Raw genomic sequence first — 44,616 nt, 5'->3', positions numbered from 1 at the left:
ATCGGGCATTCTTATGGGTGTTCATCCGGGCTCCGGCTTTGGTTAGACAGGGGGTTTGGCGATTCCCAGTCTCTCAAAACCACTCCGGGTGAACACCCGCAACAACCTATTGAAGCTTCACACCTAGGGCAGCAAGCCGCGCCGCTGCAGGAAGTCCAGCGTCACGAGTGCTGCGTCGGTCGTGAATTCAGGGCCGCGCAGCAGCTCCACCACGTCCTCGATCGGCAGCAGCCGGTGCTCCATCACCTCGCCATCCATGGCCCGCGGCTCGAAATCACGCGGCAACTCGAGATCGTAGACGTAGATCACTTCCTGCTGCACGCCCTCGGGGATGTCGCAGTGCAGCCGCACCTGGCTCATGGGGTGTGCCTGCCGGGCCAGTGCTTCCGGAATGCCGGACTCCTCCCAGCATTCGCGCACCAGCGTCGTGAACGGCGACTGCCCATGCGGCACGCCGCCGCCGACCAGGTTGTCGAGCCGGCCCGGGTCGGTGGCCTTGCTCAGCGCGCGGCGTGCGATCCACAGGTGGGACGGGCGACCGAGCGTGTCGCACACATAGCCGTTCAGGTGCGCACCGAAGGTCAGCGTGCCCCAGAAGCGCGACGCCGCGCGCTCGATCAGCGCCAGCGGCACGGCACCGGGCTCCGCGAGCACCGGGTAGATCTCGTCGCGCCAGCCGCGCACCAGCCCCAGCGCGCGTAGCACCGAGTTGGTGGCAGCCAGCGCCGCGCTGCGCTGCGGCTCGGTGCGCAGCCGCTCGAGCATGCGCACGCCGCGCGGACCGATCTGCAGCCACGTCGCGTGCTCGGCCAGCAGGCCGAGGTGGTCGCGCGCGACCGAGCCGACGTGTGCACCGGCGATGAGGAACGGCAGCCGCTTGCCGCTGTGCAGGTCGCGTGCAGCGCGCAGGGCAGGGCAGTCGAACTCGATCGGTGGCATGGGCTGCAGTGTAGGCAGCCGCGCGCCCGCCCGCTGACCCCGGCCGGACGAGCGGAATGCTGGCTGTGCCGGGCGGCCGGCGTGTCATGCAACCGTCATGCAAGGTTCACCGGTCGGTCATGGGTCGTCTAGATGATTCGCCCCAACGACCTGGGGAGACCGACTGTGTCCATGCCTGTGATCGACGTGCGCGACCTGCGCAAGACCTTCGGCACCTGCCTGGCGCTCAAGGGCGTGAACCTCACCGTGCACGACGGCGAGATGGTGGCGCTGCTGGGGGCCTCCGGCTCGGGCAAGTCGACCCTGCTGCGCCACTTGAGCGGGCTGCACCGTGCCGATGCCGGCCCTGGCTCGCGTGTGCAGGTGATGGGCCGCACGGTGCAGGAAGCGGGCCGCTGCGGCGGCGCGGTGCGGGACATCCGTGCCAGCGTCGCGATGATCTTTCAGCAGTTCAATCTGGTCGACCGCCTGCCGGTGATGCACAACGTGCTGGCCGGGGCCTTCCATCGGCTGCCGCTGTGGCGCACGCTGCTGAAGCGCTTTCCGCCACAGGAGTGCGAGGCGGCGCTCGATGCGCTGGAGCGCGTGGGCATTGCCGAACGCGCCTGGCAGCGCGCGTCGACGTTGTCGGGCGGGCAGCAGCAGCGCGCGGCGATCTCGCGCGCCATCGTGCAGCGTGCCCGGCTCATCCTGGCCGACGAACCGATCGCCTCGCTGGACCCGGAATCGAGCCGCAAGGTGATGGAGCTGCTGGCCGAGCTGAACCGCGAGCGCGGTGTCACCGTCGTCGTGTCCCTGCACCAGGTGGACCACGCCTTCGCGTACTGCCCGCGCACCGTGGCGCTGCGGCATGGCGAGGTGGTCTACGACGGCCCGACCGCTTCGCTGACGCGCGAACGCCTGAAGCACCTGTACGGCACGCAGAGCGACGAGCTGTTCGAGCGTGCCGTCGCGACGCCTGCCGCGGTAACGCCGGTCGTGTTGCCGCGGCCCGCGCTGCAGGCGGCATGACGCCCGCGCTGCGGCCTGTCTCTACCGTCCGTCTCGTCCAAGGAGTTCCCATGAACCGTCGCCTGTTCGCTCATCTCGCCGTCGCCGCCGGCCTGGCCTTCGCCACGGCCGTGCACGCCCAGTCGAAGGAAGTCACCTTCGGCATCATTTCCACCGAGTCGTCTGCGAACCTGAAGACGGCCTGGCAGCCGCTGCTGGAGGACATGCGGCGCGCCACCGGGCTGGAGATCACCGCCTTCTTCGCGCCCGACTATGCCGGCGTCATCGAGGGCATGCGCTTCAACAAGGTCGACGTCGCGTGGATGGGCAACAAGTCCGGCATGGAAGCCGTCGACCGCGCCGGCGGCGAAGTGTTCGCCAAGGTCACGCAGGCCGACGGCGCTGCCGGCTACTGGAGCGTGATGGTGGTGCGCAAGGACAGCCCGCACAAGACACTCGACGACGTGCTAGCGCACCGCGCCGAGCTGACGCTGGGCTTCGGCGACCCCAACTCCACCTCGGGCTCGCTGGTGCCGGGCTACTACGCTTTCGCCGAGAACAAGGTCGACCCGGTGAAGGACTTCAAGCGCACCGTGCGCGCCAATCACGAGACCAATATGCTGGCGGTCGCCAACGGGCAGGTCGACGTGGCGACGGTCTCCAGCGACGGCCTCGACCGCATGCAGATGAAGCAGCCCCACAAGCGTGCCGAGTTGCGTGAAGTGTGGCGCTCGCCGCTGATCCCGAGCGACCCGATGCTGTGGCGCAAGAGCCTCGATGCCGAGGCGAAGCAGAAGATCCGCGCGTTCCTGCTGGGCTACGGCAAGGATGCGCGCGAGCAGGGCATCCTCAAGACACTCACCTTCGCCGGTTTCGTCGCCTCGGACGACACGCAACTGGTGCCGATCCGCCAGCTGGAGCTGGTGCGCCAGCGTGCCAAGGTCGAGAGCGACACCACGCTGTCGGCGGACGAGCGCCAGAAGAAGCTGCGCGAGATCGACCAGCAGCTGGCGCAACTGCAGAAGCTCGTCGCGAGCGCAAAGTAAGCCTTGCACCGCCTGCTGTTGCCGAAGTCGATGATGAACGCACGCACGCTCGAGTCGGCCGGTGCGGCCGTCCCCGGCCGCCGCGACACGGCCCCGGTGCTGCCCGCAGCTGCCCCGAAGACGTCGTTGGGAACGCTGCTGCTGTGGGCGCTGCTGCTGGCGGTGCTGGCCGGCTCATGGAAGGGGGCGGACCTGCGCCCGCTCGACCTGTGGCGCGACGCCGGCAACATGGCGGAGTACCTGAAAGGCTTCTTCCCGCCCAGCTTTCGCGACTGGCAGCACTACGCAGCCGAGCTGCTGGTGACCTTGCAGATCGCCCTCTGGGGCACGGCGCTGGCGATTCTCTGCGCGGTGCCGCTGGGGCTGCTGGCGTCGAGCAACATCACGCCGTGGTGGGTCTACCAGCCGGTGCGGCGCCTGCTGGACGGTTGCCGTGCGATCAACGAGATGGTGTTTGCGCTGCTGTTCGTCGTCGCGGTCGGGCTGGGGCCCTTCGCCGGCGTGCTGGCGCTGTGGGTGCACACCACCGGCACGCTCGCCAAGCTGTTCTCGGAGGCGGTCGAAGCGATCGACCCGCAGCCGGTCGAGGGCATCCGCGCCACCGGCGCACGGCCGATCGAGGAGATCGTCTACGGCGTGGTCCCGCAGGTGATGCCGCTGTGGATCTCGTACTCGCTGTACCGCTTCGAGGCCAATGTGCGCTCGGCCTCGGTCGTCGGCATGGTCGGCGCCGGCGGCATCGGCATGGTGTTGTGGGATGTCATCCGCGGCTTCCAGTACGCCGAGACGGCAGCGGTGCTGCTGATGCTGGTCATCACCGTGACGGTGATCGACGTGGCTTCATCGGCACTGCGCAAGCGCTTGATCTGAAGGGCATCCGATGGACTGCTTTTTCGACGAAGACGATCGCCTGCTGCAAAGCATCGAGGCGCTCTACACCGCCCGCGGGCAGCGCCTGTACAGCGGCCGCCACGCCGAGCGCGTGACCGCGCTCGAGCATGCGCTGCAGTGCGCGCAGCTGGCCGAATGGGCCGACGCGGACGAGCCACTGGTGGCGGCGGCCTTCCTGCACGACCTGGGCCATCTGCTGATCGACGAGCCGGTGCCCGGCGACCAGGACGACCGTCATGAAGAGTGTGCGCTCGACCTGTTGTGCGCCGACTTCGGCGCGGCGGTGACCGGGCCGATCCGGCTGCACGTGGCGGCCAAGCGCTACCTGTGCGCGCGCGAGCCGGGCTACCAGAGCGGACTGTCGGCGGCGTCGGCGCACACGCTGTCGTTGCAGGGCGGCCCGATGACGCCCGTCGAGGCTGCTGCATTCGAGGCGCTGCCGCACGCGATGGAAGCGGTGCAGCTGCGCCGCTGGGACGACCTCGCGAAGGTGCCGGGCAAGCCGACACCGCCGCTGGCCTACTACCTTGGCGTGCTGCAGGGCGTGATGCAGGCGAGCCGCCGGCCGGCGGCTCGCGTGGGGGGCAAACCGATCAGCGCCGTGTGAGCGCGGGGTTCCCTGGGCCGGCCGTCAGAGCTGGTCGGTCAGCAGGTTGCCGTTGCGACGCTCGGGCAGCGCGACGATGGCGAGATCGCCGTCGTTCGGGATGACCACCAGCGCCACCACCGAGCGGCTCGGGAACGTCACGTTGGCCGACCGGTACAGCGGCGTCTTGCTGTCGGTTGCGGTGAGGTGAACGCGGTAGGTGCCCGAATCGAGCGTCACCGGGGCGTTCATCGACGCATTGCTGTCGTAGGCCAGGCCCTCCACGTTGGGCGTCAGCGCCGTCAGGTCAGTGACGTTGGTGGCGGTCACGTAGACGTCCAGCGCGCCGGCCGTCGAGGCGGCCTGGAACACCCTCAGCCGCGTACGGCCCGACGCCGGCTCGGCGCTGTTCTCGTCGATGAACAGCAGCTTGGCGGTGGTCGGCCCGTACACCAAAGCGGTGGTGTAGGTTTCGAGCTCGAAATCCTTGGTGCCGGAGACCTCGCCGACGGGGCTGGTGCTGGCCATGCGCACCGTGTGCACGCCCTCATCGACAGTGCGGATCGCGCTGATCTCGCCGCCGTTGTTCAGGCCGGTCAGCACTGCCTGCGAGCCGCCGTCCAGGTAGACGCTCATCGAGGTGTATTCGAGCGTGCCGTTGACGAAGCGCAGGTTGGGCAGATCTTCGTCGCCCTCAGAGCCGCCGCCGCAGCCGGTGAGCGCTGCGCCAGCCAGGCCCAGCGCCGAGAGCGTCATGGCGCGCCGGAGGATGTCGGGGCGGTCGGTGGAACGTTTCTTGTCGGACATGTGCGGTTTCCTCGCCGAAGTGAGACCGTGTCCCGCGCTGAGGCGTGACCCGGCGGTTGGATGTTGGATCGAACGCGGATTGTTGCCGAGTCGGGCCGCTTGTGGTGCACCGTCCCCGCAACAAGGGACGCCGGCCGTACCCGGCGCGCCACACACGGGAACCCGGAAAAACATAGCCACCCATGCAAGTGGTGTGCGGGAATAAAACCCTTTCAGCAGACCCGCTGCCCGCCCCGCCACACGCAGCACACCACCGGGCGAGCGTTCACCTCGCGCACGCGGATCACGTCGCCCAGCCGCCCGGGGGCGATCTCGCCGCGGTCGTGCAGCCCGGTCGCCTGCGCCGGGTTGCGGCTGACGACGTTGACGGCTTCGCTGAGCGTGAAACCGCCTTGCTGGTGCAGGCACCATGCCGCGTGGATCAGGCTGGCCGGCACGTAGTCGGACGACAGCACGTCCAGCACGCCGGCTCGAGCCAGGTCGAGCGCCGCGACGTTGCCTGAGTGCGAGCCGCCGCGCACGACGTTGGGCGCCCCGGCGATGGTCGCCAGGCCGACGGCCTTGGCGTGCTGCGCGGCCGCCATCGTGGTCGGGAACTCGCTCATCGCGGCGCCCAGCGCCACCGCCTCGTCGACGTGCGCCAGCGTGGTGTCGTCGTGCGTCGCGAGCGCCACGCCTTGCTCGTGCGCGAACTCGACGAACCAGCGCCGGTTCGGTTCGGCGTGGTCGGCCTGCCGGCGCGGTGCGAGACGCAGTTCTTCCTCGAACTTCTGCAGGCTCCAGCCCTTCTTGCCGGTGTAGTAGATGCGGGCATGCTCGATGTCGTTCCACTGCCGCTGGCCCGGCGTGTGGTCCATCAGCGACAGCAGCTTCAGCCGCGGGTGGCGGGCAAACGGCTCGAACAGCTCGCGCGCGTTGGGCGCCGGCAGCTCGCAGCGGATGTGCACGTAGTGGCGCGTGCGCAGCACGCCGGCGTCCTCGAGCAGGTCGATCACCTGCAGGATGCTGCTCTGGTCCTTCGCGCGAAAGCCGTCGTCGTACGGGTCGCCTACGCCGATCGCGTCGAACACGGTGGTGATGCCCGCCGCGGCGATCTCGGCGTCGTGCGACTGCACGGCCGACTGCGCCGGGAAGAACACGCGCGGGCGGGGCATCACGTGGCGTTCCAGGTTGTCGGTGTGCACCTCGACCAACCCGGGCAGCAGGTGGTCGCCTTCGAGGTCGATGGCACCGGGCACGGCCGTGGCGCCGGCGTCGATGCCGGCGATGCGCCCGTCGCGCAGCTGCACGCTGCCGTGCACCACTTCGTGCGCGAGCACGATGCGGGCGTTGCTGAGGACCAGCTCGTTGTGGTTCATGGTGATTCCGTTCATGCGAAGCCGACCTGCCGCGTCGCGACAGTGTCGCGCACCTCCTCGTCATGGAAGATGCCGACCACCGCGGCCCCGCGCGCCTTGGCTTCGGCGATCAATTGCACCACGATGCGCCGGTTCGCGGCATCCAGCGAAGCGGTGGGTTCGTCCAGCAGCAGCACCGGCGTCGGCTTGACGAAGCCGCGTGCGATGTTGACGCGCTGCTGCTCGCCCCCCGAGAACGTGGCCGGCGGCAGTTCCCACAGCGCCGACGGCAGGTTCAGCCGCGCCAACAGCGTGCATGCCTGCTCGCGGGCCGCTGCGGCCTGTTGCGCGTAGCGCGCATCGTCGAGGGCGTCCGTGCCGTCCGGCGGCAGGTCTTCCAGCAGCCGTTCGGCCACCACGTCGAGCGCGCCCACGCGCGGCACTGCGCGCAGGAACTGGCTGACATAGCTGATGCCCCGGCGTCGCCAGTGCAGCACCTGGCGCGGCGAGGCCGACGCCAGGTCGACGCTGTCATGGCCGGCCCGCAGCACCACGCGGCCCTGCTCGCAACCGTAGCTGCCGTACAGGCATTTCATCAACGTCGACTTGCCCTGTCCGGAGGCGCCCACCAGCGCGACGCACTCGCCGGGGTACACCTCCATCTCGAAGCCCTGCAGCACCGGCAGCCGCTGCGAGCCGCGCAGGTGCAGCGTGAAGGTCTTGCTCAAGGCCCGCACTTCGATGGCGGGCAGGATGTTGCGATCGTGCTTCATGCGGCTTTTCAAGGTGAGACGACCGAGGAGACGAGCAGCTGGGTGTATTCGTGCTGCGGGTCGTCCAGCACCCGGTCGGTCAGCCCCTGCTCGACGATGCGGCCGTGGCGCATCACCATCGTGCGGTGCGCCAGCAGCCGCGCGACGCCCAGGTCGTGCGTGACGATGATCGCGGCCAGGTGCATGCGAGCGACCAGCAGCCGGATCAGATCGAGCAGGCGCGCCTGCACCGAGACGTCCAGCCCGGACGTCGGTTCGTCCATCAGCACCAGGCGCGGCCGCGTAACGAGGTTGCGCGCGATCTGCAGACGCTGGCGCATGCCGCCCGAGAATTCGCGCGGCAGGTCGTCGACGCGGGTCGCGTCGAGTTCGACACGCTCCATCCAGTGGGTGGCCTGGGCACGCAAGTGGCCGAAATGCCGCGAACCCAGCCCCATCAACCGCTCGCCGATGTTGGCACCGGCACTGACGTTCATGCGCAGCCCATCGGCGGCATGCTGTTCGACGTAACCCCATTCGGTGCGCGCCAGCAGGCGGCGCTCGGCCTCGGCGATGCGGTGCACATCGACCCATACGCCGTCGGCACGGCGGTATTCCACCGTGCCGTGCGCAGGCTGCAAGCGGCCGGCGAGGCCGCCGAGCAGTGTCGACTTGCCGGAGCCGGACTCGCCGACGACGGCGAGCACTTCGCCGGGGTGCAGCTGGAAGCTCGCATCGCGCACGGCCCATGCCGCGCCGAAACGGTGGCTCACGCCGGCAACGCGCAGCAGAGGCTGGCTGGTGGGGTCATTGCTCATCGAGGTTCACCCGGAAGCTGATGCCGTGCGGCTGGAAGCCGAGGCGTTCGTAAAAGGCATGGGCGCTCTGGCGCCGGGCGTTGGACGACAGCGCGAGCTTGTAGCAGCCTTTGGCGCGTGCCTGCTCGATGGCATGGCCGATCAGGCGGCGGCCGACACCCCGGCCCTGGCACCTCGGGTGCACCGCCACGTCCTCGACCAGGGCCGACGGCGCGCAGCGGTGCGCCAGGTTGTCCATCACGGCCAGCGCCAGCGTGCCGACGGGCTCGCCGTCGAGTTCGGCGAGCCAGACGCGGTAGTCGGGGTGGCTCTGCATGCGCTCGAAGGTCGCGCGCGCCAGTCGGAGGTCGGCGCTGCCGGGCGGGTCGATGGCAGCGGCTTCGTACAGCGCCAGCACGGCCGGCACGTCGTCGAGCGTGGCGGTGCGGAAACTGAGCTTCATCCCCGCTGCTCCCGGCACCAGTCCGTGTCCGAGCAGGTCCACAGGGTCCTGGCGCCCTCCGTCACCACCTCGTCCAGATAGCTCGTCGTGCAGCCGCACAGCGCGCAGGCGTGGCCGGGGTGCTCGACTGCGAACGGGTGGTCCTCGAAGTCCAGGCTCTGCACCTCGGTGTACGGCGGCACTGCATAGAGGCGTTTCTCGCGGCCGGCGCCGAACAGTTGCAGCGCGGGCATGCGGTCCATCTTCGGGTTGTCGAACTTCGGGATCGGCGATGGCGCCATCACGTAGCGGCGGTTGACCAGCACCGGGTAGTCGTACGTGGTCTCGATGCGGCCCCAGTGCGCGATGTCCTCGTACAGCTTGACGTTCATCAGCCCGTACTCGCGGTGCGCGTGCAGCTTCAGCGTCTCGCCGCGGCGCGGCTCCAGCTTGTACAGCGGCTCGGGCTGCGGCACCTGGTAGACCAGTGTCTGTGCTTCGGTGAGCGGCGCCTCGGGGATGCGGTGGCGGGTCTGGATCAGCGTCGCCTCGCGCGTGCGCCAGGTGGTCGCGACGCCGGTGGTGCGCGCAAAAAAGCGGCGGATGTTGACCGCGTTGGTGGTGTCGTCCGAGCCCTGGTCGATGACCTTCAGCACATCGGTGCGGCCGATGATCGCCGCCGTCACCTGGATGCCGCCGGTGCCCCAGCCGTAGGCCAGCGGCATCTCGCGCGAGCCGAACGGCACCTGATGGCCGGGAATGGCGACGGCCTTCAGGATCGCGCGACGGATCATCCGCTTGGTGCGCTCGTCGAGGTAAGCGAAGTTGTAGCCGATCAGCGGCGTCGCGGCGTCGGGCAGGTCATGGAGGTTCATTTGGCGCAGACTTCCTTGGTCGAGGGTTCGACGGAACGGGGCGGCACCGTGGTGCGTGCGTCCCATGCCTCGCGCAGCGCGCGGATCAGCTGCAGCTCGCTCTCGAAGGTGACGTAGTGCGGCAGCTTCAGGTGCTGCACGAAACCCGAGGCCTCGACGTTGTCCGAGTGCGGCAGCACGAACTCCTGGTCCTGCGAGGGGCTGGTGCGGTCCTCGCCGAACTCGTCGGCGCGCATCACGCGATCGACCAGCGACACCGCCATCGTCTTGCGTTCGCTGCGGCCGAACGCGAGGCCGTAGCCGCGCGTGAACTGCGGCGCCACGTCCGCGCTGCCGGTGAACTGGTTGATCATCTGGCACTCGGTCAGCTCGACCTCGCCGATCTCGATCGGAAAACCCAGTTCGTCGGGAACGATTTCCACCGGCACGTGGCCGACACGGACCTCGCCGGCGAAGGGGTGGGTGTTCGCATAACCGCGCTGCGTCGAGTAGGCCATGCCCAGCACCCAACCCTCGTCGCCACGGGCCAGCATCTGCAGGCGAGCCGTGCGCGGCAACGGGTAGCTCGGCGGCACGCGTGTGATGTCCGGCGGTTCGGGGTCGCCGGCGCTCGGCCGCTGTGGCTCGATCAGGCCTTCGGCCGCCAGCGCGGCGAGCGCGCTCGGCATGGCGTCCGGCACCGGCGCGCCGGACGCCGCCTGGATGACGGCGTGGCCGGCGTCGGGGCACAGCAACCCGAAGTCCAGCAGCCGCTGCGTGTAGTCGTGCGTGGCGCCGAGCACCTGCCCGCCGGGCACGTCCTTGAACACCGCGCAGATGCGGCGGCTCGCGCGCATGCGGGCAGTGTCGAGCGGCTCGCCGTAGCCGAAGCGCGGCAGCGTGCTGCGGTAGGCTCGCAGCAGGAACACCGCTTCGATCGCATCGCCTTGGGCCTGTTTCAGGGCCAGCGCTGCCAGCTCCGGGTCGTGCAGCGAGGCCTCGGCCATCACGCGGTCCACCAGCAGGCGCATCTGCTGCTGCAGCTGCCCGACCTGCAGCTCGGGCACCGCCGGGTCGCCCCGGCGTGCCGCGTCGAGCAGCCGGTACGAGGCTTCGATCGCGCGTTCCCCCCCCTTCACGGCAACGTACATCGTCAGTTCCCTTCCATGGCGAGCAGCGGCTCGACCTGTGTCGAGCGCGGCACGGCGGCGACGCGTTCGCCGCAGGTGAAGACCACATCGACCCCCCGCGGAAACCGCGTCTGCAAGGCCTGGCGCGCACGCCAGAACGCGAGGCCGAGGCCGCCCACCGCGAGGCGGTGCGCGTGCTGCACGCCGGGGCCGGTCAGCCGCACCCACGGCGTCGCGTCCGCGGCCTCGCGGTCGAGCGGGCCGGTGGTGCGGCCGTCCGCGTCTTCTTCCTGCGCGGCGAGCAGCGGCGTGTCGATGACCAGCGTGGCACCGTCCTGCGGCACCTCGTCGCTGCCGTGGGGCAGCTCGCGCAGTGCCCGCTCAGGAGCGTCGCTGGCGGGCAGGAAGGCGAATTGCGCCCGGCGCAGGTCGTCGACCGAGACGAGCCCCGTGTGGAAGCGGCCGAACGCATGGATGTGTGCGGCTCCGGCGCCGAAGGCCGGGCTGATCCACACGCGTGTGTCGGCATCGCACAACGTCAGCAGCAGGGCCGCCATCGCGGGACTGATGGCAGGCGGGAACTGCAGCTGATGCGCAGTCGCGGATTCGAGGCGGTGCACGCGACCCGGCCGCGCCATGGCGTCGAGCAGGCCACGGAAGCTGGTCTGCGTGCCGTGCACCGCGTCGGCGAAACCGAGCGGCAGGTTGGCCAGCGCCGGGGCGGCAGTGTTCATGGATTCAGCTCCGCTTGCAGGGTATAGAACTGGACGCGGCTGGACGCCGCGGCGGCCTGCTCCGTACGGTGGCGCTGGCGGGCCAGCGCGGCCAGAGGCTCGACGACGCGGTGCATCACGTCGGCGTGCGAGGCGCCGGCTTGCAGCAAGGCATCGAGGCAGGCCACCCAGCGCGCCCGCTCGGCATCGCGGCCGAGCACGTAGCCGACGCCGGCCGTGCTGCCGCCTTCGGGATGGGCGACGCGCACCACGCACCGCGTGACCGTCGCCTCACCCAGGTTGAAGCGGTCGCCGGTGTTGCCGATGCGGCCGCGCAGCATCACCAGGCCGGTTTCGGGCGGGCGCAGCCAGTCGAAGCGCTGCGCTTCGGCAATCGGCGCGGCGAGCCGCCGCAGCTCGTCGGTCGTCGCGTGCGCCAGCACGGCGAGCCAGGCGCGCCGGGGTGTCGTGTCGTCGATCGGTGCAGTGCTTGACATGAGCTTGTCATCTAGACGTCTCTAAGATGTTGCCCAGTGTCCGGGGGGTTGATGACAGTTTGTTGAAGCACTCCGACATGTCCCAACCAGGAAAGCCGTCATGTTCAACGATCCGTCGCCGCCCGATGCCGCCGTCACCGATGTGCCGGCGCGCCGGTGGGAAACCATTGCGCGCGCGCTGCGCGAGGACATCGCCGCGGGCCGCATCCTGCCCGGCGAGCGCCTGCCCAACGAGACGGCGCTCGCCGAGCGCTTTGCCGTTCATCGTCACACGCTGCGACAGGCGGTGCGCTCGCTCGCCGAGAGTGGGTACGTGCGTGTCGTGCACGGCCGCGGCACTTTCGTGCGCGAGCTGGTGCTCGACTACGCGCTGCAGCGCCGCACGCGGCTGACGCAGAACCTCGCCGACGGCGGCGAGCAAGCCCGGCGCGAACTGCGTGGCGCCGAGGTGCAGGAAGCGGGTACATGGGCGCAGCCGCTGCGCATCGCGGCGAAAGACCGTGTCGAGGTGCTGCGCACCCGTGCCGTCGTGCGAGGACGCCCGATCGGCGTCAGCACCAGCGTGTTCCCGGCGGTGCGCTTTGCGGGCATTGCGCAGGCTTTCGGCCGCACGCGTTCGATCACCGCGTCGTTGCGCGAATTCGGCGTGGACGACTACACGCGCCAGCGCAGCGTGGTCTCGTGTCGCATGCCGACGCACGAGGAAGCCGACGCACTGGCGCGGCCGGTGAATGCGCCGGTGCTGCTGGTCGATTACGTCAACGTCGACGGCCATGGCGTGCCGGTCGAGGCTGGTACCACGCTGTTCGCGGCCGACGCGGTGCAGTTGAGCGTGTCTCCCGAGGACTTTCAACCCGAATGACAGGCGGATCGACGCGGATGATGGGTACGACGACCACCGTGCACCGCTATGCGGTCTACTTCGCTCCTGCGGCCAATCACCCGTTGTGGGAGACCGGTTGCCGGTGGCTGCAGCGCGACCCGTTGTCGCCTGACACCGGCTGGCCCGAGCCGGCACGACCTCACATCAGCGAGCCGCGCCGCTACGGCTTCCACGCGACACTGAAGCCGCCGTTCCGGCTGCGCGAGCCTTGGTCGGAGACGGCCCTGCTGGGGGCGGTGGCCCGGCTTGCCAGCCGAACCCCGGCGTTCGACATGCCGGTGCTCGACGTGGCATGGCTCGGGCGCTTTCTCGCCTTGCGGCCGGCGCAGGCGCTCGGGGCCGACCACCCGCTGCAGCGCCTGGCCGACGCGTGCGTGATCGATCTCGATACCTTTCGGGCACCGCCGACCGATGAAGAGCGTGCGAGGCGCCATTCATTGACGCTGACGCCGCAGCAGCAGGCGCTGCTCGAGGCTCACGGCTACCCCTACGTGTTGAGCGAGTGGCGCTTTCACATGACGCTGACCGACCCGCTCGACGCGTTGCCGGGCGAGCCGCGTGACGCCCTCTTGGAGCGGGCACGCGAGCATTTCGGCGAGGCCCTCGGCGTGCCTATGCGTTGCGATGCACTGTGCCTGTTCGTCGAGCCCGCACCCGGCAGGCCGTTCCGTTTGGCGACGAGGTTCGAACTTGCACGCTGACGCATCGCTGCCCGATGGCGGCGGCCGCCTCCTGTACGTGGTCGGTCCCTCGGGCGCGGGCAAGGATACGGTGCTGCGAGCCTGGCGAGACGGGTTGCCACCGCATGCCCCGGTGGCGTTTGCGCAGCGCATCATCACACGCCGGTCCTCCCGGCACCCGCACGCCGAACAGCACGAGGCCGTGGACGAGGTGCAGATGGAGCGGCTGCTCGTCCAGGGGCTGCTGGCGTTGCACTGGCGTGCCAACGGCTTGCACTACGGCGTTCGGCGCACCTTGCTGGCGCCTATGGAGCGCGGGCAGTGGCTGGTGCTCAACGGATCTCGCGGGCAGCTGCAGGCGCTGCGGCGTCTGGCGCCACGGGCGAGGGTGGTGCTGGTGACAGCGTCTTCCCCGACGCTTGCTGCCCGACTGGCCTTGCGAGGCCGCGAGTCCGCGTCCGAGATCGAGCGACGCTTGCTGCGCGCGGCCGCGCTCGGCGAATCTGTCGCAGCGGACTGCGTGATCCGCAACGAAGGCCGTGTCGAGGAGGCCGCCGAGCGATTGCACGCATGGTGGCAATCGCTGGCGTCTCCTGCCCTCACCGCCGGCATCGAACGCTGTTGAAGGTCAGTCGCCCGGCCTTGCAGCGCCGGGTCGACGGCGGCGACCCACGTACCCCAGCAGACCGAGACCGATGGCCATCAGCAGGTAGGTTTCAGGCTCCGGCACGGCCGCCACGTTGAGTTCGACATAGGTCGCGCCATACACCGCCGAAAGCACATAACGCGACGGATCGAGGTTGCTGGCGATGGAGGCGAAACGGCCGCTGACGCCCCCGTCCGCGGTGAGGAAGCGGAAGCTGCCGAGCGGCGCCGCGCCGGGCCCGAACTCCGCCCACAACTGCCCGCCGAGCATCGCAGCGTCGGCCAGGCTCAGCGTGTCGAAGTGCTCGGAGCCCAGCAGGTCCAGGTGCAGCATCCCCGTGCCGCCGAGCGCCAGTGCGCCGCCGCTCAGTACGCCGTCACCGACCTCGCCTTCGAGGCCCGCGCCGAGCGTGCCGCTGAAGAAGCTGAAGCTTTCCGCGTCGAGCCGCCCGCCGATCCAGGCCGCTCCGCCGTCATTCGTGTAGCGGTCGGCGACATCCAGCAGGCTGCCGGCGCCGACGCTGAGCGCGCCGGCGTTGTAGAACGGCATGCCGGTCCCGAGCTGCGCGCCGTTGAGCAGGACCAGCGAACCCTTGTTCCAGATGAGTTCGTCCAACGCCTCGTAGTCGCTGCCCAGGTGCGCGACCCGCAGGCCGGCTCCGGGCCCATCGAGCACGATATGGCCGCCGTTGGTACGGATCTTCGCGTCGGCCAGGCGCGGTGCGTCGGCGGCCCGGGGCGTCAGCACGATGACGCCGTTGCGCATGACGTAGCGGCCGCCGGTCAGCATGTGGCTCCTCGGATAAGTGGCCTGGTCGAGCTGCAACTGTTGCAGCGCCCCGTGCACCACCAACCTGGCACCGTCGGCTTCCAGCGTGCCGCGGTTGTCGACGGCTCCGGCCAGCGTCAACGTGCCGGCCCCACGGTTTGTCACCAGCCCGGTGTTGACGAAAGGAGCCAGCACCGTGGTGTCGCCGGCCCCCGTCTTGAGGTAGGTGCCGTGGTTGTCGAAGCGCGCGATGTCGATGTATTGCGGCATGCGCACGCCGGTCCACGGGTCGCGGTGGTCGTGGTTGTCCAGGAAACGACCGGCGGTGTCGACGGTGATGCGGCCGCCGCCGACGAGGGCATAGTCCCCGGCCCAGTCGACGTCGCCCTGGAAGACGAAGGGGTTCTCGACACGCTTCTCGCGCACGAAGCTCGAGCTTTGCCCGTCCTGGTATTCGTGGTAGGTGTAGCCGTACAGGCGCGTCGCGCCGTGCACCGTGACCGACGAGACCTCCAGCTTCCCCGAGCCCCACTCGAGCGCGTCCAGCGTGACGTGGCGGGCACGCAGCAGGCTGAAGGTGGGCAGGACATCGGAGGGGACGGGCTGGTCGACGAGCAGGCTGCCGATGCGCAGATCGTCGAGGAGGTCGAGGACGGCGCCGTCGACCAGCTCGACCCGGCCCGAGCCGGACAAGGTGGCGCCGCCACTGAAGCGGGCGTAGTTGCCGGAGAAACTCACCACGCCCTCGTTGCGGATGCCGACGCCGGTGAAGCTGTCGCCGGGCGAAGACCCGCCCCACGGATCAGGGCCGGAAGCCCCGGAGAACGCCAAGTGCCCGCCTCGGTCGACCGTCCAGGCGCCGGAACTCTCCAGCACGGAGCTGAGAGCCATGCCCAGCCCGAACACCGCATTCCGCTCGACGTGTACGTGGCCCGAGTGGACCGATGTCGCGTTGAAGCGGGGCATGAAGACTTCCATTTGCGCGCCTTCGCGCACGTACAGCTGGCCGGAGTTCCTCCAGCCGTTGCTGGCGGCGCCGAGGCCGAAGCTGACGGCACCGGCCGTCACGTCATATTCGCCGCGATTGTCGAAACCCCAGGCCCAGGTATAGCCCCGCCCACCATCGCCCGTCTTGACGTAGCGGCCTTCATTGACGAAGTCGATGTACTCGTCGCTGTAGGACCATCCGACCGGAACGTCGTCGACCCAGGTTTCGCCGGGCGCGATGTAGGCGGGGGGCGGGTCGGCGGTGGCGACCGGCGGCATGCACGCGAAAGCAGCGGCTGCCAGGAGATGAAGCTGAGGGGGCCTGAAGGAACTGGGGCGCATGTGTGTCTCCCTGCTCGCTCCCGGAGTGCCAGGACGCGAGCGGGGAGCGAATACGCAGGCGGCCTGCAAGGCTCGTCGCGGACGGTTTCGTCGGGCCGTTCACGCGCCTTGCCTTCGCGAGCCTGATCCGGTTTTGCTCGATCGGGTGCTCCGGAATGCAAGCAATCGTTAAGTGCCGGAGGGCAACGCCAGCCTCGATCGCCGTGGTGTCGCGCTGCGCGATTTCCCTGCCGCACGGCCCCGTTGTTGCGTCCTGATACCTGCCGTCGTGGGCCGCTTGCGCGTCTTCCTCAGGTCGCGCGTCTGCGACGACCGACGGCCCCGACCACGACGAGCCCGAGCGCCATCAGCGCATAGGTTTCCGGCTCCGGCACCGCGGCGATCTGGAGCTCCACGTGGTCGTCGCCATAGAGCGCGATCAGGCGATAGCGGGAGGCATCCAGGTTGCTCGTGATGCTGTCGAAGCTGCCCTGGATGCCGGACGCCGTGAGGATGCGGTAGGTCTGCGACAGATCGCCAAACGGCAGCTCCTGGCCGAAATCGATATCGAGATGGCCGTCCAGGCGGGCCAGGCCGTCGATGGCGATCCGGTCCATCCAGTCGATGTTCATGATGTCGAGATACAGTGCCGCGCCGCCAAAACTGATCGTACCGGCCACCAACTCGGCCAAGCCGACGCTCCCGCGCAAGCCCACGCCGAAGCTGCCGGCCTCGAAGCGCAGGTTGTCGGCCTGCAGAAGGCCGTCGATCCAGCTTGCGGCGCCGATATCGTCCTGCACGTAGTCGCCGTCCACCGTGAGCCGAGCCAGGGCCGGCTCGCCGAAGTCAGACTGCAAGCCGAGCACCACCTGTCCGGCGTTGACGAAACCGCCGCCGACCTGAGCCTGCGCGTTGAGCAGTTCGAGGCGACCCTCGTTGCGCCACGGCGCGTTCGGTGACTCGATCTCGATGCGTCCCCATTGCGCCGACAACGTGCCCCGGTTGACCAGCGGGCCGCGAAACGTCAACGTGCCCCCGTCGGTGTTCACCGTGCCGGTGTTGTCGAACGGGGCGTGGACCACCAGGTCGCCGTTGGCATTGAAGCGGCCGGCGTTGCGCACGCGCGCGAGCTCGATCGCGCGACCGCTCCGTGCGGGCTGGACGTCGAACGTCGCGCCGGCCGCGATCCGCAGGGCGCCGGCACCGTACAGGTCTCGTCCGTCCTCCCACAGACCGGCGCCGAGCAGCACCAGCTCGGTGTCGAGGCGTTTGCCCTGGCGCCCGGCGGCGTCGATGGCATCTCCGCTCAGTTGCGCATACCGGCTCACCGTGATCGGGCCACCGGCCGACAAGCTGCCGTGGCCCCACACCAGGTCCTGAACGTCGAGGCTGCCGGCGATCTTCACGTGCCCCGCCGAGTCGGCGCCCGCACCGATGCGCAGGGAGCCCAGCGCGAGCGGCTGGGCGTACTCGAACACGCCCTGCCCGGTGACGGCCAGATGCCCCGGGCCATCCAGCGCCGCGTCCGGTCCGACGCGCATGCGCACGCCGTGGATGGTCAGCTGTCCCTGATTGGTGATGCGGCCGCTGGTGACGTCGACGGTGGACATCGCCGTCTGTGCGGGGCTGCCCTGGAAGGTGAGCGACGCATTGCTGTCGATGCGCCAATCGCCGCTGCTGTTCAGCGCGGCATCCTCCAGCTCGAAGCTCATCGATCCGGCGTGCACCAGCGCCTGCCCGCGGTGGGCAGCGGTCGCACCCAGCAACTGCACCTGCAGCGAGCCTCCGGATGTCTGCAACGTGCCCTCGTTGGTCCACAAGCTCGGCTCGACGCCGCTGTCGTAGTCGCCTTCCACGAACAGGCCGATGCGCATCTTCAATGCGCCCTCTTGTACGTCCACCGTGCCGGTGTTGCGGAAGTCGGTGCTGCGCATGGTCTGCAGTGTCGAATCGCCCACGCCGGTCTTGGTGTAGCGGCCTTCCACCAGGTATTCCCCATCCAATCCCAGCGACCAGGCGTGGCCGGTTGGGCCGGCGTGGTCGTCGAAGTGCGCGTTGGCGCCGACCTGCAGCAGGCCGCGGGAGTCGATGATGCCTGTGCCGTCCCACCGGGTATTGCCGAGGAAGGTGAACGAGGCGCCGGAGCGGCTCGACACGCCGGTGATATGGGCGTCGCCCTCGACGATCACGTAGCCGTTGCCGCTGGACGGCGAATAGCCGCCGAAGCCCCCGCCGCTCCAGTGGAAGCTGCCGACGGTGAGCCAGGGCAGCACGAACCCACCCGCCTCCATCCGCAGGCTGCCCAGGCGCGAGTCGAGGTCCATCTCCATGCCGATGCCGCCGCCGGCCAGCGTCAACGTGCCCGTACCGGTCAAGCGGCCGATGCCATGGTTGCCGTAGCGCAGGACGGTGTCGTGGCTGCCGAGGTCGACCCATTTTTCGCCGCCCGGGTAGAAGTAAGGCGACGGCGGGAAGTCCGCATCCCAGTTCTGCGCCAGGTCCCAGAACGCCTGGTCGGGGCCCGCGCCGCCGGTCCACGAGACGTCGGGGCCGGCGCTGCTGGCGGGCAGCGGCGCACAGGCGAGCCAGGCGGCGGTTGCCAAGGTGGACGCAGCCACGGACGGTGTGCAGCGGACGGGTCGTGAACAAAAATGGGGCATGACAACTTCCTCCTGAGGGGTTGTAGGTGATCGATCAGGTGGCCCGGGTTCGTGCCAGACGGCGCACGGGCAGCGAATGTGCGGGCAACCTGCAGTGCGCAGGTCGGCGCCAGCGTGACCGTGTTCCAGCGCCTCAGGAGCGAGGGAGTGCAAGCATTCGTTAAGCGTCTGGAACGGCCGTGGGGCGCATCTGCCGTGGCGTCGCGCCATAGGCCTTCTTCATCAGGCGGCGTAGTGCGGTCGCATCCTGATACCCCACGCGATGCGCGACTTCCTCGACGGACAGCCCACCGCTTTCGAGCAGTGCCCGCGCGCTGGCCAGCCGCACCGACTGGACCAGCTCCAGCGGCGAGCGGCCGCTGGCGGTGCGCACCCGCCGCGTCAACGTGCGCGGCGACATCGCCAACGTCGCAGCCAAGGCCTCGACGGAAGGCGGGTGCGGCAGCGCCGCGCGGACTTGCGCCTCGATGCGCATCAGCAGCTCGTGCCCGGCGTTGACCACCGACGGGTCGATGTAGGGGCCCTGCAATTGGCGCCCATCGATCAGCAGCGCGCGTGCGACCGCTTCGCTCAAGGCCTGGCCGAAACGCCGGCGCAGCAACCACAGCATCAGGTCGATCTGCGCGAAGGCGGCGCCCGCGGTGACGATCGGGCCGTCCTCGATCACCATGCGCATTTCGTCGACTTGGCACGCCGGCACCATGCGACGCAACAGCGGCGCCAGCCACCACGAGATCGTGACGCGACGGCCGTCGAGCAGCCCCGCCCCGCCCAGCAGCAGCACCGCGGAGCACGATGCCGCGATGGAACCACCGCGCGCCGCGGCTCGCCGCAGCACGCGCAGCACGGCCTGCGTGCCGGCATCTGACAGCAGCGCCTCGGCGCGCCGCGCGCTGGTGGCGCCGAGCCCGGGCACGATCCAGGTCGGCCGCCCGGAGGGCAGTCGCGCGGGCAGCACCTGGGAGGTCACCGACACGCCGTTGCCGAGCGCAACATCGCCGCCGCTGGCGGAAACGACGGTCCAGCGCGGCACCGGGCAGCCCACGCGGCGCGCCAGCAGTGCCGCCGCCGACAGCATGTCCAGCGTCGCCGCCACGCTGGTCGCATGCGCCCCGGGGATCAACAGCACGATGAAATCATGCATGGCTGAATAAGCCTGAAAAATGTCGATCCGGACACTGTAGCCGCACGGACTTACCGGCTCAAATGGTGCACCGCACCATCCATTGCTGCTCAATCAAGGAGAACGCCGTCATGTCCGATTCCGTCGTCATCGTCTCGGCCGCGCGCACGCCCATCGGCGGGTTGCTCGGCGATCTGGCCGGCCTGCAGGCCTGGGAACTCGGCGCCGTCGCGATACGCGCCGCCATCGAACGCGCCGGCGTGCCCGGCGACGCGGTCGATGAAGTGCTGATGGGCAACGTGCTGATGGCCGGGCAGGGCCAGGCACCGGCGCGGCAGGCGTTGCGGCGCGCGGGGCTGCCCGATGCGGTCGGTGCCGTCACCTTGAACAAGGTGTGCGGCTCCGGCATGCGTGCCGCCATGTTCGCGCACGACATGCTGATGAGCGGCAGTGCCGACCTCCTGGTCGCCGGCGGCATGGAGAGCATGAGCAACGCGCCGCACCTGGCCTTCGTTCGCAAGGGCATCAAGGCCGGCAGCGCCGCGCTGTACGACCACATGACGCTCGACGGGCTGGAAGACGCCTACGAGCCCGGCAAGCCGATGGGGCTGTTCGGCGAGGAATGCGCGGCGAAGTACGGTTTCGGCCGCGAAGCGATGGACGCGTTTGCAATGGCCTCGGTCGAGCGCTCGCGGCGCGCGAACGAGGACGGCAGCTTCGACTGGGAGATCGCGCCGGTGGCGGTGGGCGGCAAAGGCGGCCCGGCGGTGATCGCACGCGACGAGCGGCCGTTCAAGCTGAAGGCCGAGAAGATCCCGACGCTTGCCCCCGCGTTCAAGGCAGACGGCACCCTCACCGCTGCCAGTTCGTCGAGCAACTGCGACGGTGCGGCCGCGATGGTGCTGATGCGCGAGTCCACCGCGATGCAACGGGGACTGAAGCCGCTGGCGCGCCTACGCGCCCAGGCGGTCCATGCGCAGGAGCCGCGCTGGTTCACGACGGCGCCGGTGGGCGCCATCGCGAAACTGTTGAAGAAGGCCGGCTGGAGCGTCGCCGACGTCGACCTGTGGGAAGTGAACGAGGCATTTGCCGCGGTGGCGATGGCGGTGATGCACGAACACCGGGTGAACCACGAAGCGCTCAACGTACATGGCGGCGCCTGTGCGCTGGGCCACCCGATCGGCGCATCGGGGGCCCGCATCCTCGTCACGCTGCTGGGCGCGCTGCGTCGGCGCGGGCTGAAGCGCGGCATCGCCACGCTGTGCATCGGCGGCGGCGAAGCCACCGCCGTTGCGGTCGAGATGCTGTGAACAGCGGCGGGCGCGGCGAGCGCCCGCCGGCCCTCAGGCGGCCTCGGGCAGGCTGCCGCGCTGGCGCCAGTCGGCCATCAGCCGGTCCCACTTGGTGCGCGCCGCCTTCAAGTGCCGCTCCTTCACGTGGCCGTAGCCGCGGATCTCCTCCGGGATGCGAGCGATCTCGACCGCCAGCGCCAGCCGCTCGGCGTTCAGCGAGGCCAGCACCTCCTCGATGCTGTCCTTGTACTGGCAAATCAGGGCCCGCTCGGTCTTGCGCTCCTCGGTGTGGCCGAACACGTCGAATGCCGTGCCGCGCAGACCCTTCAGCTTCGCGAGCACGCCAAAGGCCTTCAGCATCCACGGGCCGAACGGGCGCTTGACCAGTTCGCCACGGTCGTTGCGCTTCGCGGTCAGCGGCGGGGCGAGGTGATAGACCAGCTTGTAGTCGCCTTCGAACTGCTGCTCGATCCTGGACAGGAAGCTCCGGTCGGTGTGCAGTCGCGCCACCTCGTACTCGTCCTTGTAGGCCATCAGCTTGAACAGGTAGCGCGCGACCGCCTCGGTGAGCCGGGTCGATGCGAGCGGCGCTTCGGCGGCGCGCACCCGGTCGACGAAGCTGCGGTACTGCTGCGCATACGCCGCGTTCTGGTAGCCGGTCAGGAACTCCTCGCGTTTCGCGACGATGTCGTCCAGCGATTGCGCGGTCTTCTTGACGAACTGCACCACCTGGGTCTGCGGCTGCGCAAGCGCCTCGACGGCCGCGAGGTCGTGGGCAATGCGGCGACCCCACTCGAAGGCGGCCTTGTTGTTGTCGACCTGCACGCCGTTCAGTTCGATCGCGCGCATCAGCGAGGCGCGCGTCAGCGGCACCCAACCCTTCTGCCATGCGTAGCCCAGCATCATCGGGTTCGCATAGATCGAGTCGCCGAGCAGGCGTACCGACAACTGCTCTGCATCGAAGCGGCCCAGGTTGGCTGCGCCCACCGTTTTCGCCAGCAGCGTCTCGCAGCTGCCGCCGGGGAACTGCCAGTCGGGGTTGGTCACGAAGGCAGCGGTCGGCGCGCCGTGCGAGTTGAGCGCAATGCGGGTGCGGCCCTCGACCATCGTGCCGAGGGTGGTCTTGTTGGCGGCGACGATCGGATCGCAGCCGATCACCAGGTCGGCTTCGGCGGTGCCGACGCGGGTGGTGTGGATCGCCTCGGCGCGGTTCGCGATCTGGATGTGACTCCAGGTGCTGCCGCCCTTTTGCGCCAGGCCCGCCGCGTCCTGCGTGACGATGCCCTTGCCTTCCAGGTGGGCAGCCATGCCCAGCAACTGGCCGATGGTGATCACGCCGGTGCCGCCGACACCGGCGACCACGATGCCGTAGGCCTGTTCGGCCAGCGGCAGCGCCGGCTCGGGCAGTTCGGGCAAAGTGAACGGGTCGGGCCGCCCGGCCTTGGACTTCTTCGCCGACTTCAGCTCGCCGCCTTCGACGGTGACGAAGCTCGGGCAGAAACCCTTCACGCAGGAATAGTCCTTGTTGCAGGTGCTCTGGTTGATGCGGCGCTTGCGGCCGAACTCGGTCTCGACCGGCTCGACGCTGAGGCAGTTGCTCTGCACCGAGCAGTCGCCGCAGCCTTCGCACACCAGCTCATTGATGACAACGCGCTTGGCCGGGTCGGCCATCGTGCCGCGCTTGCGGCGGCGGCGTTTTTCGGTCGCGCAGGTCTGGTCGTAGATGATCGCGGTGGTGCCCTTGAGTTCGCGGAACTCGCGCTGCAGGCGGTCGAGCTCGTCGCGGTGGTGCACCGTCACGCCGGACAGCAGCGACACGCCGTGGTACTTGCCCGGCTCGTCGGTCACGATCACCAGCTTGCCGACGCCCTCGGCGATCAGGCTTTGCATGATCTGCAGCACCGAATGGCCTTCAGGGCGCTCGCCGACCTTCTGGCCGCCGGTCATCGCCACCGCGTCGTTGTAGAGGATCTTGTAGGTGATGTTGACGCCGGCGGCGATGCTCTGGCGGATCGCCAGCAGCCCGCTGTGGAAGTAGGTGCCGTCGCCCAGGTTGGCGAAGATGTGCTGTTCGTTCGTGAACGGCGCCTGCCCGACCCACGGCACGCCTTCGCCGCCCATCTGCGTGAAGGTGCTGGTGCTGCGGTCCATCCACACCGTCATGTAGTGGCAGCCGATGCCGGCCACTGCGCGCGAGCCTTCGGGAACCCGGGTGCTGGTGTTGTGCGGGCAGCCGCTGCAGAACCACGGCGCGCGGTCGGTGTCGAGCTTGAGCGTCTGCTCGCTGCGCTCCTTCGCCTCGATGACCGCCATGCGCGCGGCGATGCGGGCCCGCAGGTCGCTGCCGAGCTGCTGCATCAGGCCGAGTTTCTCGAGGCGCTGGGCGATGGCTTTCGCGATCAGCGCCGGGTTCAGGTCGGCCTGTGCGCGCAGCAACCAGTTCGACGCCGGGTTGGGCATCGACCATTCGCCGCCCGAGTGGTCGCCATCGGGCTCGTTGAACTTGCCGAGCACGTTGGGGCGCACGTCCTCGCGCCAGTTGTAGAGCTCTTCCTTGATCTGGTATTCGATGACCTGGCGCTTTTCCTCGATGACCAGGATCTCCTGCAGGCCGGTCGCGAACTCGCGTGTGATCGAGGCTTCCAGCGGCCACACCACGGTGACCTTGTGCAGCCGGATGCCGATGCGGCGGCAGGTGTCGTCGTCCAGGCCCAGCTCGTGCAGCGCCTGGCGCGTGTCGTTGTAGGCCTTGCCGCTGGCGATCAGGCCCAGGCGCGCATTCGGCGAGTCGATCACCGTGTGGTTCAGCCGGTTCGCGCGCACATAGGCGAGTGCGGCGTACCACTTGTAGTTCATCAGCCGCGCTTCCTGCTCCAGCGGCGGGTCGGGCCAGCGGATGTGCAGGCCGCCCGGCGGCATCGCGAAGTCTTCCGGCAGCACGATGTTGACGCGGTCCGGGTCGACCCACACGCTGGACGACGATTCGACGATCTCCTGGATCGTCTTCATGCCGGCCCACACGCCGGCAAAGCGGCTCATTGCGAAGGCATGCAGGCCGAGGTCCAGGATCTCCTGCACGTTGGTCGGGAAGAACACCGGGAAACCGACCGCCTTGAACACATGGTCGCTCTGGTGCGCGGCGGTCGAGCTCTTGGAGATGTGGTCGTCGCCCGCGATCGCGATGACACCGCCGTGCTTCGCGGTGCCGGCCATGTTGGCGTGCTTGAACACGTCGAGCGAGCGGTCCACGCCAGGGCCCTTGCCGTACCAGATGCCGAACACGCCATCGAACTTTTTCTGTTCGGGGTACAGGTCCAGCTGCTGCGTGCCCCACACTGCGGTGGCGCCGAGTTCTTCGTTGACGCCGGGCTGGAACACGATGTGGTTGGCCGCCAGGTGTTTCTTCGCCTGCCACAGCGCCTGGTCGTAGCCGCCGAGCGGCGAGCCGCGGTAGCCGCTGATGAAGCCGCCGGTGTTGAGGCCGGCCATCGCGTCGCGCGTGCGCTGCAGCATCGGCAGCCTGACCAGCGCCTGCACGCCGCTCATGAAGGCACGGCCATGGTCGAGCGCGTACTTGTCGTCCAGGGTGACCGATTCCAGCGCGCGGCGGATCGACTCGGGGAGCGGGGCATTCATCGTGAGGAACTCCTTGTGGGGGCCTGTCGCCGCAGGCGCACTTGTGGCGCGCCGGGCCGGCACCATGGTCCCCCAGTTTAGGAATCTCCCGCGGGCAAGTCTTTTCTTTCTTTGCCTCGAACAACGCCGATGTGGGAATAATCACCCCTTGAACGCGAATGCAAGGAAAGAAATGCCCTCAAAAACCGGCGACCAAGGGAAAACCCGCAGCTTCTCTGCCGCGACGGCCACCGCCGGCGAACTTGAAGAGGGGCTGGATCGCTACGACATCGCGATCCTGCACGAGCTGCAGCAGGATGCGCGTCTGTCCAACGCCGAGCTGGCCGCCCGCATCGGTCTGTCGCCCAGCCCGTGCTGGCGTCGCGTGAAGGCACTGGAAGAGCAGGGCTACATCAAGGGCTACCGGGCCGAGATCGACCGCCACAAGATCGGCCTGGGCGTGCTGGCCTTCGTGCGGGTCGATGCCGAGCGCAACAACGCGGTGGCCACGCGCGAGCTGGAAGACGCGATCCGGGCACTGCCCGAGGTGATCTCGTGCCACTACATCTCGGGCTCGGGCACCTTCGAGCTGCAGGTGATGTCGACCGACCTCGACGCTTATTCGCGCTGGGCCATGGACACGCTGTTCAAGCTGCCCAACGTGAAGGACCTGCACACCAGCTTCTCGCTGGGCGAGGTGAAGGCCAGCCGGGCCTTGCCGCTGGGGCATCTGAAGCCGCGGGCACGCACTGCCGGCTGACGTTGGGAACGGCGCTTGCCGCGCCTTGCGCTGCAAGTCTTTCAACCCTCCACGAGGACCGATCCATGAACGAACAGATCTCGCGCGGGCGCGGCCCGCACACCCGCAACAAGAAGAACCCGGGCAAGTCGCCGCGCAAGGGCGGCAGCTGAGCGCGCTTTACTTCACCGTGTAGCCGCGGCCTTCGAGGCAGGCGGTCAGCGCGCGCTGGTAGTTGCCCCGCAGGACCGAGTCGCCTTCAGGGCCCTGCCCGAGCGGCACCAGCGTCGGGTCGAAGCCGGCGCGGTCGACCGCCCAGGTATGGCACTCGTATTCGTCGCTGCGCTGCTGCTCGGCCGACTGGCCGCGCGCCGGGTACACCATGGGCGGCTGGTAGGACGGCGCTGGGTCGTCGTCCTGCACCTGGGCCACCTGGTAGCCCCCGCTCGGCGCTTCGGTGTAGTACACGCCGTTCGCGTGGTAGTAGACGCTGGGCCCGACGCGCACCAGCGTGTAGCCGACCGGCAGCGCGTTCAGGTAGACGCCGACGGGCGGGCGCACGACCACGAAGCCCGATGGTGCCGGCGTGTACCAGAAGCCGTCGTCGAACCAGTAGCGCTCACCGAAGTGCAGCGACAAGTGCGCGCGCGGCCCCAATGACGACACGTGGTGGCCCCAACGGTAGCGAGGCGCGTGACGATAGTGAGAGTGATGGTGAGGCGGCCGGTCCCAGCGCCGATCGTCGTGCCAGTGTGGCGGTGGCCGGTCGTGCCGTCTGCGCCGATCGTCGTCCCAATGGGGCCGGCGTTCGCGATCGCCCGAGCGCACGTGCGGCGGGCGATGGACGTCGGGTGCGGGGCGCTCGCTGGGCGAACGCAGGCGCGGCGGCGCCGGGCGCGGCCCGCGTTCGCGGTCGTGGTCACGCAACTGCGCCCCGCGGGGCTCGGCCCGCTGCTCTTTTTGCCGGGCGCCGCGATCCCTGTCGGCCGGTTCGGCTTGCGAGACCACCGGGCATGCCAGCACGGTCGCCATCGCGACGATCTGCAGCCAGGGTATGAACGGCATCGAATCCATGTTGATCGCTCCAGGGGCTGTCAACCCACGGTGTAGCCGCGCCCGGCCATGCAGGCCGACATCGCGCGGCGGAAGTCGTGCCACGGCGGGGTGGCGTACCGGGTGGCGGCTTGAGTCTGTCGCGCCGCATCGGCACGGGCCTGGTCCGACGCCGCACCGATCAACGCGCCGAGCACCAGGCCCACCGCCGCGCCTTCGGCGGTGTGGTGACGTGAGGCCACGGCACCACCGATCATCGCGCCGCCCAACGCGCCCACCGCAGTGTCCCGGCCGGGCGCAGGGTCGGGTGCCGGTGCCGCGTGCACATAGGTGCGCAGCGGCGTCATCCCGGGGTCGCTGCGCGTTTGCCGCGAGGCCCACTGGTAGCACTCGTAGCGGTCGCGGTCCTGGCGCCGTTCACCTTGCCCCTGCTGCGGGTAGAAATACAGCGGCCGGGCCGAGGCGGCAGGCGCGTTCCGGTGGGCGGCAGGACGGGGCGGCGGGCTTGCGCAGGCGGCGAGCACGAGGGCCAGGCTGCAGGCGCCCCAGCGCGACCACCGGCCCGGCGCCGAGGAACGAAGCGGAAGGATCTTCATGCAGGCATGCTCGAATCGCGATGCATCATGGTTGCGTCCGCTGGGTGAAGCTGTGTAAAGCTGCAGTCGCCATGCGGCGACAGCGCGAAGCCGTCGGCCTGCCCGCTACAGTGCATATCGCACGGCCGGGCAGATGCCGGGCCGCAGGAGTCGAAAGTGAACGCTTCACGTCGCATATGGGTCGTCGCTGCCGTCCTGGGGGCGGGTTGTCCCAGCGTGTTCGCACAGCCCGGGCTGCCGCAGCGCAATCTGCGCATCGAACTGCGCCAGGGGGACCAAACCGAGCTGGCCCGCCAGGGTGCCAGCGCCTCCGGCTCGGTGGTGATTTCCAGCCACCGTACTGTCAACGCGCAGGGGGGCGTGACGGTGCACACCACCCGCCGCGAAAGCGTGACGCGCGGTGACGGCACGCAACAGGTGCTGGTGCTCAACGGGGGACGCGCCGGTATCCGGCTCGCGCAGCAGCAGCCGTTGCAGTGGTACCAGGTGATCTGGAACGCCCGCGACGGCGCGACGCTGGTGCCGTCCAAGGTGATGCTCGAAGCCGGGCGTGGCTTCACGGTGCAGCCGCGCTGGCCCGGAGGCGGCGAACCGGTGACGGTGGAGATCGCGGCCGAGTCGAGCCGCTTCAACGACCCGACGTCCGGCATGCAGGATCGGCCCCTGCGCGAAGGCGGCACGACATTAACCCGCGTGCAGGTCCCGCTCGGCGAGTGGGTGACAATCGCCGACACGCTCGAGGAGCAACACACCATCGAGCGAGGCAACTGGTCCAGCGCCGAGGCACGCGGCAGTCGCCGCTCGGTGGTGCAGATGCGGGTGACTGCCCCCTGAAACCTTCAAGAGAACCGGCAAGGGGTCGCTGCCCATCGGTTCGCCGATCCGCGGGGACGTCCGCGGCTGCATCCTGAGCGCGATCGATTCCAAGATGGAGGTCGCGCGTGCGATCGGCTCGCGGAGAAGCCGTGGACCGATCGCGGCGAGCGGCGAATGGTCGCCGTACATGCCCGCGGTGAGGGACCGTGTCGCCTCTGGCGCGGGCGGCCCGTGACGTGCTTGCCAAACCATGACGGTAAGCCTTCGGAGCGCGCCGGGAGCCAGGAAAACCCGGGGTTTCCGACCGTCCGTCTGTGCCCCGACTTTCTGCGCGTACTGCATCACGCGCGCTGATCTCCCCCCCTCAACTCCCCCGCCGCCGCCGTCGATACACCGTATGTCCGCATCCGGCCGCGCCGGCCTCTGCCTTGGCCGGCTCGCCCGCGGGCAGTGGCACTGCTCCCGGTTTTCGATGACTCGCACACAGGAGGTTCCGCATGGACCGATTGGCTCGTTGCGCCGCGTATGCGGCTGTTTTCTCGACGCTCGCGCTGGCGGCCTGCGGCGGCTCGTCGTCGTCGTCCGGGGCCTCTTCGGGAGGGTCCGAAACGGTACAAGGCATCAGCACTCCCAACAGCGTCTCCGTCGTGACGCCGAAGAACGGGAACTAAGGTCGAGGCGAAGGGGAACAACCATGGACAACCGACTTCCGACTTGGCGCCTGCTGGTGCTTCCGATGCTCATCGGCGCCCTGGCAGGCAGCGCCGATGCCGCGCCGGGCGCGACCTCGCCCTATGCGACCGACACGCAGCACACCAACGTCGAGGACGCCACCTCGCGCGGGGTGAACCAGGTGAACATGATCATGTGCTTCATGTCGGCCATGCGCCCCGATGCGCTGGTCAACAAGGACACCTATGTGGCCCTGGTCGACAAGGGCAAGTGCGATCCCGAATCGCGATCGAGCACGAGCAACTCGGGCGCCACGAACTCCGGCTCCAATGCACCGTCCTACATGCGGGCCATCGTCGATTCGTCTCGGACGTCCAACGACGAGCCGATGCGTGTTCGGACCTGGGTCGAGGAGTCGGAGCGCGACTTCGACGTCACGATCTTCGTGAACACCACCGCCACCGAGCCGCCTTCCGACGGCAACCCCTACGGCGTCTTCCGGCTCGACTATTGCGGCAAGGCCGACGACGGCCCCTGCATGATGCGTGGCTTTCTGGAGGGAAGCGCCGGCGGCATCAGCTACTACGAGATCGAGCCCGCCGGGCCTGGCGGCAGCAGCACCAAGGCACTGCAACTCACCAAATCGGGCCCCGACAGTGGCGCAGGCGTGTTGCAGATCGACGAGATGGGTCAGCAGATCGCCTTCTCGTTCGCCTACAACGCCGACTACTTCCGGCGCTCGAACGGCGTGCAGGACCAATGCTTCACGCGCGACGCGGACGATCCCGAGACCGGCATGTCCGTGTGGCGCTATGGCCTGTACGATGCCGGCACCGGCGAGCGCGTGACGCGGCAGTCCGGCTTCCCGATCGAGTACGAAGCCGGCAACGGTACCCTCTACCACGGCCACATCGGCTACTGGGGCCTGTGGCTGCCCGAGGAAGCCGGTGCGGGCAACGGAGCGACCGTGCAGCGCGTGCAGTACGTGGCAGATCAACCGCCGACCAAGACCGCCTACACGCTGCTGCAGTCGGAGGGGCGGTTGATGAAGTACAGCAAGCGCACGCGCACGCTGGCGGCGATCGACAAGATCAAGTTCTACAGTTTCGTCGGGGACGTGGCCGGCTTCTTCGAAGGTGCGCAGCCGAACAAGCAGTACGAGGTCTACTGGGACAACGCCGCGGGCGTGTTCAAGGTCACCGGGGTGCTGGAATGCACCGAGCAATGCCAGACGCGCGATCTTTCCGCCGAGCAGTCGGTGTTGCCGTCGTACTTTGCGAACAAGGGCGGTGCGCGCGGCTGGTCGCAGGCGCTCGGCGGCGAAGTCTATGTCGCCCTCGAAAGTGCGGGCGATACCGTCGACTCGACGGCCGTGGAGGTGATCTACCGCGTTCAGGATCTGGTCTACCCGAGCCAGATGCCGGCGACGCTGTTCTGCCTGCGCGATTGTCCGACGGCGGCTTCGATGGCCGCATTCTTCGCCGATGGCTCGGCCGGACCGTCGCCCTATCTGGATGCCACCTTCAACCATTGGGAGCCAAGCGATGGCAGTGCCGTCGTCAGCTACACCACCGATGCGGCCAACGCCGTGCTGAAGGACCATACGGGCTCTGCCGTGACCTTCACCGACGGCGATGCCCTGGCGTCGCGTCCCCAATACCAATGGGGCGTGCGCAGCGGCCGACTGTTCGCGGCGCTGAGCGATGCGGCGTGCGACTTCGACGCAACGAAGTACTGCGACCATGAGCTGGAGTCGCTGGACACCTACTATCAGTGGGAGACCGGGCCCAACCAGTGGAATCAGTTCGCCGTGGTGAAGGACGGTAATGGCGCCATCGTCAGCTTCGACCCGCCGCTGCAGGTGAACTACGAGGTGCCGAGCGGTGCGGCCTACGGCCAGTACGCCGGCAAGTCCATCGTGCTCGAGTACGGCGGTTTCGGCGAGCTGTGGGGTATCCCCGGGCATTGCGTGTCGCGCCTGACCAACGAGCGCGTGAGCTGCGAGACGCCCGAGTCGCGTTACGTGCCGGCCTTCGTGATCCCGTTCGACGAGACGCTCGGCCGCGTGATGAGCAACGGCGAGCCGATGCTGGTCAAGTGGCTGGACCGCGAGATCCGCTTCGCACGCAAGGACCCGGCCGTGTGCGCCGCGGCCGGTGTCACGTTGCCCAGCGAGCTGACGCTGCCGAGCGCCGCCGGGCTGCAGGACCCGTCCAGCAGCGACTCCGACATCTACATCGGTGCCAAGCCCGCCGTGAGTGCCGCGCCGCGCGTCATCCACGGCGATGTCAAGTTCTGACGCTCAGACGGGCGGGCGGTCTGCGGCGGCTCGTCCGCCCGCCGCCGTCCGCGGCTTGCGGAACACCAGCGCGTTGCCGAGCATCACGAATACCAGGCCCGCCCCGGCCAAGGGCGTCCACTGGTAGCCCTCGAACAGCGCCGAGACGTTGAGCGCCACGACGGGGAACAGCACGGTGCAGTACGCTGCCCGCTCGGGCCCCAGCCGGCCGACCAGCATCAGGTAGGCGGTGAAGCCGATCACCGAACCCGGGATCGCCAGATAGAGCAGGGCACCGACATAGCGCGCCGATGTGTCGAAGACCCAGTCGCCGCCGCTCGCGGCGTGCACGGCGAGCAGCACCATGGCACCGAACAGCATGCCCCACGCATTGGTAACCAGCGGCGTGTGGCCGGCGGCCTGCAGACGGGCCGACAGCATGTTGCCGGCTGAAAAGCACAGCGTGCCCGCCAGCCCGAGCAGCAGCCCCAGCCAGGCACCGGATTGCCCGCTCGCATGCGCCAGCTCGGGCCAGAACAGCAGCGCCAGCCCCAGCATGCCGACCGTGCCGCCCGCGACCACCTGCGCCGAGATCGGCCGCTTTAGGAACAGCCGGCCATTGATCGCGTTCCACACCGTGGCGGTCGAAAACAGCACCGCCACCAGCCCGCTCGGGATGTAGCGGCTCGCGTGCAGGAAGCAAATGAAGTTCAGGCAGAACAGGCAGATGCCCTGCGCGGCGATCAGCGTCATGGCGCCGTCCTTCGGCCGGCGCAGGCGGCCGCTCAATGCCAATACGGCGAACAGCACCAGCGCCGCCAGCGCGAAGCGGTAGACGATGGACAGCGGGATCGGCACCGGGCCGAGCTGCCACTTCAGAGCGATCCAGGTGGTGCCCCAGATCGCGACAGTGAGGAAGTAAAGAGCGGCGGTCATGGCGGGCAGTCTGGCCGCCTGGGGCCGCGGCCGGTTGCACGAATCTGCGGTTTGTTTGCCGGCGCTTCGGCCAACCGCGCCGAGCTTGCGTACAGTGGGGGACTTCGAGCCCACCATGCCCGCCGATCTGCACGCCCCTCCGCACACCGACGTGTTCGACACGTTGCGCACCCGCTCGCGCGCCCGGCTGCAACGCGGCGTGTCGCTGGGCGACGGGTTTTCGGCGGCTATCTGGTGCAATGCGCACGACGCGACGCGCTACGAGCGTCCGAGCCACCACACGGTGTCGCTCTACCTGCAGGGCGGCTTCAGCACCTTCCGTACCGGGTCGCCGGCGCAGCGCGGCGCGCCGGGGCGCTTGTGCGTGATGCCGGCCGAGCACGACTCGAGCTGGGTGGTGGGCAGCGAGCAGCGCTTCCTGCACCTGTATTTCGAGCATGAGCGGCTGGCACCGCTGGCGGTGCGTCTGCTCGACCGCGAGCCGCGTGAGCTCAACCTGCACGAGCGCACCTTCTTCGAAGATGCCGAGGTCGCGTCGCCATTGGCGGCCATGGCCTGTCTGGATTGGAACGACGTCGACGCCCGGCTGCACGCCAATGCGCTCGCGCACCAGGTGCTGACCCGGCTGGTACAGGCTCATGCCGGCCGGCCAACTGTGTGGACATCACGCGGCGGCTTGGCTCCGGCGCTGCGCCGGCGTCTGGCCGAGCACATCGACGCGCACCTCTCATCGCCGCTGACGGTCGGCGAACTGGCGGCGCAGGCCGCGCTGTCCGAGCACCATTTCGCGCACATGTTCCGGGTCTCGTTCGGCATGGCGCCGCACGCCTGGGTGCTGCAGCGGCGGCTGGAACGCGCACGTTCGATGTTGTGCACCACCGATGCACCGCTCGAGCACGTCGCGCAGGCTTGCGGCTTCGCCGGCGCCAGCCATCTCGTGAACCGCTTCCGTGCGGCCCACGGCGTGCCGCCTGGGCGCTACCGTCAGGCGATGCGCCGGTGAGCCACCGCGCTCACGAGCGCGGCCACAGCACCCACATGCGCAGCGGCTGCTTCATGCGGCCCGCGAACTCCTCGGCGCCTTCGGTCCAGCCCCAGAAGTAATCGGCCCGCACGGCCCCGACGATGGCCCCGCCGGTGTCCTGGGCCATCACCAGCCGCTGCAGCGGGCGCGGCGCGGGCACCGGCGCAGGCGTCGGCTCAGTGGTGTCGATCCACACCGGTGTGCCGTAGGGGATGGACTCGCGGTCGACCGCGATCGAGCGGCCCGGCGTCAGCGGCACGCCCTGGGCGCCCAGCGGGCCGATACTCGGGTCGGGCAGCGGTTCTTCGCGGAAGAACACATAGCGGGGGTTGATTTGCAGCATCTCCTGCACGCGCTTCGGGTGGGCACGCGCCCAGGCCTTGATCGCCGGCCACGACGCCTGTTCGAGCGAAAACGCGCCCTGCTCGACCAGCCAGCGGCCGACCGAGCGGTACGGGTGGTCGTTGTGGCCGGCAAAGGCCGCCCGCACCAGACGCTGGCGGCCGTCGGGCTCGGTGAGCAGCAGCCGGCCCGAGCCTTGGATGTGCAGCACCAGCGCATCCAGCGGGTCGGCCACGTAGGCCAGCTCGTTGCCGCGCAGTTTGGCGCGTGCCGCGGGCAGGGTCTCGAGCTGGGCACGGGTCCAGTACGGCTTGCGCTTGCCGAAGTCGGCCGGTGGCCGGTACAGCGGCACGCGGAACTGGGCGTCCGGCTCGCGGCGGGCCTCGATCAGCGGCTCGAAGTAGCCGGTGATCAGCCCGTCCGACGCCGCGCCGTCGCGCGGCTCGACCCGATAGGGTTGCAGGCGGTGCTGCATCCACCGGCGCACCGCGGCTTCGGTCGGTTCGGGCAGCGCCAGGGCCTCGGCACACGCGCGCGTCCAGGCGGGGGCGGGGCGCTGGCAGCTGCGCAACAGGGCCGGCCAGGCGAACTGGATCTGGTCGCCGCCCCAGCCGGGCAGCGCGTCCCAGCCGACCGGCACCCAGCGCGAGCGCGGCTGTTCGATGACCGTGGCGGTGGTGGCAGCTGCCGGCCCGGCAGGGGCTGTGATGGAAGGGTCCGGCGCCGGGCCGGGCGCGGGCGGGCTGGCGCAGGACGCCAGCATTCCTAGAATCAGGGCGCCCCACATCCGGTGGGCGCGCGGCAGGCAAAGCGAAGGAAAGGCCATGTGGTTGATTTTGTTGGAGGCGCTCGGCGCCCTCCTGATCCTGATCTTCATCGTCTGGTGGACGATGTTCTCGGGCCGCAAGGACCGCAGCCGCACCGACGAGACGCCACCCGCGGACGACAACCCGCCATCGCCTTGAGTCCCGTCGCAACGTCAAAGTTCATCACGCGGCCTGCGCCTTTGCGACCCGCAGCGGCAGCAGGAAGCTCATGGGCTGGCGCCGCAGGCGCCGCCTGACGGCGGCATACAGGCGGGCGCGGTCTTTCAGCCGGACGTTGCGCGAGCGCAGCGCCAGCCGGAAGGCGAGCAGAAAGCTGACGCTCACGTTCAGCACGCCGGTCAAGGCGATGCCGGCGGCTGCGAGCCAGAAGCCCGGCGTGTAGACCAGCTCCCAGCCGAGCGCACCGAGTGCCGCGCCGAGCTGGCCGCTGGCCAGCGTCACGTGCCGCACGTCGAAGTGGATGCCGAAGAAGCCCGCGAACGCCGGCACCAGGCCCAGCATGAAGCCCAGCGCGATGTTGCCGGCGAAGCCCGAGACGTTGGCTTGCAGATAGGCCGACCAGCGCGTGGCCCGCGACTCGCCCAGCCGTGCCAGGATGCGCGGGTTCCAGCGCAGCGCGCTACCGAGCCGGTGCAGCACGAACCAGTTCTCGGCCCAACCGGCGACGATGCTGGACGCGAACAGCAACACGCCGGTGGCCGCCGCGTACAGCGGTGTCCAGCCCAGCACAGTCAGCGAGGCCACCGAGTAGGCGGCCTTTTCCGCGTCGACCAGCGGCGCGCCGAAGGCTGCCTGCCACGCCAGCTGCACCATCAGCACGCAGGGCAGCACGACCGCGACGTTGCCGAGGATGCCCGCGGCCTGCGTGCGGATCAGGTGCGCGACTTCGTCGACGAAACCCTCCACCGCCGCGTCGGAGCCGACGTCGTCGAGCTTGGCGGCCATAGCCGGCGCTGTCATCGCCGGCTGCTTGGTCGCCAGCGTGAAGTGCGCCAGCTGGATCGCGACGAAACTCGCGGCGTAGTTCAGCCCGGCCGCGAAGCCGGTGAAGAACGGCGACAACCCGAGCCCGGTCAACAGGAACTTGACGAGCACCGTCATCGTCGTGACGGCGCCGCCACCGGCTGCACGCCAGAACATCTGCAGGTACTCGGACCGGTTGCGGGTGATGTAGTGCTCGCCGGTTTCGGCGCTGCGCTCCACCATCTTGCGTGCCAGCAGCGAGTAGTTGCGCGCCAGCAGCGCCCGCACGCTGCGGCGTCGCTGCGCGGTCTCGGCGAACTGCACCATCAGCTCGCGCACCGCGCGCGCCGGGTCCTTGCTCAGCAGGCAGTCGAGCAGCAGGTGCACCCGCTCCAGCCGCGCCTGCAGTTGCTGCAGCGCAAAGACGATGTCGACCGAGACGCCGTACTCCTCCAGGTGGTCGTACACCGTGCCGGCGTCGCGCCGGCAGGCGTCCAGCAGCGCGTGGGCGTAGCCGAGGGCCGGCACCAGCTGCGCAGGCGTGGTGTCGTCCGATTCCAGCCGGGTGCGCAGCTCATCGAAGGCGCGTGTCAGCTGCCGGAACGGCGACAAGGCCCGGGCCGACTCGGACAGCCGCGTGCGGATCTCGGCGGAAAACGCGGTCGCGCGCACCTGGCTGATGCAGAACATCATCGCGTCGAGCAGCGCCGAGCGCCAGTGTGCGGCCGCCTGAGGGTGGCGCGAAGCGGCCACGGCCTCCTGCAGCAACGCCGCCAGGCGGCCCAGCGTCGCATCATCGATCGCGTTCAGCCAGGCCGGGTCGGCTTCGTCGGCGAACACCAGCTGGAACAGCTCGGCCAGGTCGCGCGTCTGCGAAGTGCCGGGCAGCAGCTTGCGCTGCACCCGCTCGGCCAGTTCGCCGAAAAAAGCCATGCGCGGTGCGAAGCCGAAGTCGGCCAGCAGCAGCGTCGCGTCCATGTCTTCCAGGGTGCGGGCAATCAGCTCGACCACCTGGGCCCGGTAGTCCGGCTGGCGGTCGAGCAGGTTCAACAGGTGGCGCAGGCGCAGCACGGGCAGCGGGGTGGCGGTGCCGGTCTCGGGCGTCTCGACGCCTTCCTTGCGCAACGGCGCGTGGCGCAGCCATTCGGCCAGCCGCACCCACCACAGGTTGCGCTCGGCCAGCTCGGCACGTGGGTTCAGCACCGACAGCAGCGAGCTCAGGTCCCAGACCGACGGTGCCAGGACCGCCCGGAGCCCGCGCATCAATGCAGCCCGCTGCGCTGCACCGCGAGCGAGAAGGCCGGCACCACCGCGTCGAAGCGTTCGCCGTCCTCGGCAACGCAGAAATAACTGCCGCTCATCGTGCCGCGCGGCGTGCCGATGCGCGTCCAGCTGGTGTACTCGAAGCCTTCGCCGGGCTTCAGGAAGGGCTGCTGCCCGATCACACCGAGGCCCTTGACCTCCTCGACTTTGCCGTTCGCGTCGGTGATGACCCAGTGGCGCGAGATCAGCTGCGCCGGCACGTCACCGGTGTTCTCGATCGTCACGGTGTAGGCAAAGGCGTAGACGCCTTGCACCGGGTTCGACTGCTCTGGCAGGTACTGCGGCTCGACGCTGCAGGTGAATTCGTAGGTGCTCATGGAGATGTAGTGTCTGGCCCTTGTCCCTGGCGGCGATGGTAGCAAGGAGGCTCCCTACAATGGCGCCCTGCACGCCGGACGACCCCATGACGACCTACCGCATCGCCCCCAGCATCCTCTCCGCCGACTTCGCCCGCCTGGGCGAAGAAGTCCGCAACGTGATCGCTGCGGGCGCCGACTGGATTCATTTCGACGTGATGGACAACCATTACGTTCCCAACCTGACGTTCGGCCCGATGATCTGCGAAGCGCTGCGTCCGCATGCCCGCCAACCCGACGGCACGCCCGTGCCGATCGACGTGCACCTGATGGTGCAGCCGGTCGATGCGCTCGCCCAGGCCTTCGCGAAGGCCGGCGCCGACCTGGTCAGCTTCCACCCCGACGCCAGCACCCACGTCGACCGCACGCTGCAACTGATCAAGGCAGAAGGCTGCCGGGCCGGCCTGGTGTTCAACCCGGCCAGTCCGATCGACGTGCTGGAATGGGTGATCGACAAGGTCGACCTGGTGCTGATCATGAGCGTCAACCCCGGTTTCGGCGGCCAGAGCTTCATCCCCGCCGCGCTGAAGAAGATCGAGCAGGTGCGCAAGATCATCGACGCCAGCGGGCGCGACATCCGCCTCGAAGTGGACGGCGGCATCAAGGTCGACAACATCCGCCAGGTCGCCGATGCCGGTGCCGACACCTTCGTCGCCGGCAGCGCCATCTTCGGCAAGCCCGACTACAAGGGCGTCATCGACGCGATGCGCGGGCAACTGGCGGCATGAAGCTTCCCGCGGGCCTGCAGGGGGTGATCGTCGACCTCGACGGGACGATGGTCGATACCGCCGGCGACTTCGTCGTCGCCCTCAACCGCATGCTGGGCGATCTCGCGCTGCCGCCCATCGACCATGCCTTCGTCGCGCGCACCGTGGGCAAGGGCTCCGAGCACCTGATCCGCCAGACGCTGGCGCGCACCCAGGACGCCGAAGGCGTGCACCGGCTCTACGAAGACGCATGGGCGCATTACCAGCATCACTACCTGGCGATCAACGGCGAGCATGCCGCGGTATTTCCCGGCGTCATCGAGGGGCTGCGGCGGCTGGCGGCGCTGGGCCTGCCGCTGGCCTGCCTGACCAACAAGCCGACCGCTTTCGCGCTGCCGCTGCTGGAACGCAAGGGCCTGGCCGCCTACTTCCGGCGGGCCTTCGGCGGCGACGCCTTCGAACGCAAGAAGCCCGACCCGTTGCCGCTGCTGAAGACCTGCGAGGCGCTGGGCACCGAACCGGCGCGCACGCTGATGATCGGAGACTCCATCAACGATGCCATGGCGGCGCGTGCCGCCGGCTGCCCGGTCGTGCTGGTGACCTACGGCTACAACCACGGCGAGCCGGTGCGCAGCGCGCCGGCCGACGGGTTCGTCGACCGGCTCGACGAACTGGAACCTGCGTTCTAGGGCACCGGCCCAGGGCGCGCTCAAGAATTCGCGGCCCGGTCCTTTTCCTTGCCCAGCAACGCGTCCTTCAGCGTCGCATCGGCCGGGTGGTGGCCCAGCCAGATCTTGATCAGCGACGTGTAGAACTCGGGCTCCTTGATCGGCTCGGCCATCGGCTTGCCGTTGACCAGGATGTAGGTGCCCTGGCCCGGCACCCAGTCGACCTGGAACGACTCGCCGCTTGCCAGCTTCTTCTTCGCGGCGAAGATCTCGCCCATCTTGATCGTGCCGGGGATGGACTTGACGAAGTCCTCGCGCGACGCGTTCTGCTCCATGCCGCGGGTGAACAGCTTGCCGAGCTCATTGGCATCGATGTCGCGCAGCATCACGATGTTCAGCCGGCGCGGGCCGGTCGCAGCCATCACCGCCTCGGGCGTGGCGGCCTTCCGGGTCAGGTACAGGCCCGCGGCGTACACCTTGAAGATCGCCTTGTAGCGCACGCCGGCGCCGTTGAGCTGCAGCGGCGCGCCGTTCAATTGGATCTGCTGATCGAATTTGACGCCGGCGACCTCGGTCGCCTGCGCGTGTGCTGCGCCGAGACCGATCAGGGCAATGGCCAAAGCAGAGAACCAGGGTCGGAACATGGCGGTTTGCTCCTGTTACATGTTTTGACAAGCCGGTCAGTGTTGGGCTTGCGGGCTCGCTTGTCCATCGGGAAAACGCACGAACGTTCGGAAAATTTTTGGACCGGCCGCGACAAGGTGTCACCGTCGCGACAGGGGCCGCCCGTTCCGGCCGGCCACAAGGCGCTGCTACACTCCGCCTCCATGTTCATTTCGCGCAAACAAACCAAAGGTTCGAACGACCGGGGAGCCTGGCCCTGGCGTCGCCCGCACGCACTGGTTTGATTTGCCGCCGGCCGTGAGCGGTGCCTCGTTCTTCTGAGCACCCCATGCGCCCCACCGGCACGCCCGGAATCCCACGATTCCCCTCGACAATTTCCCATTGCCGCGGAGCCCCGCCATCGAGCGCGGGCGCCGCCGGGCTTGGAGGGCCCACCGCGTGATCACCGAACTCGAATTCAAGAGCCTGTCCCAGCAGGGCTACAACCGCATTCCCCTCATCTCCGAGGCCTTCGCCGACCTCGAAACCCCGCTGTCGCTGTACCTGAAGCTGGCCTACGCCACCGGGCGCAGCAAATACAGCTTCCTGCTCGAATCCGTCGTCGGCGGCGAGCGCTTCGGCCGCTACTCGTTCATCGGCCTGCCGGCGCGCACGCTGCTGCGCACCCACGGCTGGACCACCGAAGTGGTCACCGACGACCAGGTCGTCGAAACGCACGAAGGCAACCCGCTCGACTTCATCGCCGACTACCAGAAGCGCTTCAAGGTGGCGCTGCGTCCCGGCATGCCGCGCTTTTGCGGCGGGCTGGCCGGCTACTTCGGCTACGACACCGTGCGCTACATCGAGCCCAAGCTCGCCAAGGTGCACAAGGAGGGCGGCATCGACACGCCCGACATCCTGTTGCTGCAGTGCGAGGAACTCGCGGTCATCGACAACCTGTCCGGGCGTCTCTACCTGATCGTCTATGCCGACCCGCGCGAGCCGGAGGCGTACTTCCGCGCCAAGCGCCGCCTGGCCGAGTTGATCGACAAGCTGAAGTTCAGCGTCACCGCGCCGCCGGTCAAGCGCGGCATCTCGCATGCGATCGAGCGCGAGTTCGCGAAGGACGACTACCTCGACGCGGTGCTGCGGGCCAAGGAATACATCGCCGCCGGCGACATGATGCAGGTGCAGATCGGCCAGCGCCTGAAGAAGCGCTACACCGAGTCGCCGCTCAGTCTGTACCGTGCACTGCGCTCGCTGAACCCGTCGCCGTACATGTATTTCTACGACATGGGCGACTTCCAGATCGTCGGTGCCTCGCCCGAGATCCTGGTGCGGCACGAACACAGCCCCGAAGGGGAAAAGGTCGTGATCCGCCCGATCGCGGGCACGCGCCCGCGTGGCGCCACGCCCGAGCAGGACAAGGCGCTCGAAGAAGAACTGCTCGCCGACCCGAAGGAGCGCGCCGAGCACGTGATGCTGATCGACCTGGCGCGCAACGACATCGGCCGCATCGCCAAGACCGGCAGCGTGAAGGTGACCGAGGCTTTCGTCACCGAGCGCTACTCGCACGTGATGCACATCGTCAGCAATGTCGAAGGCATCCTGAAGGACGGCATGACCAACCTCGACGTGCTGCGTGCCAGCTTCCCGGCCGGCACGCTGACCGGCGCGCCGAAGATCCGCGCGATGGAGATCATCGACGAGATGGAACCGGTCAAGCGCGGCATCTACGGCGGCGCCTGCGGCTACCTCAGCTACGCCGGCGACATGGATGTTGCCATCGCCATCCGCACCGGCATCGTCAAGGACAACACCTTGTACGTGCAGGCGGCGGCCGGCGTGGTGGCCGACTCGGTGCCCGAACTCGAATGGAAGGAAACCGAAGCCAAGGCACGGGCGCTGCTGCGTGCCGCCGAACTGGTGGAAGAAGGCTTCTGAGCGAAGGAGAGACGACCATGCTGCTGATGATCGACAACTACGACTCCTTCACCTTCAACCTGGTGCAGTACTTCGCCGAACTGGGCCAGGACGTGCGCGTGTTCCGCAACGACGAGATCACGCTCGAAGGCATCACCGAACTCCAACCCGAACGGCTGGTGCTGTCGCCCGGCCCATGCTCGCCCGCCGAGGCCGGCATCTGCGTCGACACGATCCGGCATTTCGCCGGCAAGCTGCCCATCCTCGGCGTCTGCCTGGGCCACCAGAGCATCGGCGCCGCCCTGGGCGGCAGGGTGGTACGCGCGCAACGCCAGATGCACGGCAAGACCAGCGTCATCACGACCGACCAGCAGGGCGTGTACCAGGGCCTGCCGAAGGCCTTCACGGTGATCCGCTACCACTCGCTCGCGATCGAGCGCGAGTCGCTGCCCGACTGCCTGGAGATCACGTCCACATCCGAGGACGGCGAGATCATGGGCGTGCGCCACAAGGAACTGGCGATCGAGGGCGTGCAATTCCACCCGGAATCGATCCTGACCGAGCACGGTCACGCGATGCTGAAGAACTTCCTGTGCAGCCATTGACGAGCGAAGGGCGAGACGACATGGCCATCACCAACACCGACGCGCTGGTGCGCGTGATCGAGCACCGCGAGATCTTCCACGACGAGATGCTGGCCTTGATGCGCCGCATCATGAGCGGCGAGATGTCGCCGGTCATGATCGCCGCACTGGCGGTCGGCCTGCGGGTCAAGAAGGAGACCATCGGCGAGATCGCCGCAGCCGCACAGGTGATGCGCGAGTTCGCGACACCGGTGGCGGTGGCCGACAGGACACACCTGGTCGACCTGTGCGGCACCGGCGGCGACGCCGCGCACACCTTCAACATCTCGACCGCCTCGATGCTCGTCGCCGCGGCGGCGGGCGCCCGGGTCGCCAAGCATGGCGGGCGCAGCGTCTCGTCGAGTTCGGGCAGCGCAGACGTGCTCGAGGCGCTCGGCGTCCACATCGACCTCGGGCCCGAGCAGGTCGCCGCCTGCCTGGAAGAAACCGGCATCGGCTTCATGTTCGCGCCCAACCACCACGCGTCGATGAAACACGCCGGGCCGGTGCGCAAGGAACTCGGCATCCGCACCATCTTCAACATCCTGGGGCCGCTGACCAACCCGGCCGGCGCGCCCAACCAGTTGATGGGCGTGTTCCACCCCGACCTGGTCGGCATCCAGGTGCGGGTGCTGCAGCGGCTGGGGTCCGAGCATGTGATGATCGTCTACGGCATGAACGGCATGGACGAAATCTCGCTGTCCGGCGAATCGCTGGTCGGCGAGCTGAAGAACGGCGAGGTGCGCGAGTACACCGTGCACCCGAGCGACTTCGGGCTGCCGGTCTACGACACCCGGGTGCTGAAGGTCGCCAACAAGGAAGAGTCGGTGCAGTGCATCCAACGTGCGCTGGCGAACGAGGACGGTCCGGTGCGAGACATCGTGCTGCTCAATGCCGGCGCGGCCCTGTACTGCGCCGACGTCGCCGGCTCCGTCGCCGAAGGCGTCAAGATGGCGCGTGAGGCGGTGGCGTCCGGCAAGGCACTCGCGAAGCTGAGCCAGTTCGCCGCCGTGACCCAGAAGCTGAAATCCGCAGCATGAGCGACATCCTGCAGAAGATCGTGGCCGTGAAGCGCGAGGAGATCGCGGCGGCCAAGGTGCGCCGCAGCGCGGCGTCGTTGCGTGACGAAGCCGAAGGCCGGCGCGACCTGCGTGACTTTGCCGGCAGCTTGCGCGCACGCATGGCCGTCGGCCGGGCCGCGGTGATCGCCGAAGTCAAGAAGGCCAGCCCGAGCAAGGGGATCCTGCGCGAGCGTTTCGTGCCGGCCGAGATCGCCGACAGCTACGCACGGCACGGGGCCGCGTGCTTGTCGGTGCTGACCGACGAACGCTTCTTCCAGGGCCACGCCGACTACCTGCAGCAGGCCCGTGCCGCCTGCGCGCTGCCGGTGCTGCGCAAGGACTTCATGGTCGACGAATACCAGGTGTTCGAGGCGCGTGCGATGGGCGCCGACTGCATCCTGCTGATCGCTGCCTGTCTCGACGACGCGCAGATGGCAGACCTCGAAGCGGCGGCGCAGGGGCTGGGGCTGGCCGTGCTGGTCGAGGTGCACGACCGTGACGAGCTGCAGCGGGCGCTGCGGCTGAAGACGCCGCTCGTGGGCATCAACAATCGCAATCTGCGCACCTTCGAGGTCACCCTCGAGACCACGCTCGGCATGCTGCCCGACGTGCCCGCTGATCGCCTGCTGGTCACCGAATCCGGCATCCTCGCGCGAGACGACGTCGGCCGCATGCGCGGGGAGGGTGTGCATGCCTTCCTGGTCGGCGAGGCCTTCATGCGTGCCGAGGACCCCGGCGCCGCGCTGGAAGCGCTGTTCGCCTGATGGCGGCTCAACCGGACCTGTTCGCCGCCGGCGCACCGGGCGACAACCGGCTGGGCGGGTCGCTGGCCGCATGCTTCGACCGTGTCCCGCCCGGGTGGCGCGAGGTCACGGACGCCTTCCGCTTCACCGCGACGGGCCAGGCGCTGGTCGACTTTGTCGATCAGCGGGTGCGCGACGGCGCGACCGTTTATCCGGCCCAGGTGTTCCGGGCGCTGGAACTCACACCCCTCGCTGCGGTGAGGGTGGTGGTGCTCGGTCAGGACCCGTACCACGGCCCCGGGCAGGCCCAGGGGCTGGCGTTCTCGGTCCCGGCCGGCGCCAGGCTGCCGCCGAGCCTGCGCAATATCTACAAGGAAGTGGCGGCCGATACCGGCGCGCCGATGCCTGCCGACGGCGACCTGACCCGCTGGGCTCGACAGGGCGTCCTGCTGCTCAACACCGCTTTGACCGTCGAGGGCGGTCAGCCGCAAAGCCATGCCCAGCGCGGCTGGGAAAGCTTGACCGACGCGCTGATCCAGCAGGTTTCGCGGCATGCCGCGCCCAGTGTTTTCCTGTTGTGGGGAGCGCCGGCACAACGCAAGCTGCCGCTGATCGACACCACCCGGCACGCCGTCCTGACCGCCAATCATCCGTCGCCGCTGTCGGCGCTGCGCCCGCCGCAGCCCTTCATCGGTTGTCGTCACTTCTCGGCCGCCAACGCCTGGCTGGCAGCGCACCGCCCGGGCGAGACCGGCATCGCGTGGTGAGCCCTGCTGTGCCTGCGGGGATTGGCAGGCGCGCGAAGACCCTGCTAGAATCTGTGGTTCGCCGCGGAGGGGTGCCCGAGTGGCTAAAGGGGGCAGACTGTAAATCTGTTGGCTTACGCCTACGCTGGTTCGAATCCAGCCTCCTCCACCAAGGCGAAACAAATGTTGTTTGGCTTGGGCGCGGTTGAAGCGATACCTTACTGGACGGCCTTCGGGTCTGACGGTGCTCCCGGGCGGGAGTAGTTCAATGGTAGAACCTTAGCCTTCCAAGCTAATGACGCGGGTTCGATTCCCGTCTCCCGCTCCAGTTACCAGAGGGCCCCCGAGCGGGCCCTCTGGTAACTGGGGTGGCGGGATGGGTGAGGGCCCGCGGGTTCGGCCAGCTCGCGATGGTTGAGCGAGCCGCGTGCTTCGAGGTCGCGCGGGCCCGAAGCGCGGCGCAGGGCCGGGGGGTCGCCTCAGGGTGATTCCGGGCATTCCAGTCTTCGGTGTCGCCGAAGCGGGGTGCGGTGAAGAGTGAATGTGAGTGAGAGGCGCCCAGTCGCCAGCGGTTTGCCGCAAGCCGAGCCGGCCAGCAAACCAGTGTCGACTGCCCATGTGGCTCAGTGGTAGAGCACTCCCTTGGTAAGGGAGAGGTCACGCGTTCGATCCGCGTCATGGGCACCAACCCTACAAACCGTCAACACCGGCATTCCACCGTCAGGAGATCGGAAAAATGGCAAAAGGCAAGTTTGAGCGTACCAAGCCGCACGTGAACGTGGGGACGATTGGTCACGTGGACCATGGCAAGACGACGCTGACGGCGGCGATCACGACGGTGCTGTCGAGCAAGTTCGGCGG

The 44,616-nt window shown here is 68.8% G+C and carries 43 protein-coding genes and 3 tRNA genes; 25 read left to right on the top strand and 21 right to left on the bottom strand.

Annotated features, from left to right (window positions below; genetic code table 11):
* Nucleotides 1–123: 123 nt before the first annotated feature.
* Nucleotides 124–939, bottom strand: a complete 816-nt coding sequence (locus tag M8A51_RS25435; RefSeq protein ID WP_251781426.1) for an NUDIX hydrolase — start codon at nt 937–939, stop codon at nt 124–126.
* A 171-nt stretch (nt 940–1,110) separates the two neighbouring features.
* Here M8A51_RS25435 and phnC point away from each other — a divergent pair, with 171 nt between their 5' ends.
* Genes phnC through M8A51_RS25415 form a run of 4 tightly spaced genes read left to right on the top strand, consistent with a single transcriptional unit; the run spans nt 1,111 to nt 4,473 of the window.
* On the top strand, nt 1,111–1,950 hold the full coding sequence (gene phnC / locus M8A51_RS25430; RefSeq protein ID WP_251781425.1) for a phosphonate ABC transporter ATP-binding protein: 840 nt from the start codon (nt 1,111–1,113) through the stop codon (nt 1,948–1,950).
* 50 nt (nt 1,951–2,000) lie between these two features.
* Nucleotides 2,001–2,975, top strand: coding sequence for a phosphonate ABC transporter substrate-binding protein (phnD, locus tag M8A51_RS25425; protein ID WP_251781424.1), 975 nt, complete (start codon nt 2,001–2,003; stop codon nt 2,973–2,975).
* 33 nt (nt 2,976–3,008) lie between these two features.
* Nucleotides 3,009–3,845 (top strand): phosphonate ABC transporter, permease protein PhnE, encoded by an 837-nt coding sequence (phnE, locus tag M8A51_RS25420; RefSeq protein ID WP_251781423.1) that lies wholly within the window; start codon nt 3,009–3,011, stop codon nt 3,843–3,845.
* A 10-nt stretch (nt 3,846–3,855) separates the two neighbouring features.
* Entirely contained in the window at nt 3,856–4,473 is a 618-nt protein-coding gene (locus tag M8A51_RS25415; protein WP_251781422.1) for an HD domain-containing protein, read from the top strand.
* A gap of 24 nt (nt 4,474–4,497) precedes the next feature.
* On the opposite strand, the gene M8A51_RS25410 is transcribed toward M8A51_RS25415, so the two are convergent.
* The 9 genes from M8A51_RS25410 to phnG all read right to left on the bottom strand — a co-directional run bounded on the left by M8A51_RS25410 (nt 4,498) and on the right by phnG (nt 11,781).
* Nucleotides 4,498–5,259, bottom strand: a complete 762-nt coding sequence (locus M8A51_RS25410) for a DUF4397 domain-containing protein (protein WP_251781421.1) — start codon at nt 5,257–5,259, stop codon at nt 4,498–4,500.
* Nucleotides 5,260–5,471: 212 nt separating this feature from the next.
* Nucleotides 5,472–6,632 carry an alpha-D-ribose 1-methylphosphonate 5-triphosphate diphosphatase gene (locus M8A51_RS25405; RefSeq protein WP_251781420.1) on the bottom strand — a complete coding sequence of 387 codons (1,161 nt, stop codon included), beginning with the start codon at nt 6,630–6,632 and terminating at the stop codon, nt 5,472–5,474.
* Complete coding sequence (gene phnL / locus M8A51_RS25400) at nt 6,629–7,369, bottom strand: phosphonate C-P lyase system protein PhnL (protein WP_251781419.1); 741 nt, start codon at nt 7,367–7,369, stop codon at nt 6,629–6,631. Before phnL ends, M8A51_RS25405 begins: the two co-directional genes overlap by 4 nt.
* 8 nt (nt 7,370–7,377) lie before the next feature.
* Nucleotides 7,378–8,166, bottom strand: coding sequence for a phosphonate C-P lyase system protein PhnK (gene phnK, locus M8A51_RS25395; protein WP_251781418.1), 789 nt, complete (start codon nt 8,164–8,166; stop codon nt 7,378–7,380).
* A complete protein-coding gene (locus tag M8A51_RS25390) occupies nt 8,156–8,608 on the bottom strand; it encodes a GNAT family N-acetyltransferase (RefSeq protein ID WP_251781417.1) in 453 nt (150 codons plus the stop codon). The genes phnK and M8A51_RS25390 overlap by 11 nt, the downstream gene beginning before the upstream one ends.
* A complete protein-coding gene (locus M8A51_RS25385; RefSeq protein ID WP_251781416.1) occupies nt 8,605–9,462 on the bottom strand; it encodes an alpha-D-ribose 1-methylphosphonate 5-phosphate C-P-lyase PhnJ in 858 nt (285 codons plus the stop codon). The genes M8A51_RS25390 and M8A51_RS25385 overlap by 4 nt, the downstream gene beginning before the upstream one ends.
* Nucleotides 9,459–10,592 (bottom strand): carbon-phosphorus lyase complex subunit PhnI, encoded by a 1,134-nt coding sequence (locus tag M8A51_RS25380; protein ID WP_251781415.1) that lies wholly within the window; start codon nt 10,590–10,592, stop codon nt 9,459–9,461. Before M8A51_RS25380 ends, M8A51_RS25385 begins: the two co-directional genes overlap by 4 nt.
* A gap of 2 nt (nt 10,593–10,594) precedes the next feature.
* On the bottom strand, nt 10,595–11,305 hold the full coding sequence (phnH, locus tag M8A51_RS25375; RefSeq protein WP_251781414.1) for a phosphonate C-P lyase system protein PhnH: 711 nt from the start codon (nt 11,303–11,305) through the stop codon (nt 10,595–10,597).
* On the bottom strand, nt 11,302–11,781 hold the full coding sequence (phnG, locus tag M8A51_RS25370; RefSeq protein WP_251781413.1) for a phosphonate C-P lyase system protein PhnG: 480 nt from the start codon (nt 11,779–11,781) through the stop codon (nt 11,302–11,304). The genes phnH and phnG overlap by 4 nt, the downstream gene beginning before the upstream one ends.
* Before the next feature lie 100 nt (nt 11,782–11,881).
* Here phnG and phnF point away from each other — a divergent pair, with 100 nt between their 5' ends.
* Genes phnF through M8A51_RS25355 form a run of 3 tightly spaced genes read left to right on the top strand, consistent with a single transcriptional unit; the run spans nt 11,882 to nt 13,969 of the window.
* Nucleotides 11,882–12,643, top strand: coding sequence for a phosphonate metabolism transcriptional regulator PhnF (gene phnF / locus M8A51_RS25365; protein ID WP_251781412.1), 762 nt, complete (start codon nt 11,882–11,884; stop codon nt 12,641–12,643).
* Between the two features lie 20 nt (nt 12,644–12,663).
* Nucleotides 12,664–13,365, top strand: coding sequence for a DUF1045 domain-containing protein (locus tag M8A51_RS25360; protein WP_251781411.1), 702 nt, complete (start codon nt 12,664–12,666; stop codon nt 13,363–13,365).
* A complete protein-coding gene (locus M8A51_RS25355) occupies nt 13,355–13,969 on the top strand; it encodes a phosphonate metabolism protein/1,5-bisphosphokinase (PRPP-forming) PhnN (protein WP_251781410.1) in 615 nt (204 codons plus the stop codon). The genes M8A51_RS25360 and M8A51_RS25355 overlap by 11 nt, the downstream gene beginning before the upstream one ends.
* Nucleotides 13,970–13,972: 3 nt before the next feature.
* Here M8A51_RS25355 and M8A51_RS25350 read toward each other — a convergent pair whose 3' ends face one another.
* The 3 genes from M8A51_RS25350 to M8A51_RS25340 all read right to left on the bottom strand — a co-directional run bounded on the left by M8A51_RS25350 (nt 13,973) and on the right by M8A51_RS25340 (nt 19,870).
* The gene (locus M8A51_RS25350) at nt 13,973–16,024 is read right to left on the bottom strand and encodes a PEP-CTERM sorting domain-containing protein (RefSeq protein ID WP_251781409.1); all 2,052 of its coding nucleotides are present in this window, start codon (nt 16,022–16,024) and stop codon (nt 13,973–13,975) included.
* Nucleotides 16,025–16,377: 353 nt separating this feature from the next.
* Nucleotides 16,378–18,684: a PEP-CTERM sorting domain-containing protein gene (locus M8A51_RS26655; RefSeq protein WP_251781408.1), complete on the bottom strand. Its 2,307-nt coding sequence runs from the start codon at nt 18,682–18,684 to the stop codon at nt 16,378–16,380.
* Between the two features lie 202 nt (nt 18,685–18,886).
* Nucleotides 18,887–19,870, bottom strand: a complete 984-nt coding sequence (locus tag M8A51_RS25340; protein WP_251781407.1) for a GlxA family transcriptional regulator — start codon at nt 19,868–19,870, stop codon at nt 18,887–18,889.
* A gap of 110 nt (nt 19,871–19,980) precedes the next feature.
* Here M8A51_RS25340 and M8A51_RS25335 point away from each other — a divergent pair, with 110 nt between their 5' ends.
* The gene (locus M8A51_RS25335; RefSeq protein ID WP_251781406.1) at nt 19,981–21,159 is read left to right on the top strand and encodes an acetyl-CoA C-acyltransferase; all 1,179 of its coding nucleotides are present in this window, start codon (nt 19,981–19,983) and stop codon (nt 21,157–21,159) included.
* A gap of 33 nt (nt 21,160–21,192) precedes the next feature.
* Here the strand turns inward: M8A51_RS25335 and M8A51_RS25330 are convergent, their stop codons facing one another.
* Complete coding sequence (locus M8A51_RS25330; protein ID WP_251781405.1) at nt 21,193–24,777, bottom strand: indolepyruvate ferredoxin oxidoreductase family protein; 3,585 nt, start codon at nt 24,775–24,777, stop codon at nt 21,193–21,195.
* 172 nt (nt 24,778–24,949) lie between these two features.
* Here M8A51_RS25330 and M8A51_RS25325 point away from each other — a divergent pair, with 172 nt between their 5' ends.
* On the top strand, nt 24,950–25,516 hold the full coding sequence (locus M8A51_RS25325) for an Lrp/AsnC family transcriptional regulator (RefSeq protein WP_251781404.1): 567 nt from the start codon (nt 24,950–24,952) through the stop codon (nt 25,514–25,516).
* Nucleotides 25,517–25,675: 159 nt separating this feature from the next.
* On the opposite strand, the gene M8A51_RS25320 is transcribed toward M8A51_RS25325, so the two are convergent.
* On the bottom strand, nt 25,676–26,569 hold the full coding sequence (locus M8A51_RS25320) for a DUF6515 family protein (protein ID WP_251781403.1): 894 nt from the start codon (nt 26,567–26,569) through the stop codon (nt 25,676–25,678).
* A 20-nt stretch (nt 26,570–26,589) separates the two neighbouring features.
* A complete protein-coding gene (locus M8A51_RS25315) occupies nt 26,590–27,144 on the bottom strand; it encodes a hypothetical protein (RefSeq protein WP_251781402.1) in 555 nt (184 codons plus the stop codon).
* 156 nt (nt 27,145–27,300) lie between these two features.
* Between M8A51_RS25315 and M8A51_RS25310 the strand changes: the two genes are divergently transcribed.
* The 3 genes from M8A51_RS25310 (at nt 27,301) to M8A51_RS25300 (ending at nt 30,931) form a co-directional block, all read left to right on the top strand.
* Nucleotides 27,301–27,978, top strand: coding sequence for a hypothetical protein (locus tag M8A51_RS25310; RefSeq protein WP_251781401.1), 678 nt, complete (start codon nt 27,301–27,303; stop codon nt 27,976–27,978).
* A gap of 479 nt (nt 27,979–28,457) precedes the next feature.
* The gene (locus M8A51_RS25305; RefSeq protein WP_251781400.1) at nt 28,458–28,631 is read left to right on the top strand and encodes a hypothetical protein; all 174 of its coding nucleotides are present in this window, start codon (nt 28,458–28,460) and stop codon (nt 28,629–28,631) included.
* A gap of 23 nt (nt 28,632–28,654) precedes the next feature.
* Nucleotides 28,655–30,931 carry a hypothetical protein gene (locus M8A51_RS25300; protein WP_251781399.1) on the top strand — a complete coding sequence of 759 codons (2,277 nt, stop codon included), beginning with the start codon at nt 28,655–28,657 and terminating at the stop codon, nt 30,929–30,931.
* Nucleotides 30,932–30,934: 3 nt separating this feature from the next.
* Here the strand turns inward: M8A51_RS25300 and M8A51_RS25295 are convergent, their stop codons facing one another.
* Nucleotides 30,935–31,846, bottom strand: a complete 912-nt coding sequence (locus tag M8A51_RS25295; protein WP_251781398.1) for a DMT family transporter — start codon at nt 31,844–31,846, stop codon at nt 30,935–30,937.
* A gap of 115 nt (nt 31,847–31,961) precedes the next feature.
* Here M8A51_RS25295 and M8A51_RS25290 point away from each other — a divergent pair, with 115 nt between their 5' ends.
* The gene (locus tag M8A51_RS25290; protein ID WP_251781397.1) at nt 31,962–32,849 is read left to right on the top strand and encodes an AraC family transcriptional regulator; all 888 of its coding nucleotides are present in this window, start codon (nt 31,962–31,964) and stop codon (nt 32,847–32,849) included.
* Nucleotides 32,850–32,859: 10 nt separating this feature from the next.
* On the opposite strand, the gene mltA is transcribed toward M8A51_RS25290, so the two are convergent.
* Nucleotides 32,860–34,104, bottom strand: coding sequence for a murein transglycosylase A (gene mltA / locus M8A51_RS25285; protein WP_251781427.1), 1,245 nt, complete (start codon nt 34,102–34,104; stop codon nt 32,860–32,862).
* Between mltA and M8A51_RS25280 the strand changes: the two genes are divergently transcribed.
* Nucleotides 34,037–34,177 (top strand): hypothetical protein, encoded by a 141-nt coding sequence (locus M8A51_RS25280; RefSeq protein WP_251781396.1) that lies wholly within the window; start codon nt 34,037–34,039, stop codon nt 34,175–34,177. The genes mltA and M8A51_RS25280 overlap by 68 nt on opposite strands.
* Before the next feature lie 24 nt (nt 34,178–34,201).
* On the opposite strand, the gene M8A51_RS25275 is transcribed toward M8A51_RS25280, so the two are convergent.
* Together M8A51_RS25275 and apaG are read right to left on the bottom strand one after the other, a co-directional pair.
* Nucleotides 34,202–36,265 (bottom strand): site-specific recombinase, encoded by a 2,064-nt coding sequence (locus M8A51_RS25275; protein ID WP_251781395.1) that lies wholly within the window; start codon nt 36,263–36,265, stop codon nt 34,202–34,204.
* Nucleotides 36,265–36,642: a Co2+/Mg2+ efflux protein ApaG gene (gene apaG, locus M8A51_RS25270; protein WP_251781394.1), complete on the bottom strand. Its 378-nt coding sequence runs from the start codon at nt 36,640–36,642 to the stop codon at nt 36,265–36,267. Before apaG ends, M8A51_RS25275 begins: the two co-directional genes overlap by 1 nt.
* 86 nt (nt 36,643–36,728) lie before the next feature.
* Between apaG and rpe the strand changes: the two genes are divergently transcribed.
* Entirely contained in the window at nt 36,729–37,409 is a 681-nt protein-coding gene (gene rpe, locus M8A51_RS25265; protein WP_251781393.1) for a ribulose-phosphate 3-epimerase, read from the top strand.
* Nucleotides 37,406–38,077: a phosphoglycolate phosphatase gene (gene gph / locus M8A51_RS25260; RefSeq protein ID WP_251781392.1), complete on the top strand. Its 672-nt coding sequence runs from the start codon at nt 37,406–37,408 to the stop codon at nt 38,075–38,077. The genes rpe and gph overlap by 4 nt, the downstream gene beginning before the upstream one ends.
* Nucleotides 38,078–38,097: 20 nt before the next feature.
* Here the strand turns inward: gph and M8A51_RS25255 are convergent, their stop codons facing one another.
* Nucleotides 38,098–38,700, bottom strand: a complete 603-nt coding sequence (locus M8A51_RS25255; protein WP_251781391.1) for a chalcone isomerase family protein — start codon at nt 38,698–38,700, stop codon at nt 38,098–38,100.
* A gap of 418 nt (nt 38,701–39,118) precedes the next feature.
* On the opposite strand from M8A51_RS25255, the gene trpE reads away from it, so the two are divergent.
* From trpE to M8A51_RS25210, 9 genes are all read left to right on the top strand, one after another.
* Nucleotides 39,119–40,603, top strand: a complete 1,485-nt coding sequence (trpE, locus tag M8A51_RS25250; protein ID WP_251781390.1) for an anthranilate synthase component I — start codon at nt 39,119–39,121, stop codon at nt 40,601–40,603.
* Nucleotides 40,604–40,620: 17 nt separating this feature from the next.
* Nucleotides 40,621–41,187: an aminodeoxychorismate/anthranilate synthase component II gene (locus M8A51_RS25245; protein ID WP_251781389.1), complete on the top strand. Its 567-nt coding sequence runs from the start codon at nt 40,621–40,623 to the stop codon at nt 41,185–41,187.
* Between the two features lie 20 nt (nt 41,188–41,207).
* Nucleotides 41,208–42,245, top strand: a complete 1,038-nt coding sequence (gene trpD, locus M8A51_RS25240) for an anthranilate phosphoribosyltransferase (RefSeq protein ID WP_251781388.1) — start codon at nt 41,208–41,210, stop codon at nt 42,243–42,245.
* Entirely contained in the window at nt 42,242–43,030 is a 789-nt protein-coding gene (trpC, locus tag M8A51_RS25235; RefSeq protein WP_251781387.1) for an indole-3-glycerol phosphate synthase TrpC, read from the top strand. Before trpD ends, trpC begins: the two co-directional genes overlap by 4 nt.
* Nucleotides 43,030–43,776, top strand: a complete 747-nt coding sequence (locus M8A51_RS25230; protein WP_251781386.1) for a uracil-DNA glycosylase — start codon at nt 43,030–43,032, stop codon at nt 43,774–43,776. Before trpC ends, M8A51_RS25230 begins: the two co-directional genes overlap by 1 nt.
* A gap of 65 nt (nt 43,777–43,841) precedes the next feature.
* Nucleotides 43,842–43,927, top strand: a tRNA-Tyr gene (locus tag M8A51_RS25225).
* 82 nt (nt 43,928–44,009) lie between these two features.
* Nucleotides 44,010–44,083 (top strand) — tRNA-Gly (locus M8A51_RS25220).
* A gap of 284 nt (nt 44,084–44,367) precedes the next feature.
* Nucleotides 44,368–44,442, top strand: a tRNA-Thr gene (locus M8A51_RS25215).
* Nucleotides 44,443–44,491: 49 nt separating this feature from the next.
* Nucleotides 44,492–44,616 (top strand): GTP-binding protein (locus tag M8A51_RS25210; protein ID WP_233175816.1); only part of this gene is annotated, 125 nt, incomplete at its 3' end.

Source organism: Caldimonas mangrovi, assembly GCF_023721835.1.
Classification (GTDB): domain Bacteria; phylum Pseudomonadota; class Gammaproteobacteria; order Burkholderiales; family Burkholderiaceae_C; genus Caldimonas; species Caldimonas mangrovi.
This window is presented reverse-complemented; position numbering and strand designations above follow the sequence as displayed.

What these genes read in the sequence shown, in the direction of transcription:
- M8A51_RS25405 (WP_251781420.1), bottom strand. Translation starts at nt 6,632, where the DNA reads ATGAACGGAATCACCATGAACCACAACGAGCTGGTCCTCAGCAACGCC.
- M8A51_RS25415 (WP_251781422.1), top strand. Translation starts at nt 3,856, where the DNA reads ATGGACTGCTTTTTCGACGAAGACGATCGCCTGCTGCAAAGCATCGAG.
- M8A51_RS25230 (WP_251781386.1), top strand. Translation starts at nt 43,030, where the DNA reads ATGGCGGCTCAACCGGACCTGTTCGCCGCCGGCGCACCGGGCGACAAC.
- M8A51_RS25280 (WP_251781396.1), top strand. Translation starts at nt 34,037, where the DNA reads ATGTGGTTGATTTTGTTGGAGGCGCTCGGCGCCCTCCTGATCCTGATC.
- M8A51_RS25290 (WP_251781397.1), top strand. Translation starts at nt 31,962, where the DNA reads ATGCCCGCCGATCTGCACGCCCCTCCGCACACCGACGTGTTCGACACG.
- M8A51_RS25350 (WP_251781409.1), bottom strand. Translation starts at nt 16,024, where the DNA reads ATGCCGCCGGTCGCCACCGCCGACCCGCCCCCCGCCTACATCGCGCCC.
- M8A51_RS25305 (WP_251781400.1), top strand. Translation starts at nt 28,458, where the DNA reads ATGGACCGATTGGCTCGTTGCGCCGCGTATGCGGCTGTTTTCTCGACG.
- phnF (WP_251781412.1), top strand. Translation starts at nt 11,882, where the DNA reads ATGTTCAACGATCCGTCGCCGCCCGATGCCGCCGTCACCGATGTGCCG.
- M8A51_RS25335 (WP_251781406.1), top strand. Translation starts at nt 19,981, where the DNA reads ATGTCCGATTCCGTCGTCATCGTCTCGGCCGCGCGCACGCCCATCGGC.
- M8A51_RS25390 (WP_251781417.1), bottom strand. Translation starts at nt 8,608, where the DNA reads ATGAAGCTCAGTTTCCGCACCGCCACGCTCGACGACGTGCCGGCCGTG.
- M8A51_RS25315 (WP_251781402.1), bottom strand. Translation starts at nt 27,144, where the DNA reads ATGAAGATCCTTCCGCTTCGTTCCTCGGCGCCGGGCCGGTGGTCGCGC.
- phnK (WP_251781418.1), bottom strand. Translation starts at nt 8,166, where the DNA reads ATGAGCAATGACCCCACCAGCCAGCCTCTGCTGCGCGTTGCCGGCGTG.
- M8A51_RS25295 (WP_251781398.1), bottom strand. Translation starts at nt 31,846, where the DNA reads ATGACCGCCGCTCTTTACTTCCTCACTGTCGCGATCTGGGGCACCACC.
- phnC (WP_251781425.1), top strand. Translation starts at nt 1,111, where the DNA reads ATGCCTGTGATCGACGTGCGCGACCTGCGCAAGACCTTCGGCACCTGC.
- phnE (WP_251781423.1), top strand. Translation starts at nt 3,009, where the DNA reads ATGAACGCACGCACGCTCGAGTCGGCCGGTGCGGCCGTCCCCGGCCGC.
- trpC (WP_251781387.1), top strand. Translation starts at nt 42,242, where the DNA reads ATGAGCGACATCCTGCAGAAGATCGTGGCCGTGAAGCGCGAGGAGATC.
- gph (WP_251781392.1), top strand. Translation starts at nt 37,406, where the DNA reads ATGAAGCTTCCCGCGGGCCTGCAGGGGGTGATCGTCGACCTCGACGGG.
- rpe (WP_251781393.1), top strand. Translation starts at nt 36,729, where the DNA reads ATGACGACCTACCGCATCGCCCCCAGCATCCTCTCCGCCGACTTCGCC.
- M8A51_RS25320 (WP_251781403.1), bottom strand. Translation starts at nt 26,569, where the DNA reads ATGGATTCGATGCCGTTCATACCCTGGCTGCAGATCGTCGCGATGGCG.
- phnG (WP_251781413.1), bottom strand. Translation starts at nt 11,781, where the DNA reads ATGTCAAGCACTGCACCGATCGACGACACGACACCCCGGCGCGCCTGG.
- trpD (WP_251781388.1), top strand. Translation starts at nt 41,208, where the DNA reads ATGGCCATCACCAACACCGACGCGCTGGTGCGCGTGATCGAGCACCGC.
- phnL (WP_251781419.1), bottom strand. Translation starts at nt 7,369, where the DNA reads ATGAAGCACGATCGCAACATCCTGCCCGCCATCGAAGTGCGGGCCTTG.
- phnH (WP_251781414.1), bottom strand. Translation starts at nt 11,305, where the DNA reads ATGAACACTGCCGCCCCGGCGCTGGCCAACCTGCCGCTCGGTTTCGCC.
- M8A51_RS25380 (WP_251781415.1), bottom strand. Translation starts at nt 10,592, where the DNA reads ATGTACGTTGCCGTGAAGGGGGGGGAACGCGCGATCGAAGCCTCGTAC.
- apaG (WP_251781394.1), bottom strand. Translation starts at nt 36,642, where the DNA reads ATGAGCACCTACGAATTCACCTGCAGCGTCGAGCCGCAGTACCTGCCA.
- M8A51_RS25330 (WP_251781405.1), bottom strand. Translation starts at nt 24,777, where the DNA reads ATGAATGCCCCGCTCCCCGAGTCGATCCGCCGCGCGCTGGAATCGGTC.
- phnD (WP_251781424.1), top strand. Translation starts at nt 2,001, where the DNA reads ATGAACCGTCGCCTGTTCGCTCATCTCGCCGTCGCCGCCGGCCTGGCC.
- M8A51_RS25385 (WP_251781416.1), bottom strand. Translation starts at nt 9,462, where the DNA reads ATGAACCTCCATGACCTGCCCGACGCCGCGACGCCGCTGATCGGCTAC.
- M8A51_RS25255 (WP_251781391.1), bottom strand. Translation starts at nt 38,700, where the DNA reads ATGTTCCGACCCTGGTTCTCTGCTTTGGCCATTGCCCTGATCGGTCTC.
- M8A51_RS25300 (WP_251781399.1), top strand. Translation starts at nt 28,655, where the DNA reads ATGGACAACCGACTTCCGACTTGGCGCCTGCTGGTGCTTCCGATGCTC.
- M8A51_RS25275 (WP_251781395.1), bottom strand. Translation starts at nt 36,265, where the DNA reads ATGCGCGGGCTCCGGGCGGTCCTGGCACCGTCGGTCTGGGACCTGAGC.
- M8A51_RS25435 (WP_251781426.1), bottom strand. Translation starts at nt 939, where the DNA reads ATGCCACCGATCGAGTTCGACTGCCCTGCCCTGCGCGCTGCACGCGAC.
- M8A51_RS25340 (WP_251781407.1), bottom strand. Translation starts at nt 19,870, where the DNA reads ATGCATGATTTCATCGTGCTGTTGATCCCCGGGGCGCATGCGACCAGC.
- M8A51_RS25410 (WP_251781421.1), bottom strand. Translation starts at nt 5,259, where the DNA reads ATGTCCGACAAGAAACGTTCCACCGACCGCCCCGACATCCTCCGGCGC.
- M8A51_RS25360 (WP_251781411.1), top strand. Translation starts at nt 12,664, where the DNA reads ATGGGTACGACGACCACCGTGCACCGCTATGCGGTCTACTTCGCTCCT.
- M8A51_RS25245 (WP_251781389.1), top strand. Translation starts at nt 40,621, where the DNA reads ATGCTGCTGATGATCGACAACTACGACTCCTTCACCTTCAACCTGGTG.
- M8A51_RS25325 (WP_251781404.1), top strand. Translation starts at nt 24,950, where the DNA reads ATGCCCTCAAAAACCGGCGACCAAGGGAAAACCCGCAGCTTCTCTGCC.